This is a genomic window from Syntrophotalea acetylenica, assembly GCF_001888165.1.
Classification (GTDB): Bacteria; Desulfobacterota; Desulfuromonadia; order Desulfuromonadales; family Syntrophotaleaceae; genus Syntrophotalea; species Syntrophotalea acetylenica.
In genome coordinates this window covers 1,662,700-1,720,370 of record NZ_CP015455.1, presented here as the reverse complement: position 1 = coordinate 1,720,370, position 57,671 = coordinate 1,662,700, and the positions used below count along the sequence as shown (strand labels likewise).

Below are 57,671 nucleotides of genomic sequence, written 5' to 3'. Positions count from 1 at the left end.
TACCGCACCTATTGGGCCAATAGTTGCATTTTCAATGATGAGAAATATTGTTAATACTGAGATACATAATACTCAAATGGGTGGATAATCAGATTTTATGGAAGGTTTAACTAATGTTAATATGATGTACCAAATAGGTATAAAGAGTACTGGTCTTGGTGTGTCTAAAATTGCCGATGCCTGTGTCTCGATAATTTATACCTTTATTCATTTAGTAATTACTTATCAGGTTTGTTATAAGTTTTGATCCTTAGAAAGGTAGCCAAGAATGCTACGTTTTGACAATGAGGTTGTCTCTGTTTTAGTCGGGAGTAACTAATAGCCTATATGGATTTCAAAATACCTTTGCGTAAAAATAGGACTGGTATGAGTGTGGGACTCCTACCTTATATTTGACTATTTCTACCCCGGGGTCACTTTTAAGGAGATGAGGCATTAAGCCTTGTCTCCTTTTTTCGTTTCAGGCAGCACTTAACATCAACATCATCAAAGAAAGGACACCACATGAGACATGAAGATGTCGATCTATTGGTAAAGCTAACAGCCGCAAGACGTAACACAATATGGGCTTCACAAGGTCAAAACTCATACCAGACACAAAGGCACATCGAGCACACCTTAATGCTTATCGAAGAAGCAATCAAAACCATCCAAACAAGATAATCCCTCCCGTCTAACTCCCAAGCACTCTCATGCAAAAACCAAATCCATCACGACGCCATACGTGCGTCTACTGTCCTATTTTAAAAAAGGAGTGTAATTGTGAATGTTTACGAGATTGTGACTAACAGAATTATGGAACTATTGGAACAAGGCGAGATTCCCTGGCGTAAGCCTTGGAAGTCATCAAGTGGTGCAAGAAACCTCATAAGCAAGCGTCCTTACAGAGGAATCAACCAATTCCTGCTCAACAGCAATCCCTACGGTTCTCCCTATTGGCTTACCTTCAAGCAAGCCCAAGAGAAGGGAGGTCATGTACGCAAAAGCGAGAAAGCTACCTTGGTAGTGTTCTGGAAATGGATTGATTTAAAGGAAACGGGAGGAGCAGAGAACGCTGATCTGGTTAGTGTTTCAGGTAAAGTGCCATTGCTTCGCTATTACAAGGTGTTCAACCTTGAACAAGTAGAAGGCATTAAGCCACCACCAGAAGAACAGGTAACCAACCTATTCACACCCATCCAACAAGCAGAGCAGATCCTTAATCACATGCCGCATAAACCGGATATCCGGTATGGCGGTGATAGAGCCTATTACTCACCTCTACTAGATTACATCCAACTACCTCCAAGAGAAGCATTCCTTTCACCAGAAGAATTCTATAGCACCGCATTTCACGAGCTTACACACGCAACAGGACATTCCGATAGGTTAACCCGTAAAGGAATTACAGAAGCAGCTTATTTCGGTAGTCACGAATATTCACGAGAGGAACTAGTAGCAGAGTTCGGAGCTTCGATGCTCTGTGCCCAAGCAGGCATCGAGCAACAGACTATCACTAACAGCGCAGCGTATATCCAGGGATGGTTACGTGTACTTAAGGGAGATAAGAGGCTGGCCATCGTTGCAGCAGGGCAAGCGCAAAGAGCAGTAGATTTCATCCTTAACAAGCCGATCAACGACCAGCAGCAGGAAGACTAACTCAAACATAGGAGAAAAGACCATGTTGAAGAGTATCAAGAACCTCACCAAAGCAGTAGTGGACATCACCGTTATCGCTGCCAAAGAGACCTGTCATCAGATCACCAGTGCCAATGATTGCTGTACCGATAAGACCCGACTTGTGGCCTGGAAGGCAGGGCTGATCCGCAAGAGTTATGAGGAGAGATTAGGGCTACGGAAGCGGAAGACTCTCATGATCGAATACATCCCGCAGGAGCAGGATAAGTAACAAGACATTTAAAAACAACGACACGCGAAAAAAGGGGCTAGGCCATAAGGGCTGATGCCCCTTTTCGCATTTTAAAGGAGGACATCATGCAAAAGATTCAACCAACCATTAGAACCATGACCTGGGAAGAAGCAAGTGAGTTCGGCTATCAGAACCAAGGACTCATGCTGGAACACAATAGTGTTGCCTATCGTCTGTCCTCAGGAACCAAAGACGATATCAGCGTCTATAAATCAGGGCCAGTGCTCTATGTGCTGACCCTAAACAGATGTCTGGATTATGTGGCTCTGGACTTTTACATGGGCCAGGAACAGGACGCTATAGATGGGATTTTCCTACAGGGAGCATGGGCCATTACGGAGTGTGTTGAGACTGACTGGAGAGCTTTATCACCGATAGAGCTTATCGCCAGGCTTACCAAGCTGTTCGCATAAGGAGAAATCATCATGACTATAGAGAAAACCCCTACTAATAAAACCAAAAGCATCCGTTTAAAGGTCATCAAGGCAACGTGGGAAACGCTGACCATTAAGGAGGCATTACCGGACTATCTGATTAACAACCGGAAAATATCGTCATCTAACGACGTTTACCAATTGTTCCGTTATTTGACCCTTGAAACCAAGGAACATTTTCTGGCTCTGCACCTGGACGCCAAGAACAAGATCATCTGTGTTGATCAGGTGTCCGTTGGGAGCCTAACAGCTTCGATAGTCCATCCTAGAGAAGTAATGAAATCCTGCATGTTGTCATCATGTGCAGGACTGGTGCTAGTGCATAACCACCCGAGTGAAGACCCATCGCCTTCACGAGAAGATATCGAGATTACCAAACGGATTAAGGAGTGTTGCGACCTGATGGGTATCCGTCTTTTGGACCATGTGGTTATCGGAGATAACGAGTATGTGTCTCTTGCTGATAGGGGGCTGTTATGAGCGTCTATAAGCGAGGAAAAGTCTTTTATATGAACTTTACCGTGAATGGTGTCCGTGTCTTTAGGTCTACTGGTATGACTACCAAACGAGAGGCTAAACGAGTAGAAGCCGCAGAGCGGCATAGGTTGTTAAAGGATTCCAGGCAATCACCGCAGGAGAAAACAGCTAACACACCTCTACTGGATGCTATCGAGGAAACCTATCAAGCCAAATGGAAATACGACAAAGATAGCCAGCGGTCCTATAGGAGAGCATGTAACCTGGCTGACCTGATAGGCAATGTTCCGCTAAAGGATATAGACGAAGGTGCAGTAGCACTACTCACACGGAAATTAGAGAGCAGGGACTCATCTGCAGCGACAATTAACAGATACCTTGCATGCCTCAAGACAATCCTCAAACACATGAAACAACAGACCGACTATATATCACTGAGGAAAGAGAGGAAGGGAAGAATACGTGTGCTGTCCAAAGAGGAAGAGCGGCAGGTTATAGGCCTTCTGCGCTATACGGACCATGCGCCAAGGAGAGCCTACTTCCATGAGATAGCGGACCTGGTAGAAGTGTTAGTCGATACGGGCATGCGCTTAGGAGAAGCACTGAGCCTCCGGTATGAGGATATCGACTTCAACAGCAACCTGATATCTATCTGGATAAACAAAGGAGATAGGCCAAGGTCAGTACCCATGACTAGCCGTGTGAAGAGTACCCTGGAAGCAAGACAAGAAAGCAATCAGGAAAAGCCATTCAGCATCAAAGCCCACCAGGCAGAGACAGCCTGGAGATGGGTAAGGAAAGAAATGAGAATGGAGTCAGATAGAGAACTCGTTATCCACTCCCTTCGTCATACCACGGCATCACGCATGGTGAATGCAGGAGTAGACCTGTATGTGGTCAAGGACATTCTAGGTCATGCATCCATAGCAACAACCCAGATATATGCCCACCTTGCACCTCATAAGCTAGCCCACGCAGTATCCGTCCTGGAATAAAAAGCAAATCTATATGTTGTATGCCAAATGCTTGACAGGGCCATTATATTGTGGTTTAGTGCTTGCGTTAAAGAAAAAGCTCCAAGGTTGCGGCAACAACACTTGGAGCTTTCCCAACATGGTAAGGTTGGGCTTGATTAGAGGTTTCGGTAATCTTCTAGGTAACTGATACCATACCGACAGCCAATACTCAAGAGATTCGGTTTCCGGAAAAGAGGTGGTTAGGGTGGCCGGTAAAAAGGGTGAAGTCACTTCTTCAAAGGTGGCGTCGAAGGCTGGTAAGCTTCTTTCAAATCCGAAGACGCCAGCGTCTGTCAAATCTGTTGCTGCTTCTGCACTTACCCAAGCAGCCAACAAGCCCAAGAAGGGCGGTAAGAAGTAAGTACATGTAGTGGTTAATGTTAATGGCCCACTGGCATATAGCTGGTGGGCTATTTTTGTATTTATATGACGGACCTTATATCCCATGCAGGAAAAAACTCTTTTGCGCTTGCTCGAAAGTGTAAAACATGAAGGCGAGTTTATCCTTGTTAATGTAGGTGTCAATAGAGTATTTTAATTGCCGCAGCATTAGGCGCTGCTCCGCAGGGGTTCCGCTTGTCTAGCGTGAATTAAAAGGCCAATTCACACTAGGCAATCGGGATAAGGAAAAGCATGTAGTCCGGATTGGCAACACCTCTAAAACACCATTTCTGCTGCAAATTTGTATCAATATTTGCGTCAGGATTTTGTAAGTAATTGTTTTTATGTATAAACAAGAGGATGTGTAGTCCTCTTGTGGATATAAATTGAAATAATGGCATGTATTAGCTTGTTCGAAATCAAGAAATTGTCGATGTTTCTTTTGGGTTGATAGTGTTTCTGGATGAAAAGGGCTGTTAATTGGAAGGAAAGTCCTGTGAAAAGGCAGAAAATGCGCATTAGAACGCCAAATGTATTATGGGTATCTGGTGTATTGCTTGTCTCGGGCTTAGTGGCTGGGCATATATTTGCAGTGATTTTAGGTGGAGTGGTTTTTATAGCAATTTTGGCTATGACTATAATTTTCAATATTTTTAATTCTAAATAGGTGTATGTATATATTTATTTGTGTAAGCATTCCTTTTATTAAGTATGGGGTATAAGATGAGTCAAATTGAACGAGCTATGTATTTCAAAACAAAAATAGAAGAAGCAATTCACTTAAAAAGGCTTGGGAGTTACGATGATGCCATTGCAATATATAAGCATCTAATTGATATTGATCCTCATGTTCCACAGGTTGCTGAAGGTATTGCAAAGGTTTTCGCTGTCATTGGTAAATATAAAGATGCACACCAGTGCTTTGGATTTGCATCACACCTATATAAAACTATAGGCGATGAAGAGAAAGCTATACTTTGTAATTATGCTAGCGGGCTTTTCTTGAATCCGGATTAAAATAGTGATGAATTCAAAGAAGTGGTTCAGGGCTTTCGTAAGACTGAAACAATTAATGAAGAGGAAAAAAAGATAGCAGATGGTGAATTTTTAAAATCAATAACAACAAAGACAAAAGATGAGTTGCGCGTATATTTTGAAAAAAAATATGAATATTATAAAAATAAATCGAAATGTACATTTGGTTTTGGACCCGAAGGCTCTTGTGAGTTTATAGGTGCATTCTTTCTGGCAGATTTTGACGAAACTACAAGGGAAAGCATTGAAAAAATTATTATTGAAGTATTTAACGGAAATATTACTCCTTTAGACTTCAGCAATCAGATGGACAATATAGTTACCAATAGTAAAATAAGATATGATACGTGGAGTTCGGCATTTAGGTTTATCAAGTCAGGAACTGGTGTATGGATAGATAGTCATGCGTGTGCCATTATGGCAAATACCATAACAGGAAAAGATTTAAATAATAAAATAAATTCGAATAATGATAATAAAAATATAAATACGAAAAATGAAAATGACGAATGCTTTATTGCAACAGCCGCATTTGGTGATTTCAATAATGAATACGTTGTCAAGTTTAGAAAATATAGAGACCGTGTCTTAGTTAATAGATTGCTTGGTCGGATATTTATATATTCATACTACAAGGTAAGCCCACCCTTTGCCAGAATTATTGGCAAGCATGAATTCCTCAAGAATTTCACTCGTAAAATACTTTTAAAGATTTCACAACATTTATCGTGAAGAAATAATTAAGCCATCGCCTTGTGTGAAGCGCAATCCACAAATGCGGTCCTTTATGTGTATTAGGAGAATCTAGGTTGTTCGAGCAGTGCCAAAATCTGCGTGATTACCCGCTATAATTTTGTTTTTGCTTGTTTTCTTGAGGATAGGTAATCCTCTTGTTCAAAGGGACTCGTGGTAGGTCCTGAAAGTTTTAATAGATTAGTACAAGAGGAAACCCCCCGGCTTTGCCGGGGGACCTTAAAAGTTTGACATTTGCGGGAGTATGATTAACTCCGTCATTACGGTTCTAAGTTTTTGACTTTGCGATTGCGTTAAAGCCCCTTTGAGGGGCTAGCAATCGGCTAAAGCCCCCAGTTTGACTGGGGGATACTTACAGAGAGTTTTGTCTTTATCAAGGAAGGATTGATCCAGCAAACAAGTTGTCCGAGTATCTGGATAGGCTAAAAATTGGAGTCGTAAAGATGGAAATCACTACAGATATGACAATTGCAGCGTATGGATATGCTAAAACTGTATTAAATGGGGATGTTGCGCTCAAGGACGCCTTAAACGAATTGGAAGAAAAGTATGGTATGAATAGAGGGTCTGCTAACGATTATATTTATAATCTTAGGCATATGTTGAAAGGAGAACGCTATACTAGGACCAATAATTCTGAAGCAACTGAGTATTTTCTACAAAATATACTTTTTGACTTTGGGGAAGAGGCCTTTGTTAATGCACTTATGTCAGTTGATAAGCACATTGAATATTATAAGAAGGCTGGCAATAGTAAACTTCCTGGGATAAGAAAAATCTATAAAAAATACTTGTCTTTGTCAAAAATTGTTCTAATGGAGAGCCACTCCTGGAAAATTGAAAGCCTTAACTCGGCTTGTAAGGTGCTCGACAAGTCTGCATTTAGGTACAATGGTACTGGTATACCAATTGAGATAAGGCCATTTTTTATTTATGGCCAAATGTCACCACCTGATAGCAGGCCGGTGACGCTTTTGTATGCAGGCCAAACGTATGATGCCCATATAGAGATTGACAATCAGCCGACACCGCGTACTCGCCTCTTTTGGCGAGCAGACTTTGAAAGCCTACTCAAGCAAACCTTCCCACAGCATCACAATCTTTATTCACAAGACCAACAACCTGATTCCGATATTATTTTGAGATTTGAGAGAGTAGCAGGGTTCGAAAGATACCAAGTATCGTTTGCTTGTGAAGTGTCGGAGGACACAGCTTTAGGTGATATCCAGTCTGAAGAGTTAGAGGAGAAAGGACCACAGCGAGAGGGCGCTATAAAAGAATACTTTGGCAAGCGATATGAACGTAATTCTGTTAACCGTAAGGAGGCCATTAGGATACATGGTCTTACCTGTAATGCCTGTGGATTCAATTTCGAGAAGGTATATGGGGCCAGAGGAGCGGATTTCATAGAAGTCCATCACCTAAAGCCAATCCACACTTTCGAGGAAGAACAACAGGTTGATCCCAAAACCGACCTCACCACTGTATGTTCCAACTGCCATAGGATGATCCATAGAGATCCTGACAATGTTCTCAGTTTAGAAGCCTTGAAAATAATCCTTTCTAGTTCCAGGCTGGCTGCCAGTGAGTGAGGAACCATCTCGATATATAACTCCTGCTGTTTCCGGGTGCGTCTTCTGTCCTAGGGAGATAACGGGCAGAATAGTTGCCTCCTGTGGGACAGTGTTTGCCATAGAAGACAAATATCCAGCATCGCCAGGCCATCTGCTCATCATCCCCTATAGGCACACAGAAGACTATTTCTCGCTTACCACACAGGAGAGACAACATGCAGAAGAACTTCTACGTACTCTTAAGAACAAGATTGAGCAAGAAGACCATTCGGTTGATGGCTATAACGTAGGTGTGAACTGCGGAGAAGTAGCTGGCCAGACCGTTATGCATGCCCATATTCACCTGATACCGAGACACCAAGGGGATACACCTGATCCTAGAGGTGGGGTTCGGGGATGTGTTCCTGCAAAGATGCGATATTGAAAAATTAGTCCTCCCATTACTAAGAGGGCGCCAGAATGAAATAGGAGGATGATGTCATGGCTACACAAGTATTTGCTTTTGCAAAGATTGTCGAGAAGTCAGAACGACACAAGGTGTATAAGGAAATAAAAAAGGGAAAATCTCGATTTGGGATGTGGGAACAAACTAAGTCCTTGAGGGAAGAATATCACGGAAAGAATGGTTTTCTTTTACGAATTAAAGAAGGAGATTGGATTGTCCATGTAAATATGCCTGACTATGGGAAATGTGTAGCTGTCCAAGCGGTAGGTGGTTATGATTTTGATGATGGGATTCAGTGTTCTTGGGGAACTGATTTTTGCAATTACATTCCTGTTGATATTTATTCCATTGTTGAGTTCGACAGGAATGATCCTAACGTAATTACCTCTGTGAACCTTGCTCCGATGAGAAGAGGTCAGCGCATACTAGAAGTCAGTGATTTTCTTCAAAGTATTAATAATCTTAAAAACAATATTCATTCTGATAATAAAGAAGAATTAAAAGGACTAATCCACCTCAAGGAAAAAATTTCACAAAGACTTTTGCCGGAGGTAACCAAATATATACATAAAATGAATAAGAGCAAGGAATTTGAAAGGTTTCTCAAAAGAATTTTTGACGGAATGCCAAATACGGTATCCGTAGCAAATGGCTTCGGTTGGGGTACTGATTATGGGGCTGATCTTATAATTGACTTTAAAAATCCCATAATTGGTATAAATTTGACCTCTAAAATAGTTGTACAAGTTAAATCGTATATTGGAGATCATAATGATTTAAATGCTGTTGATCAAATAGTAGATGGAATCCAAAAGTACCAAGCTGATGGAGGTCTCCTAATCACAACAGGGAATAAGACGGAGAAATTAGAAGACTATCTTCAAAAAAGATCTGAGGAAATTGGGAAAACTATAGATTTAATTGCTGGACCAGATGTTGCGAAGTTTGTCATTCGCTATGCCCCTGATGTCCTCATAGGCAATAATTGAGAACGATAATTTCCTTGGAATGGGGAGATGAATCCAGGGCTTGAACAAGGAAATTGTTAAGGCCGGATATGCCTGGTGGTATAGGAAATATTTAGACGATGTTTTTCTTAGCCACCTGGAGGCAGGAGCTAGGGTAACAGGTAAGGGAGGGGGCTATGAGTATATCAAAACCCCGTACCCCCTTGGGAGTGGAGGCGAGGCAAGACAGGACAAGCGGTCTTTTGATAAGTGGCAAGTAAATCCTTCTACTGGTGACCGAGAGTGTGGAATGAGGAGATATTGTAAGGAGTTATCCTCTCGTAGAGAGGCTTTGTTTTACTTACAAGGGGATGTGGCTTGAGCGGATTGGGTGGTAATGGAGATGGTGTGCTGTGTGAGGCGATATGCAGATAGCTTTCTGATGTCTAGCTAACTGCAATAAAAGTTTGCCCTTAGAGGTAAGTATAAATGAATCCTATCATAGAATTTAATGGTGGAAAGAATGTTTTTATTGCAGGTGAAATAGTAAAAATAAAGATAGTTCAAAGTGATGGTAACGATACTGTTAATCTAAATATATCAAAAGTAGGAGAAAAGAATCCAAGTTTTAAATATGGAGCATCTGCTAATATTTCTGACGGTAACGCTTTTGTGAATATCAAAACCGAAAACTTCGAACAAGGTTTTTATGAAATAAAACATATTTCTTCATTATTAAATGCAAATTATGGACCTGAAAATCTAATAAACTATTTCTCTGAAGAAAATTTTATAAGATTTCCATTTAAGATCTTGCCAGTTCCCATGTTAACGGGTGGAGTTGAAGATGTATTGGGTCAGTTAATTAAAGTTGAAAATGATTTAGAGCAAGATTTTTTAAAAGGTATATATCTTACCCAACCTAGTAAAAAGTCTTTTACCGTTTTTGTGTTTTTGAATGGTGTTATTATTTCAAGAAAAATGAGGTTTGAACAGTTTGAAATTTTACCGTTTAGGGGTAAGGGTGATAAAGAACTAATAGGTTTAGTCAATGAATTTTTATCTGAATGCACTAGCTTGAAAATATCCTTTAATTATAGTGAAGAACTTAAAGATACAATATCAAATGATAACCCATTCTGTGTAGTCCATTTTCCTTACATTTTCTGTAACGACGAACAAGAAGCATATAAATATACAGTAGAAGAGTCAAGTATATTGTCAGAGGTCATATCAGCTCATAGAGGAAGCCTTGCAAGCGTCGTGAGCACAATCATATATGACAACGAACTTAAAACCTCATCCATGTTTACTGTAAGAACTCCTTATCGAGGCAATCTACTTAGAGGGGAAATTGCAGGAGAAGACCCTTTTTCTATTGAATCCATTCTAAGAGGAATAAAGGGTAATAGCTTGAAAAGGTATTTTCTCTCTATATACAAAGAAGCTGTATCGGAAAGAAACATTGATTTTGCTTATTTGAGATATTGGCAACTACTAGAAACCATAGCTGAAACAAAGAAATTTCAAACTGATGAGATACTGCATGATTTTAATGGAAGGCCTATTAGTCACCCAGACGGATCAGAGGTTAGATTGAATACCTCTCGGTCCAAGGTTTATGAATTAATAAAACAACATAGAATAGGGGAGAAACCTTTATGTCCTCCTCAATCCCTAAATGATCAGACTGTAACTCCCACTAATCTGGATTTGTGGACATTAGTTAAGCTTTGGCTTTCCATGAGAAATGCTGCTGGACATTTTGGTGGTTTTGTATATGGAGATAAATTTCTAAAAGAAAACTTCAGAGATTATTCTAGTTGCAAAAAATTATTTCTTGCTCAAGGTAATAACAAGTACGGATATATTTTCGATTATCTTAAGAATACATCTTGGTTGATTTTAAGGAATGAGTTGAGTGCTCCATAATGATTATAAGCTCTGGGAAAATATGATCGCTATACAGTGTACACAAAAGATCCTGAAGGAAGTAGGGCAGGAGTTCCAAGGAGCTATTATTCCAACAGTGCCCTTAGGTTGCTGGCACGCAAACCTGCTTATCCTCGATAGGCGAAAGTGCGTTCTCTTCACCAACGATAAAACCCGTTATTCCTTCCTGGTTCCTGGTCTTAAAAAGCCTGATTTTAAAATGCTTGATGAGATATTCCGCCAGGGCCTATTCAGAAATCTGATTCGTGATGGATTTTCTCAAGAGGCCATTGAGAAGGTGCTTGATGAGATTAGAGAAGTCGTCTTTACCAGGACCAGTAGTAGAAGTGTGCTTGGTACTATGAACGATATGGCTAATATCATCAAGTGGACTGTTCTTGATGAAGGTGGGATGCTTAACGTTGATGTCGTTGAAATGAACTCGAAACTGAACAGAATGCCGCTTGGTCCACTTGATTATAAATTTGCTATCGACCAGGTGCGGGAAGCTCTGGCTTAGGTCTGATCTGTAGAAAAAAGGACAGGATAGGAAAGGGGAGTTGCCATTTGGTAACTCCTCTATTTTTTAGAGGGTCTCTAGCTGTTGGGTTGCGATTTAGTAAACCAAATTGAGGAATTATAAATGATGAAGTTACCCTTTCGGGTAGTGCTACAAGAGGATTACTACCGACTATTAGAAAGTTTGACAGGTGGCATATGGAGGGGCAAAATAGCGTCAATGTTTGCGTCATGTGCTCGCAACCTGTTGTTTTTGCATGCGGATAAGAGGATATGGAGTCCTCTTGAGTAAAAACCAAGTGCAAAGCCCCCCCTCATCTCATGAATTACTAGTAACCCTATTTTCCTGGATAGATAGCTATGAATTTGCTAATATTCCTCGGTTGGGTTGTTTGAAATGGCGTATTAGGCACTAAGGGAGGATGCGTGATGGGGGTTCATAATGGTGCTGATATCTATCAGAGGGAGGCAATTGATTGTACAGAAGGACCTCTTCTTATAATTGCAGGACCTGGTTCTGGTAAAACTTTTACACTAGTTGAGAGAATTGTTGGCCTCATTAAGGACAAGGGAGTAAGTCCTGAGTCTCTATTGGTGGTGACATTCACTGATAAGGCAGCACGTGAGCTGACAACCCGTGTATCAAACAGACTCAATCAGCTTAATATTAAATTCAACCTCAACGAAATGTACCTCGGTACGTTCCACTCAATCTGCCTTAGGCTCCTTGAGGAACATAGAGAATTTACCCGCCTTAGGCGTAACTTTTCCCTTTTAGACCAATTCGATCAGCAGTACTTCCTTTACCAGCATATCTTTGATTATCGAGCGATACCTGATCATGAAATGGTACTTGGCGGTGTCCGCTCTCCATGGGCGCAGTCAGAATCATTGATGAAGTGGGTTAACAAGATTGCTGAAGAGGCTTTGGATGCTGACGTTCTGGCTAAGGCTCCAGAGACCCAGGTCAGGACACTTGCGGCATGTTTTGAGCTTTATCAGCACCAGCTCTATGAGGCCAATGCCCTTGATTTTTCGGGCATCCAGTATGAGGCGTTGAGACTCTTGCAGGATCATCCTCATATCCTGGAGAAGCTAAGGGCGAAGATTAGCTACATGATGGTAGATGAGTACCAGGACACCAATACCATCCAGGAGCGTATCCTGAAGCTGCTGACCAACGATCGAAAGAATCTGTGTGTCGTCGGTGATGATGACCAGGGCTTGTACCGGTTCAGGGGAGCAACGATTAGGAATATTCTGGAGTTCCCCAGCCTCTTTTCTGAAGGTGAATGTAAGCGTGTAACCCTTACTACAAACTATCGTTCACATCCCGACATCATCAGTTTCTACAATGATTGGATGCAGGAGCAGGACTGGACGCAGGGGGGAAGACTTTCAGGTTTGAGAAGATCATAGGGCCAAGAGCTGGAGACTTCCCCGCTGTGCCGAGCGTTATCAAAGTGGCGGCTCCGATAGGAGGAAACTGGCATGCCGAGACACTTGCTTTCCTGCATAAGCTGAAAGACTCCGGGAGGCTAACCGACTGGAACCAAATAGCCTTCTTGTTCAGGTCTGTAAAGAATGAGGCTGTGGTTGCCTTGGCTGAGTACCTGGAAGAGCACGACATCCCAGTCTATAGCCCTCGCAGTAACATATTTTTTGACCGTGAAGAGATCAGGTTGCTGATAGGAGCGCTGATCTTCCTCTTCCCACAATTCCCAGAGGTAAGAAAGTGGGCAGATGATGCCAAGCTGGAAATATGGGACTACTACGATAATTCCTGCTTCAGAGTGTTTATCGAGGAGCTTAGAAAGCCGGAGAATGAACGCCTGTTGAAGTGGGCTAGACCAATTGCAAAGCAGCACCTCACCTTGGCTCATAATGCAGACTATTCGTTTTCAGGGCTGTTCTATCAATTATTGCAGTTCCCTCTTTTTAGCAAGTATGTGTCGGAAGAAGCGATAGTGGGCATAGATAAAGGACGGGCCGGTCGCAACCTCGCCATGTTCTCTACCATGCTGGCAAAGTTTGAGTACCTGCATCATGTCACCGTCCTGAACCCGACCTACCTGGAGAAGAATATCAAGGACCTGTTCAACAGCTTCTTTAGATTCCTCAAGGAAGGTGGGATAGATGAGTATGAGGATGAGAGCGAGTACGCGCCGAGCGGTTGCATTTCTTTCCTGACAGTGCATCAGTCTAAGGGGTTGGAGTTTCCTGTAGTTGTTGTGGGGTCTTTAGGGGCTGTTCCCAGAAAGCAATACACCGAGCTTGATGAGATACTGGAGCATAACTATCTTTCCAAACCTCCCTTCGAGCCGTTGGAATATACCAAATATTATGACTTCAGGAGGTTATTCTATACGGCCTTTTCGAGAGCGCAGAACCTTTTGGCAATGACCTGCCAGGTGAAGCATGGGCATGGCAGAACCCCCTCGAAGTATTTTGAGGAGATATTGCACCCCCTCCCAAACTGGTATGATCCAGCCTTCCAGCCTGAGCAGATGAGTTTTGAGCTGGTGAAGGAAATCAACCTGAAGAGGGAATACTCCTTCACCTCCCATATTACAGTCTTTGAGAACTGCGCGGAACAGTACCGGTTCTTCAAAGATCTAGAGTTTATGCCGATCAGGGTAAGCCCGATGCTGTTCGGTACGTTAGTCCACCAAACCATTGAGGATATTCATAGGACAGCACTTAGGGGAGAGCAGGAGAAGATTACCCCTGACCAGATAGCAGTGTGGTTTGATGTCAACTACAACCTGATAGCGAAGAAGGAAAGGGTATATCTGGCTCCCTCGACACAGAAAGCGGCTCTTGCTCATGTGCTGAGGTATTACGAGAGGGAGAAGGCGCACTTTGATAGGCTCCGTGAGGCGGAGGTAGGGATCTCCCTGGTGAAAGATGCCTATATCCTGAAGGGGAATGTTGACCTGATCCGGGGTGAAGGTGAGACGGTGGAGATCATCGACTTCAAGACGGAGAAGAAGCTTGATCTTGACCGGGACAGGGAGAAATTGAAGAGGTATCAGCGGCAGCTTGAGGTGTATGCCCACCTTGTAGAGGAGAGGACGGGGCAGAAGGTTAGCAAGATGCACCTTTATTATACCGGCGAGGATGGGGGGAACCCCTATGTGACCTTCACGAAGGATGACAAGACCATAGGCAAGACTATTGCTGAGTTTGATAGGATTGTTGATCGAATTGAGCGCAAGGATTACAGGATGAAATCACGGCCTAACAAAATGTGTCCTGACTGTGATATTAGGGCATACTGCGATAACAAGAACTGGAAGTTTCGGGAGGATATATGAGTCAGCAGGGACTAGGCTTAGAGGCGAAGAACAATAGCAATAATGTGGGTGAGTATAAGTTTGAGCCTATCAAGGGCTATCCCATGCTGAGCTGGCGTGGGAAGCGTCCTTTTACTTCTACTCAGTTCTACCCTGCGCAGAAGAAGGAAGTATATGGGGAAGAAGTCAACGGGTGGCTGAATAAGGTTTTCTGGGGTGACAACCTACAGGTAATGAGCCATCTGTTGAAGGAGTACCGGGGCAAGGTTGATCTTGTGTATATAGACCCACCTTTTGATTCAAAGGCTGAGTATAAAAAAACAATAACATTGAAGGGCAAAACTTCATCGTCGGACACTACAGTGTTTGAAGAAAAACAGTACGCCGACATCTGGAGTAATGATGAATATTTACAATTTATGTATGAAAGATTAGTTTTGATAAAGGAAATGATGTCTGAAAAAGGCTCTATCTTGCTTCATTGTGATTGGCACAAGGCACACCAACTAAGGTGTATGCTAGACGAAATATTTGGTCAATCTGCATTTGTTAATGAAATTATATGGCACTACCGTAAATGGACGGTAAAATCTAGGAACTTTCAAAGGAATCATGACACAATATACTGGTACTCAAAATCTAAGGCATCAGAACGTACTTTTAATATGGTGGAAGTTCAGGAGGCATCAGAAGGTACCCTTAAAAGATGGAAGGGCATGAAGCAGAAAGCTGTCTTTGATGAAGAAGGAAACCGACTTGCAACATCTGTTGATGAAGAGTCAACAGGTGCTCCACTCGCAGATGTCTGGCAAATATCCATTATAAACCCTGCTGCTATAGAGCGACTCGACTACCCAACTCAAAAACCCGAACAACTTATTGAGCGCATCATAAACCATTGCTCGAATGAGGGAGAACTTGTATTTGATTGTTTTATGGGTTCTGGTACCACTCAAGCAGTTGCAATGAAGACAGGCAGGCGTTTCATTGGGGCAGATATAAATTTGGGAGCGATCCAGACTACTACCAAGAGGCTTGTATCAGTTGCCAAGGAACTGAGCCGACAGGCCATTGATGGCACTGACGTTAAATATACCGGCTTTGAGGTCTACAACGTTAACAACTACGATGTGTTCCGCAATCCAGTTGAGGCAAAGGAGCTGCTGCTTGATGCTCTAGAGATTCAAAAGCTGGAAATGAACAGCGTCTATGATGGGGAGAAGGACGGGCGCATGGTAAAGGTGATGCCGGTCAACAGGATAGCAACCCGTGCTGATCTCACCGAGCTGATAGCAGGTTTTGACTATAAGGCGTTTGAGGCTAGGAAAATGGAGAAACCCAACCAGCCGGTTGAAAAGATACTCCTTGTCTGTATGGGGCATGAGCCGGACCTGAAGGCGCACTTACAGAAGGAGGTGCCCTTTACTCTTGACGTTGAAATAGTGGATATCCTGCGGGACAAGGCCAACCTGGAATTTAAGAGGGACTCAGAGGCGAAGGTGGTCATCAAAGGGGGGGGCTTGGTTATAGAGAAGTTCTACCCCATGAACTTGCTGCAAAAGCTCAGTATGCAAAGGGAGGCTGTCACTGACTGGAAAGAGCTGGTAGAGAGTGTCATGGTTGATTGGAACTATGACGGAGCCATCCTGCAACCCTCTGTTGTCGATATTCCTAGTAAAAATGAAATGGTGATCGGGAGCTATAAGGTGCCAGCTGATGCAGGGACTATCAGGGTGAAGATTACTGATCTTCTGTCGGAGTCTCTGGAATTGGAGATTGCCAATGGCTAGGGCTAAGGTAGTCGATGCAAGCTTGGAGTTTGCTTTTTTTCACTATTTGTTCCAGTTCTACAGGAGCAAGAAAAGTGAAATTCGCAAACATTATCGCGACCTCTCCAAGAAGTTCTTAGACTTCAATGACCCCGAGCACAACCCCAAGGCGTTCCTGAGACAGCCACAGTTTGAAGCCTTAGAGATATACATCTTTCTTAAAGAGTTTCTTGGAAATGCCCCGGTGCAGGACATTTTTAAGGACTGGCACGAAAAGAAGAACCGGTTTGCGGAACGTGGAGAGGGGGGGATAGTAGGCTTTACTGCTCAGGGGAATTTGTTCGACAAGATCACGGAGGACCAGTACAAGGCTGTCTTTGCCAGCATGCGCAAGAACGCAAGGATGTACCCTAACTACATCTTTGCTCTTACTATGGGTACCGGTAAGACCATCCTGATGGCAACCTGCATCTTTTACGAGTTCATCCTTGCAAACAAGTGGCCGAAAGATAAGCACTATTGTCACAATGCGCTGGTCTTCGCTCCAGACAAGACAGTGCTCTACTCCTTGAAGGAGATTCAATCATTCGATATGAGGAAGGTTGTTCCTCCTGAGTATGTCAACTTTCTTACCTCCCATATTCAGTTTCATTACCTCGAAGACGCCGGCACCTCCCTTTCCGTGCTTGACCGCTCACGCTTTAATGTGATCGTATCCAACACCCAGAAGATCATCCTCAAGAAGCAGCACAAGGAAAAATCCGCAGCCGATAAGCTGTTCGGATCAGGCAAGCCGACCTATAAAGCAGGTTCTGTTTATGACCAGGCTGCTGATCTGTATGACTTTGACCAACCAGAAGATGAAGGTGAACTGACCACCAACCAGAGGTTTGAGAAGCTGACCCGGCTTGAGCAGTTGGGCATCTATGTTGATGAGGCTCATCATGCTTTCGGCAAGGTACTAGCTAAAGATATGGGTATTGGCGCACAGTCAAATACCAGCCTGAGAACCACCATTGATATGCTAGCCGCAAGCCTGGAGAAAGCAGGGACCCATGTCGTTGCATGCTACAACTACACAGGCACTCCCTACGTTGGTAAAGATGTATTGCCTGAAGTCGTGTATGCCTACGGACTACAGGAGGCTATCAATAAGGGGTATCTCAAAAAGGTTAAGTTGCATGGGTATTCCAGTACCAAAACTGACGATTTTGTTCAGATAGCCGTTGATGACTTTCTGAAAGCAACTGAGGGGCTTAAGCCAGAGGGTATGACACCTAAGTTCGCTTTCTTTGGTGCAACCATCGAAGAAATTACCTCTGAGCTTAGGCCAGCTGTAGAAAGAGCGCTCTCGAAGCACGGGATTCCGGCATCAAGAATACTGGTGAACGTTGGTGACGATAAGCTTACTACTAACGATGACATAAGGGAGTTCAACAGGCTTGATAGCGTCAGTTCGGATAAGCAGTTTATCTTACTTGTAAACAAGGGCCGGGAGGGATGGAACTGCCGCTCTCTCTTTGGGGTTGCCCTTTTCCGCGAACCAAAATCAAAGGTATTTGTGCTTCAGGCTACCATGCGCTGCTTACGCTCAGTAGGCGATGTACAGTACACCGGGCAAGTCTACTTGACCAACGATAACCTGGGCATTCTGAATGATGAGTTGCAGCAAAACTTCCGTATCACAACTAGCGAACTTGAGAGTAAGGGGACAGGTAAAGAGCCAGTACAAGTTAGGGTGCTCAAGCAGGAGAAGATAACCCTCAAGAGAATCAAAAAATCGTATAGCCTCACAGAGAAGGAACTACAGGAAGGGATTGCTCTTCTGCCGGAGCGTGATGATAAACAAAAATGGCATGAGCTAACGGAGAAGTATTTACTTATCCATACTATCCAAGAGGGTCTAAGCCCAGGCAAGGCCAGTACCGCACCAAGCAAGACAGAAGACTTGACCGAGCGAAGACAGAAGGTGACTTTCAGTGAACTCTCCTTGGTTGCCGAGATTTCAAGGTATCTCAATAGAAGCCCTCTGGAGATTGATGACCTCCTGAACCGCACAAAGGAAAAGACAGAGGGACTAATTACCCTTGTAAATGACTTCAATGAACTCCTTTACGATGTCATCATCCCCCGGCTTTTCAACGAGCTATACAACCTTGATCCGATTGATGAGGTGATAGAGCACGAAGTCGAACTCATCAAAGCACCACCCATGGAGAAGGGATATTACGAGTCTTCTGGAAAGCCAGATTTGATCGTCAGGGAATCAGATGCTGCGGTACAAAAGTACAAGGAAAAAAGCTTCCACCTCGACACCTACTGTTTCGATTCTAGCCCAGAAAAGACTCTCTTTTGGGATTTGCTCATGGAGGGTAAGGTTACCAAGGTTTACTTTACTGGGATGCTAACCCATGGGCAGTCTGACTTTTATATTCAGTATATAGACCCTGAATCTCACACCGTAAGGAGCTATTACCCTGACTTCCTCTTGCAGAAAGAGGACGGGAGTTACGTGATCGTAGAAGTTAAGGGCGACAACATGATTGACGATCCCATCGTTCAAGCCAAGAAGGAATTTGCTCGCCAGATAGCAACAGCAAGCGGAATGGAGTATCAAATTATTAAAGGAAGTGCTGCCAGCGAGAGGCAGTATAGGATCTTGTTATGATTGCAAAATAGAGTCCTTACGTAAGAAGTTGAGATTACAGATGAAAAGTGCTAAGTTTTTTTACCACAATTTTTACCACAAATTAGACAAAAACCACTAGAAATTGGCATATGAGTAAATAGGTGGGAGTCCTCTAACTAGCCGATAACACTACGCATGTAGAAGCCTTATGTGAAAGATTTTCGGACGCGGGTTCGATTCCCGCCACCTCCACCAATTAGAAAAAGGGTGATCCCATTCGGGGTCACCCTTTTTTACTGATGAGACGGGAATCGAAGCGCAGCGAGCGCAGCCAGTGGCTGAAAAGCGGCCAGGGAGGGCCGCGTCAGCGAGCGAAGGGGAGCCTACGCAGGAGGGGACAGGACGTTCCTGACGTAGTAGGCGGTTCCCGCCACTGGCCCGCAGGGCCACAGGATCAGTTTCGGGAAATCCATCACACCCCGCTTCTCTTTCGCCTGAAAATTCTCCGCATTGTTACCCTCATTCTCCGGACCTCGTCCGGACTCCTGCATTTTTTCCTGCAACCGCTGTTCGGCGATCTCGTCGGCAAACTGGTTGATACTCTTCATGATTCCGTCAAACAGGTCGTTGATGTCCATGGTCGGTGGCTCCTCGTTGTGAATTCTGATTGCTTTCCCGCTTACTTACCGGAGAGACGGAGAAAGTGTCGGGCGGCGGTTGAATTTTTTTCGTGCTGGCCTTCTGGTGGCTTATTTACCGGAGCGGTTTAAATCTGTCGGAACTCCTTCGAATTTTGAGTTGCACGCCGCATAGCAGATGTTATATTGTCGGGAAGTTTTGAATGGCCTTCGTGCGCCCGGTGGTTTCGGGTGCGCAAAAGCCCAGAAGATGAATCCGCCTTGGGAGGCTGAGCGATGAACAGACAACGTGCCCTTGCCCTGCTGAGAGATAGCAAGACGGAGCTGCAGGCCCGTTTCGGCGTGACCCGGCTGGCCCTGTTCGGCTCCACCGCCCGTGATACGGCGAGTAGCGGCAGCGATGTCGATGTGCTGGTGGCTTTCGACGGCCAGGCCACCTCCAAGCGCTATTTTGGCGTGCAGTTTTACCTGGAGGACCTGCTCGGCTGTCCGGTCGACCTTGTCACCGAAAAGGCCCTGCGACCGGAGATGCGTCCCTATATCGAACAGGAGCGGGTCAACCTCTGAGATTCATGCCTCACGCGAAGACGCGAATGCGCGAAGGGATATCGAGGAAGTGGCCGCGATGGTAGTCGATGCGGCATTGCAACTTCACCGTGATCTCGGGCCGGGGTTGCTGGAATCGGCCTATGAGGCGATTCTGTCCAAAATGTTGGAAAAGCGTGGCCTGTCTGTCGAGAGGCAGAAGCCGGTTCCTATTCAGTATCAGGGTGTTTCACTCGATGAAGGTTTTAGGCTGGGTTTGCTGGTCGATGGTCAGCTGATCGTTGAGCTGAAATCAGTCGAAAACATCCACCCGGTTCATCCCAAACAGCTACTGACCTACCTGCGCCTGATGAACCTGCCCCTCGGACTGCTCATCAACTTTGGCGCATCACTTCTGAAGAATGGCCTGCAACGCGTCGCCAACAAACACATCAACTTCGCGTCTTCGCGCCTTCGCGTGCACCAACAGGAGGATCAGCCATGAAGCCCGGCAGCGTCAAGATCGTCGACCGCGTCTCCGCCGTCGAGGCGATCAAGCGGTTGAAGGAGGAAGATCTGCTCTTTCTCAACCGGCTGATCGTCGAGCGGCTCAAGCTCATTTCCCAAGCCCGCGCCACCACGTTGATGACCAGCTTCACCAGGGGCGATCGAGTCGGCTTCCAATCCCCTGACGGCCGGATGCTGGAAGGCAGGGTGCTGCGCCTTAACAAGAAGACCATCAGCGTCGCCACGGACGATGGCCACCAGTGGAACGTCGCGCCCGGCCTGCTGCGCCTGGTTCAATCAGCGGGAGATGTCCAATGGCCATGATCCGCCAACCCGAAAACTTTCCTGAAACGGTCAAGGAGGTGCGGCGGCAGTTGGCGCTCTCCCAGGAGGAGTTGGCCCACGCCCTCGGGGTGAGCTTCGCCACGGTCAACCGCTGGGAGAACGGCAAAACCATTCCCTCGAAGCTGGCGCAGCGGCAGTTCGAGCAGTTTTGTGTGCAGAAAAAGAAAAAGGGGGAGCTAATCTAATGGTTTTCACTGAGAAGGCCGCCAGGTCAAAGTTCTCTTTTGGCAGGAGTTTGAATATGGAAAAGCAACGATCACTACAGGACTTAGCCGATATTGTCCGAATATTCTGCGAAGCCCGCGACTGGGATCAGTTCCACGGCCCTAAGGATCTGGCCATCGGTGTTATTACCGAGGCGTCGGAGTTGTTAGAGCATTTTCGCTTTCAAACGGACGAACAGGCGATGGCGTTGCTGGACAACCAGCAGGTCAAAGGTGATATTGAGGATGAGCTGGCCGATGTCCTCTTTTTCTTGCTGCGGTTTTCCCAAAGGTTTGAGGTTGATCTGACCAAAGCTCTACTTCGGAAGATCGAAAAGAGTGAGAAGAAATATCCTGTAGAAAAGGCGAAAGGGAAAAACACCAAGTACACGAAGTTGTAGATCAATATCTGCATTCCGAGGGGCCAACATTGATCGTTTATTCCGCTACAAAAGCTAGGTTCAAAGAAGATGTCATGACCAATGACATCGGCGGCATTATCTTTGACGCATTCCGGAATGCAACAGGGAGAAGCACCGGTAGAGCAGAAATCGAGTCGTGGATGCACTCGCTGCAGTATATGGATCGAGTGCTCAATGACGACGAGATCCCCCATGATGCAGGCGTCGCCATCGAGTACCACCTCCCGCAGACCTCAAAACGTATCGACTTTATCCTGACCGGGAGGGGCAGAGACCAGCGTGAATCGGCCGTCCTCGTAGAACTGAAACAGTGGCAGAAGACGGAATTAACTCAAAGTGACGCAGTCGTCATCACCCGGTTCAAGCATGGCTCTACCGAGGTCCTCCATCCCTCCTACCAAGCCTGGTCTTACAAGCGTCTTCTTGAAGATTTTAACCAGACCGTTCAGGAAGAACAAATAGGGCTCTTCCCATGTGCCTATCTGCACAACTACGATGACGATGGCGTGATCACCCATCCCTTCTACAGCGATCACATCAAACGTGCCCCGATCTTCCTCAAGCCCGATGCCCTGAAACTCCAGCAGTTCATTAAGACCCACGTCAAATACGGCGATTCGACCCGGATCATGTACCGGATCGAACACGGGAAGATTAAACCTTCCAAGAAACTGGCCGACGAACTAGCGTCGATGCTTAAAGGGAACCGGGAATTCGTTTTGATCGATGACCAGAAAGTGGTGTTCGAGAAGGCGAAACGACTGGCAGAGCAGGCTTCCGAGCATACCAAAAAGGTCTTGATCGTCGAGGGTGGACCAGGCACTGGCAAGTCGGTTTTGGCGATCAACCTCCTTGTGGCGCTCACGGAACGGGAATTCGTTGTCCAGTACGTCTCCCGAAACTCGGCCCCCCGGCTCGTATATGAGGCAAAGCTCATCGGTCATTTCCGGAAGACGCATATTTCCAACATGTTCTCCGGTTCCGGCTCATACCACGCAGTTGCGCCCAATGCGTTCGATTGCCTTATTGTGGACGAGGCGCATCGCTTGAACGAGAAATCCGGCATGTTCAGCCACCTGGGTGAAAACCAGATCAAGGAGATCATCAATGCCAGCAAATTGAGTGTGTTCTTCATCGATGAAGACCAGAAGGTCACGTTGAAAGATATTGGCGACAAAGAAGCGATCCGCAACTGGGCAAAGAAGCTTGGGGCTGAAGTTGTCGAGATGAGTCTGGAGTCCCAGTTCCGCTGCAACGGCTCCAACGGCTACCTGGCTTGGCTCGACAACAACCTGCAGATCCGGAGGACGGCCAACGAAGTCCTGGATATCCGTGAATATGATTTTCGCATCATCGACACCCCATCAGAGTTACACGACCTCATAAAGGCCAAGAACAAAAACAACAAGGCACGGATGGTAGCCGGCTACTGCTGGGACTGGATCAGCAAGAAGAAACCGCTGCTGAAGGACATCGTAATCGGAGACTACAAGGCGACTTGGAACCTGGAAACGGACGGACAGGCGTGGATCATCAAACCCGACTCCGTCAGCGAGGTGGGGTGCATCCACACCTGCCAGGGATTAGAGGTGGACTACATAGGCGTCATCGTTGGCCCGGACTTTGTTGTTCGTGAAGGTAAAGTAGAGACCCGGCCAGCCGAGCGTTCGAAAATGGATAAATCGATCCAGGGGTGGAAGAAACTGGTCAAGGAAGTTCCTGATGGGGGAGTATTAAGGATCGATGCCATCATAAAAAATACTTACCGTACCCTCATGACCCGTGGACAGAAAGGGTGTTACGTCTATTTTGTCGATGACGAAACGCGCAGGTACTTCGCTGAGCGGCTGCAATTTGGACCAGCAGCAGAGTCGATAATCGAGAAATCGATTCTGCCTTCACACGAAGAAGCTGTGGACCTGCCGTTTCGCCGGCTGGGTTCGGAAGAAGCAAGGCCTTATGTGAATTGTGTGCCACTCTACGACCTCAAGGTCGCCGCCGGAGGTTTCAGCAACGAGCAGCAGATGGACGGGTGCGACTGGGTGGAGCTGCCGGAAGAATTCCGGCCACGGAAGGGACTGTTTGTGGCTCAAGTGGTTGGGGAGTCGATGAACCGGCGCATCCCGTACGGCGCATGGTGCCTGTTCCGTGAAGAAAAAGGGGGCTCACGGAACGGCAAGGTCGTCCTGGCTTCGCACCGGGAGATTGCCGACACCGATACCAGTTGCCACTACACCGTCAAGATTTATGAAAGCACCAAGGAGATTCAGGATGATGGCACGTGGCGGCACACGTCGATCATTCTTCGACCGGACAGTTATCTTCCGGGCTATGAGCCGATTGTTTTGAATGAGGAGCAGGCGGACGATTTGCGGGTGATTGGGGAGTTGGTGGCTGTGCTTGGGTGAACCTTTAGCGTCACGCCTGCATGGGAAAGTTTCGAGTGATTCGTCACCATACAGATAGCGCAAATTCAAGTATGCAAGGATATATCAGCCGTTCCGTACCATTACCCCCCAGATGCTGAACCGAGTTGTTGCTATCAGCGAGGGATTTCAACAATGGAAGAGATGGAAGGGAAGAAGATAATGCCCACCTGCTGGATCATCGCCGGACCCAACGGCGCAGGTAAAACCACTTTCGCCCTGGAGTATCTGCCCCAGGTGGCGGGCTGCACTCATTTCATCAACGCAGACTTGATCGCCGCCGGTCTCTCGCCACTCGCACCGGAGCGGGAGTTGCTGGCTGCCAGCCGTCTCTTTCTGCGGGAGATCGAGCAGCGCATCGCCGCCCGCGAGGATTTCGCCTTTGAAACCACTCTGGCGGGGCGCACCTACCTGCGCCTAGTCGAGCGGCTGCATACCGACGGCTGGCGGGTGGAGCTGATCTTTCTGGCCCTGCCGAGTTTCGAGATGTCCAAGCTGCGCGTGGCCGAACGAGTCGCCCACGGCGGGCACAACATTCCGGTGGCGGATATCGAGCGGCGTTTTCCACGCAGCCTGAGCCATCTGCTGAACGACTTCAGCCACCGGGTCGATAGCTGCACCTGCTTCATGAACGACGGGGAAAGCCCGGTGCTGGTCTTTGAACAGCGCCGTAGTGAGCGTGAGATTGTGCATGATGACTACTATCAGCTTCTGCTTGAGGAGGCCCAAGGATGAACACAAAACGCAAAAGCACGCCCTCCCCGGAAGGGCAGCGACAGTTGGAAACACTCCGCCAGGCCGTCGGCAAGACGCTGGAGAAGAAACGGCGTTTGGGTCAGTACGCCGTCACCTGGCAAGATGGCAAGCCCGTCGTTAAGGGCGAGGATGCACCGGGCTCGAACGACAACGCCCAGTGAAGGGTGTGACTATGAATGTCTACCAGCCACCCTACACCATCACCGCCGATATCCTTAACCGGGTCGCCGCGATCAGCGAGGCCATCGGGCGGCTGACCGTGCTCACCGATCAGGCGAGAGCATTGCGGCTGCGGCACATTAATCGCATCCGCACCATTCGCGGTTCGCTGGCCATCGAAGGCAACACCCTGAGCGAGGCGCAGATCACCGCGATTCTGGAGGGCAAACGGGTCATCGCCCCGCCCCGCGAGGTGCAGGAGGTGAAAAACGCCCTGGCTGCCTACGACCGTTTCGACACCTGGAAACCCTCATCGGAAAAGGATCTGCTGGAAGCGCACCGGATTCTGATGTCCGGTCTGATCGACGAGGCAGGAGTGTATCGGCACGGCGGCGTTGGCGTGATGGCAGGCCAGCAGGTGATTCACATGGCCCCGCCCGCCGACCGGGTGCCTCATCTGAAGAGTGACCTGTTCGACTGGCTGGCCGCCACTGACGCCCATCCGCTCATCGCCAGCTCGGTCTTTCACTACGAATTCGAATTCATCCACCCCTTCGCCGACGGCAACGGCCGCATGGGTCGGCTGTGGCAGAGCCTGATCCTGGCCCGCTGGAATCCCCTGTTCGCCGATATCCCGGTGGAAAGCCTGATCTTTGAGAATCAGGCCGAGTACTACCAGGCTATTCAAGAAAGCACCCACAAGACCGACTCCGCGCCCTTCATCGCCTTCATGCTGCGGATGATCCTGGATACGGTGACCAGCACAGCCCCCCAAGTCAGCCCTCAAGTCACCCCCCAAGTCGGCGAGCTGCTGGCGGCGATCCGGGGCGAGATGGGCCGCGAGGCACTGCAATCCGCCCTGGGGCTTTCGGACCGCAAATCCTTCCGCGAGCGCTACCTCAAACCGGCCCTGGCCGACGGCCTGATCGAAATGACCATTCCCGACAAGCCCAACAGCCGCTTGCAGAAATACAGCCTCACCGACAAGGGTCGCCAGTGGCTTGTGCAGCATGGCGATGGATAAAACCGGGGGGAAGATATGGCACTGGACTACGTTACTTTAGAGCTGCTCCGCCAGAACCACCCTGCGTGGCGGTTGTTGTGCGCACATTACGCGCCGCTGGTGGCCGGTTTTCTGCACCGGGTGTTCATCGTGCCCAATGTCCGCAATTTGTCTCAGGCAGACCTGGCCGAGGCGTTAGAAGATGAGCTTTTCGCTCTGCGTGAGCAGCTGGGGGCTGAGGCCTTTCCCGGAACCGCGCAAAGCTATCTCAACGACTGGGCCGAAAACGACAAGGGGTGGCTGCGGAAATTTTATCTTGTCGGGACGGACGAACCGCACTTTGACCTGACTCCCGCGACGGAAAAGGCCTTGGCCTGGCTGGAAGGTCTGACCGAGCGCGCCTTTGTCGGTACGGAATCCCGCTTGCTGACTCTGTTCGAGCTGCTGCGGCAGATGAGTGAAGGGAGCCAGACTGACCCACAAGTACGCATCGCCGAACTGCAAAAACGCCGCAACGATATCGACGCGGAGATCGCCCGCATTCTGGCGGGTGATATTCCGCTTCTGGACGATACCGGTCTGAAGGATCGCTTTCAACAGTTTTTGCAGCTGGCTCGGGAGCTGCTGACCGACTTTCGCGAGGTGGAGCACAATTTTCGCACGCTTGACCGACGGGTGCGCGAACGCATTGCCCTTTGGGAGGGAGCAAAAGGGGCACTGCTCGAAGAGATCATGGGCGAGCGCGATGCCATCGCCGATTCAGATCAGGGGAAGAGCTTTCGCTCCTTCTGGGATTTTCTGATGTCCCAGTCCCGTCAGGAAGAATTGACCCACCTGTTGGAACAGGTTTTGTCCCTTCCGCCGATCCAGTCCATGCATCCCGAAACTCGTCTGCAGCGCGTACATTACGACTGGCTGGAAGCAGGTGAACACACCCAGCGGACGGTGGCGAAGCTTTCCGAGCAGCTGCGGCGATTTCTCGATGATCAGGCCTGGCTGGAGAACCGCCGCATCATGGACATCCTGCACAGCGTCGAAAACCATGCGCTGGCGTTGCGCGAGGAGTTTCCATCGGGGGATTTCATGCGTTTGGCCGAGACCTCCGCAACGGTTGAACTTCCCCTGGAGCGACCTCTCTATCGGCCGCCGCTCAAGCCCCTCATTGACGAGATGGCGTTGGACGAAGGGGATGCGGATGTGGATACGGCGGCTCTCTATGCCCAAGTGGTGGTTGACCGGGCCGAGTTGACCCGGAATATTCGGCAGGAACTCCAGGGGCGCAGCCAGATCAGCCTCGCAGAAGTGGTGACTCGCCATCCGTTGCGTCACGGTTTGGCCGAACTGGTTGCCTATCTGCAGCTGGCCGGAGAATGGCCCAAAACGGCCGTGGACGATGAGGTGCAGGAACAGGTGAGCTGGCAGCTGGAAACTGGCGTCATGCGCCAGGCGACCTTGCCGCGTATTATTTTGCTGAGGGACCGATGATGATTGTCGCCGATACCAACCCCAGCCATTCGACTAAGCCGACCCACGAACTCTCGTCCGTGGTGGTGCCTCTGCTCAAGGGGGTGCTCTATCAGGAGGATAACCCGGGATTGTGGGGCTCGCTGCTGAATTTGCAAGCGAGCGTTCGGGATTACGTCGCGGTTCTTGGTCTGGATCTGATGCTCGACGAGGCGGAAGGCTACGCTTTTTTACGTTCCCGGCAGGATGAGGACAGTCAGGCTGTCATGCCGCGCCTGGTTGCCCGGCGGCAGCTCTCCTATCAGGTCAGTTTGCTGCTTGCGCTCTTGCGGAAAAAATTGGCCGAGTTCGACGCTGGTGGCGGCGATACGCGTCTGATTCTTTCCCGGGATGAAGTGGTGGAATTGATCCGGATTTTTCTACCGGCGGGCAGCAACGAGGTGAAACTCATCGATCAGGTCGATGCTACCTTGAACAGGATTGCCGAGCTCGGCTTTATCCGCCGCTTGCGTGGGCAGGGGCAGATGATTGAGGTGCGGCGCATTATTAAGGCGTTTGTCGATGCGCAGTGGCTCGCCGATTTTGACCAACGATTGGCGGAATATCGACAGCAGCTTGCGCAACCGCTGGAGGGGATGGATGGCTGAAGCGCTCGAATTGGAATTCATGGCAGATGACCGGCTGGCCGGTTTTCGCCTGCAACGACTCGAGGTTTTTAACTGGGGAACCTTTGACGGGAGGGTCTGGACTCTGCGTCTAGGCGGAAAAAACGGTCTTCTCACCGGGGATATCGGTTCCGGAAAATCGACCTTGGTCGACGCCGTCACCACCCTGCTGGTGCCGAGTCATCGAGTTGCCTACAACAAGGCGGCCGGGGCCGACAGCCGCGAACGTTCGCTTAAGTCCTATGTGCTCGGGTTTTACAAGTCGGAGCGGCAGGAAACCCTGGGCAGCGCCAAGCCGGTCGCACTGCGCGACTTCAACAGTTATTCGGTGATCCTCGGCGTTTTCCATAACGCTGGCTACAACAAGACAGTCACCTTGGCGCAGGTCTTCTGGATGAAAGAGGCCAATACGCAACCGGCTCGTCTGTATGCGGTCTGTGAACGCGATCTGTCCATTTCGGCAGATTTTTCCGGATTCGGCAGCGAGATGGTCGGTCTTCGCAAACAGCTGCGGTCAGGTGGTGTCGAGTTGTTCGACAGCTTTCCGCCCTACGGTTCCTGGTTCCGCCGTCGTTTCGGCATTGATAACGAACAGGCGTTGGATCTATTCCACCAGACCGTGTCGCTCAAGTCGGTCGGCAACCTGACCGACTTCGTGCGCAGCCACATGCTTGAGCCCTTTGATGTCGCGCCACGTATCTCCGCCCTGATCGGCCACTTCGAGGATCTCAACCGAGCTCACGAGGCGGTTCTCAAGGCCAAACGCCAGGTGGAGATGCTTACGCCTCTGGTGGCCGATTGCGAGCGACATCGGGAGTTGGCGCAGACGGCGGATAATCTGCGAGCTTGCCGTGATGCCCTGCGGCCATGGTTCGCCACCCTGAAACTCGATCTCCTGGAGAAACGACTCACCTCGCTGAATGAAGAGTTGACCCGGCATCAAGTCGCCACCCTGCGGCTGGAGGAGCAGCGTCGTGCCCAGCAGGGGCAGGAGCGTGAACTGCGCCGTACCATCGCGGAAAATGGTGGTGACCGTATTGAAAGCATCGGTCAGGAGATTCTTCAAAAACAGGATGAACTGGAACGTAGGAAGCTGAAAGCATCCCGCTATGAGAAGCTGGTACGCGCCTTGGGGCAATCCCCCGCCGCGACTGGAGAAGAATTTCTGCGTCAACGGTCTGAAGCCGCCAAGTGGCGCGAAACGACAGAAGAAACCGAAGTTCGTACACAGAACGATCTCAATGAGGCAGGCGTCTTGTTCAAACAGGGAAAGGATGAATACGATCAGCTGCAAACTGAAATCACGGGGTTGAAAGCCCGGGTTAGCAATATCGACGAAAAACAGATTGCCATGCGGCGTTCCCTCTGTCAGGCGCTTGCTCTTTCCGAAGAGGAAATGCCGTTTGCCGGTGAATTGCTGCAGGTGCGCGAGGACGAGCGTGACTGGGAAGGCGCCATCGAAAGGCTGCTTCACGGCTTTGGCTTGTCTCTGCTGGTTCCGGATCGGCATTACGCCAAGGTGGCGCAGTGGGTTGACCAAACCCACCTGCGGGGGAGGCTGGTTTATTTCCGGGTGCGGGAAGGGGTGCGGGGCGAGTTGCCATTGCTCCATCCCGACTCACTGGTGCGCAAGCTGCAAGTCAAGCCCGATTCGCCCTTTTATGACTGGATCGAACGGGAGGTGGCCCACCGTTTTGATCTGGCCTGCTGTGAGAACCAGGATCAATTTCGCCGCGAGACCCGTGCCATTACCAGGGCCGGACAGATCAAAGCTCCCGGGGAGCGGCATGAAAAGGATGACCGGCATCGAATAGATGATCGCCGGCGTTATGTCCTTGGTTGGAGCAACGTCGAAAAAATCGCTGCGTTGGAAAAAGTCGCCAAGCGGCAGGAAATACATCTTGCCGACCTTGCCGATCGCATCAGCACGCTGCAGAAGGAACAGACCGCCTCCAAGGAGCGCCTCTCGGTCCTCTCGAAGCTGGGTGAGTATACCGACTTTCGTGATCTCGACTGGAAACCCGTGGCGGTTGTCATTGCCAGGTTGGAAGCCGAGAAACGTGAGCTGGAAGCGGCCTCCGATCTGCTCAAGACTCTGACGTCACAATTGGCCGCGCTCGAAGGGGAGTTGAAAGAAACGGAGATTCAGCTTGATGGACGGAAAGATAAACGTTCGAAAACCGAACAAAAAATCAGTGCTGCGCAAGAGCTGCAGCAACAAGCCCAAGCTCTTTTAGCTGAAATAACAGAAGATATTGTTCAGAGATTTGACCTACTGGAAGCGATGCGTGAGGAGGCGCTTGGTGGTCAAATGCTGACAGTCGAATCTTGCGACAATCGCGAGCGCGACATGCGTGACTGGCTGCAGGCCAGGATCGACGCTGAAGATTCGAAGATCAAGCGCCTGTCCGAAAAGATCGTTAAGGCCATGACTGAATATAAAGGGATGTGGAAGCTGGAGACAGGAGATGTCGATGCCAACCTGGCTGCCGCTTCCGAATACAGATCCATGCTGGATCAACTGCAGGCCGATGACTTGCCCCGGTTTGAAGGACGTTTCAAGGAACTCCTGAACGAGAACACCATCCGAGAGGTGGCGAATTTTCAATCCCAGCTGGCACGCGAACGGGAAACCATCAAGGAGCGCATCGCCCGGATCAACGAATCGCTCACCCAGATTGATTACAACCCGGGCCGTTATATCAGTCTCGAAGCACAGATGAATCTCGACGCCGACATCCGTGATTTCCAGACCGAGTTGCGTACCTGTACCGAAGGTGCGCTCACCGGCTCGGAGGATGTGCAGTATTCGGAGGCAAAATTCCTCCTGGTGAAGCGAATCATTGAGCGGTTCCGGGGACGGGATGAACACTCGGATATGGATCGGCGCTGGACGGCCAAGGTGACCGATGTGCGCAACTGGTTCGTATTCGCCGCCAGTGAACGCTGGCGTGAGGACAACGCCGAGCATGAGCATTATGCGGATTCGGGTGGTAAATCGGGTGGCCAGAAGGAGAAGCTCGCCTACACCGTCCTGGCCGCCAGCCTAGCCTATCAATTTGGTCTGGAATGGGGTGAGGTACGCTCCCGTTCCTTCCGTTTCGTGGTGATCGACGAGGCGTTCGGGCGCGGTTCCGATGAATCGGCCCAGTATGGCTTGCAGTTGTTCGCGCAGCTCAATCTGCAACTGCTGATCGTCACGCCGTTGCAGAAAATCCATATCATCGAGCCTTTTGTCGCCGGTGTCGGGTTTGTGCACAATGAAGACGGCCGCAACTCTGTCCTGCGCAACCTGAGCATTGAGGAATATCGGGCCGAGAAGCAAAGGATGCAAGGATGAGGTGGACGACCTCGGCTGATCTCAAAACTCAGGTGCAAAAGCTTTGGGATCGCGGTTTGCTGCTCGCCTCAGTGGCTGGCGAAGAGTCGCTCTTCCCTCGGCGTCTGACCCTCAAAGGCCCTGACTCCCGTGAACTGAGCGAACGGTTTCCCGAGGTGCGGGATTGGATCGCCCAATTGTCCTCAGCCGCCGGTCCCTATCGAATTGAATGGCGCAGCGTCAACCATCGCGTTCTTGGAAACAATGAAATCCCGGCGGCAATCTGGATCGACCAGCTTTCGGACGCTCTTGGACTTCTCGGTAAACGCCGGGCAGCAGATCAGTTTGCTGCGCTGGTTGAACTGACCAGAGACAAACAGCCTGAATTGCTCCCCTGGCTGACAAGGCGGCCGCTACGTGCCTTGGAGTTGGCCGAAGACTGGCCGCGATTATTGGATATTGTCGGCTGGTTGGCGAAACATCCCCGCCCCGCGATTTATCTGCGTCAGATCGATCTGCCGGGTGTCCATACCAAGTTGGTTGAAAGGCATCGCAGCGTTCTGGCGGAATTGCTCGATCTCGTGCTGCCGGAGGATTCTATTGATAGGAATCACACGGGCGTCGGCGGGTTCTGTCGTCGTTATGGTTTTCTGGATAAACCGTCACGGGTGCGTTTTCGGATGCTGGACTCGAATGTCCGGCTGCTGCCAGTGGAAGCCGATCAGGATATCACCCTGACACAGGCAGCCTTCGCTTCACTTGTTTTGCCGGTATCGAAAGTGTTCATCACTGAAAATGAGATCAATTTCCTGGCTTTTCCGGCTGTCCCTGATGCGATGGTGATCTTTGGGGCGGGATACGGATTTGACAGTCTCGCAGCCGCATCCTGGCTGCACGAAAAGGAAATCTACTATTGGGGGGACATCGATACCCACGGTTTTGCTATTCTCAATCAATTGCGCGGGTTCTTGCCTCATGTCGTGTCTTTTCTCATGGACCTGCAGACACTCCATGCCCACAGGACACTCTGGGGAGTTGAAACGCAGCCTGAAACAGGAACTCTTACGCGGTTGAACTCCGAGGAAAGCGCTCTTTTTGATCAGTTGCGCCAGAACCATTGGGGGGAGCGAGTTCGCCTCGAGCAGGAGAGGATTGGGTTTAACTTTCTGCGTGATGTTCTCCAGGGGCTATGAATCGCAACTGTCAACGAATTCTTAACAGTTCAACGGTGTCGTTTTTTGTCTAAATTTCTGTCTCTGGAACAACCGAAAGGCGACTCATGCCCCTTGCCTTTATTGCCGTAATCTTTGGTTTGGCGCTTCTTGTCTGGAGCGCTGACCGCTTTGTGGAGGGATCGGCCTCCACCGCTCGCCATTTCGGCATGCCGCCGCTCTTGATCGGCATGGTGATTGTTGGGTTCGGTACATCTGCGCCGGAGATGGTGGTGTCGGCACTGGCCGCCTCGCAGGGCAATCCGGGCATCGCGCTGGGGAACGCCTACGGCTCGAACATCACCAACATCGCCCTGATCCTGGGGGTGACGGCCTTGATCAGCCCCATCGCCGTCCATTCGCAGGTTCTGCGCAGGGAACTGCCCATCCTCACGGTGGTGACCGCCCTGGCGGCCTGGCAACTCTGGGATGGCAAAATCACCCGGCTTGATGCCAACGTGTTGCTGACCGTGTTCGGCGGCCTGATGGCCTGGACCATCTGGCAGGGGTTGCGGAAAAAGGAGGATGCGCTGGGAAGCGAGATGGAGCAGGAACTGGACGTTCGCGCCATGCCCATCCGCCGTGCGGTCTTCTGGCTGGTGGTGGGGCTGGCGCTTTTGATTGTCAGCTCCCGCATCCTGGTCTGGGGCGCGGTGGAGATCGCTCATGGGTTCGGGGTCAGCGACCTGATCATCGGCCTGACCATCGTTGCGGTCGGCACCTCGCTACCGGAACTGGCCTCTTCAATCATTGCAGCCAGAAAGGGCGAACACGATATTGGTCTCGGTAATATTCTCGGCTCCAACCTGTTCAACACCCTGGCGGTGGTGGGGATCGCCGGTACGATTCATCCGCTGGCGGTGGGGCCGGAAGTCTTCAATCGGGACATGCTGGTCATGGCCGCACTGACCCTGTCGCTATTCGTGATCGGCTATGGATTCCGGGGACCAGGACGTATCAACCGCATCGAGGGCGCGGTGCTGCTGGTCTGTTACATGGGCTATACGGTCTACCTGATCAGCACGGTTTTTGGCGGGCAGGCATAGGCCAATTCGATTCCGTTTTAATCATCACGAAGATTTCAAAGCGCAGATCAAAGAAGCACATGGTCGCAAACGAAGCTTCTGGTCAAAATATGAGGTGAAGAAATGAACGAGCGATTTTATCTGCTGAAAATACAGCTGCTTGACATCGAACCATCAATCTGGCGTCGTTTTGTTGTGCCCGCCAGCATCACGTTGGACCGGCTGCACGATGTCATCCAGATTGTCATGGGCTGGACCGACAGCCATCTGCACGAGTTTACCATCGGGAACAAACGATACACGGAATACCCTGAATCGAAAGAAGACGGGCTGGCATGCGGCAGGTATCGTCTCGGGGATCTGATCAAGCAGAAAGGGCGCACTTTCCGCTATCTGTATGATTTCGGAGACGGCTGGGAGCATGAACTTGTTCTTGAGGAAAGCCGCTATTTCAATCCTGAACTGAGAACTGAACTGGCCTGCCTTGATGGTCAGCGAGCCTGCCCACCAGAAGATTTGGGCGGGGTGCCCGGTTACTTCGAATTCTTAAATGCCCTGAAAGATCCGAACCACGAGGAACACGAAAGCTATACGGAATGGTCCGGGGGCAACTTTGACAGTGAGCGATTTGATGCCGAATCGATCAACTGGGAGTTGATGAAATACCTCCGCTGGTCTCGGGACAGGTTTCAACGCTGGGGAGGAATCGAATGAAAAAAAATAAGGATAAAGAAATACAGAAGCCTCATAAAAAAGAGACGGCCATTGTTCGCTCCTCGGCAGCCGAATATCTGACCTTTGTCGCGGCTGGGGGAGGATCGGAAGCCAGCGTGGAAATGCGCTACGAGGACGAAAATATCTGGCTGACCCAGAAGATGATGGCGACCCTCTACGATGTTTCGGTGCCCGCCATCAACCAGCACCTGAAGCGCATTTTTGCCGACAATGAACTGACGAGGGAGGCAACTGTTAAGCGATACTTAATAGTTCAAACCGAGGGCAGCCGGGAAGTTCGGCGCGAGGTTGAGCACTACAACCTCCAGGCCATCATCGCCATCGGTTTCAAGATCGAGAATGAGCGGGCGGTGCAGTTTCGCAAATGGGCCAACCAGATCGTCAAGGATTACACCATCCAGGGCTGGACCATGGATGTGGAACGCCTCAAACGCGGCGGCAACCTGACGGATGAGTTCTTTGAGCGCCAACTGGAAAAAATCCGGGAGATCCGGCTTTCCGAGCGCAAGTTCTACCAGAAGATCACCGACATCTACGCCACCGCGCTTGATTACGACCGGACCGCCACGGCCACCAAGCGGTTTTTCGCCGCCGTGCAGAACAAGATGCACTACGCCATCCACGGTCAGACAGCGGCGGAGGTGATTGTAGTCCGCGCCGATCACCGCAAGGAAAACATGGGCCTGACCCATTGGGAAGGTGCGCCCCACGGGAAAATCCATCAATACGATGTCGCCATCGCCAAGAACTATCTCTCCGAGTTCGAACTGGCCCAGATGCAGCGCATCGTCTCCGCCTACCTCGACATGGCCGAGCTTCAGGCCATGCGCAAAATCCCCATGACCATGGAAGACTGGGAAAAACGGTTGGCGGGCTTCCTGAAACTCTGGGACCGGGAGATTCTTCAGGACGCTGGAAAGGTATCTGCCGAGCTGGCCAAAACCCATGCCGAAAGCGAATACGAAAAATACCGCATCGTGCAGGACCGGTTGTTTGAAAGTGATTTCGACCGAATGGTAAAGCAGATCGAATCCGCCGGAGAGGAAAAAACGGAGGAAGAATAAGGCGGCCACTTGGGGGCTGACTTGAGGGGTGACTTGGGGGGGTGAAACTTGCGACAAACTCGCGACACGGCTTGCGACATGCCCTCGCTCACCGATCAAGTACCGACCAGGTAACCGATCAAGTAAATTTCTGGAAGTAAGTTTATGACGCATCCTGCGTTCCAACGCTATATCGGCATCGACTACTCCGGCGCGGAAACCCCGGATTCCAGTCTGAAGGGACTTCGGGTTTACGAGGCGAGCCGCGAGTCTATGCCGGTGGAAGTGGAGCCGCCGCCAAGCCCCCGCAAGTACTGGACCCGGCGCGGCCTGGCGGAATGGCTGGCGGAGCAGCTATCCGAGGATGTGCCGACCATCGTTGGTATCGACCACGGTTTTTCCTTTCCCCTGCGGTATTTCGAGGTTCACCACCTGGAGCCGGATTGGCCGACCTTCCTTGATGATTTCCAGAAGCACTGGCCGACCGATGCCGAACATACCTACGTCGATTTCATTCGCCACGGTTCAAGGGGCGAGGGCGAGGCCCGTTCCGGCAGCGCCCGCTGGCGGCGGATAACCGAGGAGCGGGCCGGGGCTAAGTCGGTCTTTCACTTCGACGTACCCGGTTCGGTGGCCAAATCGACCCATGCCGGATTGCCCTGGCTTCGGTATCTGCGCAATCAGCTCTGTGAGCGGGTCCACTTCTGGCCCTTCGACGGCTGGGAAATTCCTGCGGGTAAATCCGCGCTGGTGGAGGTCTACCCGTCCCTATGGAGCAAGAGCACTCCACGGGAGGACCGTACGCCCGACCAGCACGATGCCTACGTTGCTGCAGCCTGGCTGCGGCAGGTGGATACGGATGGCAGCCTCGGCAAATTTCTCAAGCCGGACATGCTTCCCGGTGAATACCCCGTTGCCCAAGTCGAAGGATGGATTCTCGGCGTGATGTGACGCGATAGATTATTTTAGGAAGCAGCACGAATCTAAAATAAGACGAGCCGCTATTTTAGGTTCGTGAGTCCATCTCCAACAGAAACCGCCAGACCGGCACCACCTGGATGGTGCCGAAGCCCACGGGGATAGTCTCATCGGTGCGCCAGGTGACGATGGTCCCCTCCGCCACCGCCAGCTCGACCATAGCTTCGGAGAGGGAGCGAATTTCGCTCTGCCTGACGCGGTGATCGGCCAGGGAGGCGCAAACCTGAACCAGCAGTATGGTTCGTTTTTGTCCCGGCACTGACGGCAGCAGCGCGACAAGATCCACCTCCCGGTCCGTCTTGGTTTTGAAATAGAAAATCTCAGGGGTCACCCGGCGCAGCTTGGTGAACAACAGATTCTTCAGCAGGCTGTTGCGGCTGCTGAGGATGCCGGAGCTGACCGAGGATACCATGGCGTGGTCGGTAGAGTAGGCATTACAGGGATTGACGCTGATGCGGATCGACGAGTTGGAAAAGATGTTCACGCTGAACAGCAGCCCGGCATCCTCGAACGCGACGAGCCAATCGACCACCGAGCTTTTGCGCACCCGGTGACCGAGGGATTTCAGGTAGCCGGTCAGGTGGCTGACGACATAGAAAGAGCCGGTGTTGTCCACCAGCCAGTGGGCCAGATCGATCACCGCCCGAGGGTGGGAGATGTTGTGGCGGCCGATGTTGGTGTTCCAGTTGGTCTGAGGGATCTTGATGCTCTGCAATTGGTCGAGGCCGTTCGCGCCGGGGAAGCCGCCGACCTGCCAATAGTCCTCGAACGCCTTCTGGATGGTCAGCCGCTGTTTGGTGGATAAGGGACCGGCGCTCTCGATGCCCTTGCCGTCGAGGAACTCTGTGAACAAAACATGGCCCGGTGCTCCCAGTTCACTTTGGCAACCGCTGTCATTCATGCTTGGCGTGCCGGAAAAAGCAAATGGTTTGTTGAACCGGCAGGCGATTCTGTTCGATTTCATTCGATTCCGCTTTCGGGAACCGAACCGCCGTCCGAAATCTTTTCGGGAAACAATCCCGCTTTGCAGAAAACAGGCACGGATGTTACATAGGAGGAAGCGCTGTTTACGCCGCTTTCCGATCGTGCCAGACGACGATGCCGCTGTCGTTTGATTGGATCCTGCGGAAGTACGCCGGAAATCGGCGGAGATGACGTTGTTGCCCGGGCCCTGGTGGGGTCGCTGGGTGTGGTAGTAATCGAGCCAGACACGGTTGATGTGGGCCAGCTTGCCGGAGACGGTCTCTTCAGCCTGGTCGAGTTCCAGTCGACCGAGGAGATACCCCGCAGCTACCCAGATGGCGTGCGGGAACTGGCCGCTGGCGGCGCATGAAACACTATTGCCGGTCAGCCGGCGGATGATTCGGAAATGGCGCTGCTGCTAGCCCGGATACTGACAGAGCGTGGAGCCTATGATCCCGGTGCCGGGAAATCAGGAGAGAAATACGTTTCTCTGGTCAGGTTGCCGGGAAGTGGTTGTACGAGATGATTTCGGTTTTTATTACCACGGAGTTACAGGGCGCGGAGGCTTTAAGACTGTTTTGTGCCAGGTCGACGCACCCTCCATTTCTCGGCGTTATGCGCTTGTGTGCTGTGAAGCCTATCGTGGAAAGTGTCCCGTTCAGCCTGAAAGCGAACGCAACCCGGCAATCGGTTAGGCTTTTCATGGATGGTTCTTGTTTTTAAATGAGTCGCAGGTTAGTTTATGCGGTGTGGCCGCGCGTAAGATTCACACGACAGCATATCGAGACATCAAAATCGATGAATAAAAAATCCGAAATGCACAGAGCGGAGCAGGGTCGTCTGGAAAAACGCTCATTCCTGACGACACTGGTGCTGGTGAGCGTGCTCTTCCTGATTTTGCTCAAGCCATTTTGGGGGGCGATTTTCTGGGCATGCATCATCGGCCTGATTTTTTCACCTTTGTACCGCCGTTTGCTGGCAGCAGGCCGGCCCAAACCCAATGTGGCCGCATTGACAACGCTTCTGGCTTGTCTGGTGATAGGCATCGTTCCCGCACTGTTTGTGATTGGCTCGTTTATCCAGGAAGGCGTCAGTTTCTACCGGCGTCTGCAGAGCGGCGATTTCGATATTGGCGCCCGCATCGAACAAATACAGACGGCGTTTCCGGCGATCAGGCATTTTTTCGAGCGTCTCAATCTGGACTTCAACAGTGTCCAGACGCAACTTTCCGATGCGTTTCTCGGTGCCAGCGGCTATCTTGCCCAGAATGCCATTGAATTCGGGCAGGGCACGCTGCAGTTTTTCATCAATCTCGGCCTGATGCTTTATGTAGCGTTTTTCATGCTTCGCGATGGCGAGAAACTGGTGGGCCTGCTCGTGCGCGCCTTGCCGTTGGGGGACGAGCGGGAACATCTGCTTATCGCCAAGTTTGCCGAGGTCGTGCGTGCGACCGTCAAGGGTAATCTGTTGGTTGCCACCGTTCAGGGAATGCTGGGAGGCTTCATATTCTGGGTTCTCGATATCCGGGGTGCTCTGCTTTGGGGCGTGGTGATGACGCTGCTTTCCTTGATTCCGGTTGTTGGCGCCGGGTTGATCTGGGGGCCGGTCGCCATTTATCTGTTTGCTGTTGGTGCATGGCCTCAGGGACTGATTCTTGCCGCATTCGGTGCGTTTGTTATCGGTTTGGCCGACAATATCCTGCGGCCGCTTCTGGTGGGTCGGGATACAAAGCTGCCGGATTATGTCGTGCTGCTTTCAACCCTCGGCGGCTTTGCGTTGTTCGGCATAAACGGTTTTGTGCTCGGGCCCTTGGTAGCCGCACTGTTTATTGCGTTCTGGGAAATTTTCATGCGGGAGTTCAATAGGCCGCAGTCCGGCACATCGAAAGAGGATGCCCCGTAACAGGCGGTTTTGCTGATTCAGAGAACTCCCGCTCCCATTTAGGGAAACGCTCTGGAAAGGGCGGATTTTTAATGGGTCCAATCGATGATCCGGATTTGGTCACCGACTTTTTTGGCAATCGCTTCCCGCATGATTTCAAAGTGTGGGCATGGAACGCCTATGGGGTTTCCCTTTGAAATACAGGAAGCCAGAACGATGGCTTCGGCGCCCCGGTCCACCATCAACTTCGCCCTCTGGACGGCACGTTTTCCAGGGCACCCGCCGCAACTGACAAAGCCGATGATTTCGCAGGGTCCGATTTCCGCGAAGGCCATTTTGCCCGTGGCGGCGACTTTGAAATCCGTGTTGCCAGGGCACATGTCTTCCGTTTGCTGACATCTGATGATCCCGACTTTCATTTCCGATCTCCTTTATTTTGACGTATCCTCGGGTGCGCTGGGGTTCGTCTCTCACTCGCAATAATTTGTCACCTTCGAACCAGGCAACGAGCGCGTACATCCACCGTTTTCGTGAATCAATATAAGCAACGGGGGGATAAGGTTCAACTGCAATCTGAGGTTCAACTGCAATCTGAAAAGGGGAATGCCATGGGTTTCGATAATGATATTGCCATTCGTGTCGCGGGGCTTGCCAAACGCTTTGGTGTGGTTCAGGCGCTCGCCGGAGTCGATTTCAACGTGCGCAGCGGTGAATTGTATGGCTTCCTGGGGCCCAATGGCGCCGGCAAGACCACGACCATCAACATTCTTACCGGCCTGGCGCGTGCGGATGCCGGTACGATCCACATCGGCGGCATCGATTGTTCGAACAATCCGCGTGCCGCCCAACGTCTTGTCGGGGTGGTTCCTGATGAGAGCAATCTTTATGCGGAACTGAGCGGTTTTGACAATCTGTGTTTCTGCGCGGCCCTGTACGGCATGGCCAAACCGGAACGCCGGGCGAGGGCGCTCCGGTTGCTGGAAATTTTCGATCTGGTGAAAGCGGCCGATCGCAAGTTCGGCACATATTCCAAAGGCATGAAGCGCAAGTTGACCATTGCCGCCGGCATCATTCACCGGCCCGCAATCCTGTTTCTGGACGAGCCCACCACCGGCATCGATGTTGGCAGCGCCCGGCAGTTGCGTCGGTTGATCGCGGAGTTGAACCAACAGGGAACCACTATTTTTCTGACCACCCATTACATCGAGGAAGCGGAGCGACTCTGCGACCGCATCGCTTTTATCACCGGCGGCCGGATCGTCAAGGTCGATACGGTTGACAACCTGTTGCAACCGGTCCGGGCCAAACATGTCCTGCAGATATCCTTGAACTCGGATTCGGACGTGGGCAATCTTGCGGATGATCTGGCCCGGGCGTTTCCCGGCCTGCAATTTTTCTGTTCGCAGTCCCGTGTTATTCGCGTGGAAGCCACCGTCCCTGTGCATGTCGGCCCCCTGGTACGCTTTCTGGAGGAAAAAGAAGCCGAAGTGTCGGAAGTCCGGAAAATCAGGCCGAGCCTCGAAGACGTATTTGTGGAGGTCACCGGCATCGGCGCCGATGCCATGGGCAGGGAAAAGGAGAAAAAAGGAGGTGGGCAATGAAACTCTGGATTGCTTTCTGGAATATCCTGCTCAAGGATTTTCGAACCTATTACCTCAAGCCGCCCAACCTCAGCTGGGGGATCATTTTTCCCATTGCCTGGACAGGTATGTTTTTTATCAAATCAGGCAGGGGGGTGGAGAGTATCTTGTCCGTGCTCCCGGGCGTGGTTGGGCTGTCCATCCTCTTCGGTACCACGTCCTTGCTGTCGGTGACTGTTACTTTTGAAAAGAAAAACCACTCTTTCGAACGGTTGCTGCTGGCGCCCATTCCGCTGGAATTGCTGATGTTGGCCAAAACCTCCGGCGCCATTCTGTTCGGTTTTTTCAATGCCTTTGTACCGGTCGTCATGGCGGCCTTCTGGGTCGATTTGAGCGGCATGCGGTGGGGCGTGTTCGTGGCGGCCGTATTTCTTCTGTCGGTGGCTTCGACTTTTCTGGGGCTTTTTATCGCAGTGGCAGTAAGCGAGGTTTTCGAGGCGCAGACCTTTTCCAATTTTTTCCGTTTTCCGATGCTTTTTCTGTGCGGGCTGTTTTTCCCGATCAGCACGCTTCCGGTGTTTTTACGACCGCTTTCCTATCTGTTGCCTTTGACTTACGGAGCGGCCATGTTGCATGGCTCGGTGCGCGGCGAGTTTATCATGCCGGTGTTTTTGGCCATGACCGTTCTGGCGGCATTCTGTGTCGGCCTGTTTTTGCTGAGCCTTTACAGTATTCAAAGGCGCTGGATTGCCTGACCTTCTGTTGCGTACCGGAAACAAAACCCCCGTTACGTCGCCGCAAACGGGGGGTTTGTTTCGAAACCCGGAAATTGTTATGCCAGGGCATTTTTTTGAAGGTACTCCCTGACGGACCCGGTGTCGGCATCGATGAGTTCGCAGCGTTTTTCCTTTTTGTCAAGATCGCGGAAAACCGGCGGCAGTACGGGATCCTGGCCGATGGCTTCTCTGACCGCATCGCCGAATTTTGCCGGATGGGCCGTTGCCAGGCATACCAGCGGTACTTCGCCGCCAGTCAGTTCTTTTCCGACCTTGACGCCGACGGCGGTGTGCGGATCGAGGATGTAGCCCGTCGCGGCATGGAAGGCGCGAATGGTGTCGAGAGTTTCCTGGCGGGTGGCGGAACCGGCCATGAAATCCCGGCCGACGCAAGCCAGTTCCTCGGCCGTGAATTCCAGACGGCCTGTTGCCGCCAGCCGGGACATGGCATCATTGACACGGCCCGGATTCTGGCCGTAAAGGTAAAACAGGTAGCGTTCAAAATTACTGGCCAGCTGAATATCCATGGATGGCGAAGGGGTCGGCACCACCTGGGCGGTCGAATAATCGCCCTGGTTGATGAAGCGCGTCAGGATGTCGTTTTCGTTGGTGGCGAGAATCAGCCGGCGGATGGGCAGCCCCATGCGCTTGGCGATATAGCCGGCGAAGATATCGCCGAAGTTGCCGGTTGGAACCGAAAAGTAGACTTCCTCGCAGCTTGTGGCGCGTTGAACGCGTCCAAAGGCGTAAAAATAATAGACGACCTGCGCGAGCACCCTGGCCCAATTGATCGAATTGATCGCGCCAAGGGCCATGCGGCTCTTGAACGCCAGATCGCCGAAGATTTCCTTGACGATGCGCTGACCGTCGTCAAAGGTGCCGCGAATCGCGAGATTGAAGACGTTGGGGTCGGTAACGGTGGTCATCTGCAGTTCCTGAATCGGCGAAACCCTTTGATGAGGATGCAGGATGAAGATGTTGATGTTCTGCTTGCCCCGTACGCCGTAAATGGCCGCGCTCCCGGTGTCTCCGGAGGTGGCGCCGAGGATGTTCATGTGCGCGCCGCGTTCCTTGAGAAGGTATTCGAACATGTTGCCGAGAAACTGCAGCGCGACGTCCTTGAAGGCCAGGGTCGGACCGTGAAACAGCTCCAGCACATAGATGCCGTCCTTGTGGACGACCGGCGTTACTTCGTCGTGATCAAAGGCCTGGTAGGATCTGTCGATAAGATGTTTCAGGTCCGCTGCGGGGATACTTCCGGCGAACAGCGAAATAATGCGAAACGCCAGATCCGGATAGGCCATTCTGGTCAATGCGGCGATGTCGCCTCGGCTCAGGGCCGGGATTTGCTGCGGCAAAAGCAGCCCGCCATCGTCCGCCAGGCCCATCATCACGGCGTCTTTGAAGTCCAGGCCGCTGATTCGGCCGCGCGTGCTCATGTACTGCATGGGAGTCTCCTACTTCGTGCTGACGACAAAATCACGAGCCGCCAGCGTTTTTTTATGGACATTGTATAGTTTCAGCACCAAACCGCAGACGCGCCACTATAGCAGCAAAGGTTCGAAAATAAAAGAGCGCAGCCGCGGGCCGGACGCTTTTGATCTGGTAATATTGATGAAATGTATTATGCCGGAAAGATCAACGGATAGGGATTGACAGCCCTGGTTGCAGGCTGTAGAAATGGGCAAAGTTTCCCATCCGTGCAGGTGTCTTCCACCTGCAAAAGGGCAATAAGGTCATGGTCAGAATCGGCGTACTTTCCGACACGCACCTGCGGCACGCCTTGAGCGGTGCCGGTTTTCTGGATACCATCGAAAAAACCGTGTTCCGGGATGTCGGGATGATTCTTCACGCCGGGGATCTGGTCGATCCCTCGGTGCTCTGCGCCTTTTACCCCCGAACGGTGCATGCCGTACGGGGCAATATGGACCCTGCCGATGTCTGCCTGCCGCTGCGCAAGGTGTTCGAGGTTGCCGGATACCGGTTCGGCATGATGCATGGCTGGGGGGCGCCGGACGGACTTGCGGAGCGCATCCTGCAGGAATTTTCCGGAGATTCTCTTGACTGCCTGGTCTACGGGCATTCCCATATGCCGGACTGCCGGCATCTGGGGAGGCTTTTGCTGTTCAATCCCGGCAGTGCCATCAGTCCGCGGGGAGGCCATCGGGCCAGTGTCGGCATACTGGAAGTCGACGGTTCCGGCATTCGCGGGAAGATTCTGCCAATCGACGAGCATTGTTTTGGACCTGAAAGGGTGAAAAGGGGATAACATGAAACATCTTTGGGCACCCTGGCGCATGACCTATCTGGAGTGCAAGGATAAACAGGCAAAAGACTGTTGCGTTTTCTGTGTTCGCGATATCGTTGGCGAGGATGCCGAGCGGCTCATCCTGTGGCGGGGGCGGCACGCTTTTGTGGTTATGAATAAATTTCCCTATACCAATGGCCATTTGTTGATCGCACCCTACCGGCACATTCCCGATATTCTCGATCTCGAGCCGGAAGAATCCGCCGAGATGCTGCTGCTGCTTCGCCGATGCCGGATGGTGATGCAACATTGCCTTAAGCCGCAGGGTTTCAATATCGGTATGAATCTGGGTAAAATAGCCGGTGCCGGCGTGGCCGATCACCTGCATATGCATATCGTGCCCCGCTGGACCGGGGATACCAATTTCATGCCGGTATTCGCCGAAGTCAGGGTCATCCCCCAGCACCTCGAGGAAACCTACGCCATTCTTCTGGAGGGATTCAAATCGGTTCCCGATGAAGGGGGATGTCGCTGTCCGGATTGATTTGCGTCTGTAAAAACCTCTGTAAATAAAGTTTTTGGATATTGTAATCTGATGTTGATTCGAGATTTTTAGGCACACACTGTTTATCAACCTTTGAAAGGAATATCCGTACAATGCTTGAACTTTTTCAAAAGGGTGGCCCCCTGATGTATCCCATTCTGCTCTGTTCGATTATGGCTCTGGCGATATTTTTCGAACGGCTGTGGATGTTTTTCAGGGTCGGCAGAGGGCGTGACGAGCTGGTGCGGGACGTGGAGCAGCTGGTCCTGAAAAACCGTATCGACGAGGCTGTCGTTGTCTGCCAGCGTAGCGATACGCCCTTGTCGAGGATTCTGCTTTCGGCGCTGCGCGCCCACGGCCGTTCCCGGGATCAGATCAAGACCGTGGTCGAGGAAACCGGCAGCCGGGAAGCCGCGCCGCTGGAGCGGTTTCTTGGCTTGCTCGGGACCATTGCCACGATTTCCCCCCTGCTTGGTCTGCTGGGGACCGTGCTCGGCATGATCCGTGCCTTTACCGTTATCGCCACGGTCGGTATGGGCACTCCGGAAACGCTTGGCGGCGGCATATCGGAAGCGCTGATCACCACTGCCGCGGGGTTGTCGGTGGCCATCCCGGTCATCCTGCTGCACAAGTATCTGACCAGCCGCCTGGATCACATGGTGCTCAAAATGGAAGAAAGTTCCTTGCGCCTGGTTGATCTGCTGGGGGAATGATTCATGGCCTTTCTTCGTAAAAAGCGCGAAACTCCCCGGGTCGATTTGACATCGATGGTCGACGTGGTATTTCTGTTGCTGATTTTTTTCATGATCTCGACAACCTTTGTGGAATCGCCCGGCATCGATGTCAAACTTCCCGAATCCTCTTCCCAGGCATCCAAAACCGAGGTCCGCGAGGTCAAGGTCTATCTGTCCCGAAACGGCGATATCTCTCTTGGCCAGGAAAAAGTGACTCAGGAACAACTCGAAAGCCGATTGCGAGCCTATGGCCCCGCCGCCCGTGGCATGACCTTCGTTCTGCTGGCCGACAGGGACGCCCGTCATGGGCAGGTGGTGCGGTTGATGGATATGGCCAAGGTTCACGGCTTCGGCAAGCTGGCCATCGCTACGGAATACGTCAAGTCGCCATGAAACAGCAGACCGTGATCGGTATCGATCTCGGGGGGACCAACTGCCGGGGCGCCCTGGTCGGCGCCAACGGTGAAATTGTCGCTCCGCAACGTATCGAGACCGCCATTGCCGAAGGGTTCGACGTTTTTTGGGCGCGCCTGGTTGATTTCTGCCGATCGCTGATGGGCGAGGGGGAGCTGCGGGGTTGCCCTGTGGCCGGTTTGGGAATCGGGGTTCCCGGTCTCGTGGCTCGCGACGGCACGGTCAGGGAGGCCCCGAATCTTGCAGCGCTCGATGGTTTCGCACTGACCAGCCGGCTTGAGGCCGAACTCGGCATTGCGGTGCGTGTGGTCAACGATGTCAACGCCATTGCGTTGGGTGAAGCGCAGCGGGGCGCCGGCAGGGCGTTCGGCAGTTTTTTGATGATGACCCTTGGTACCGGTGTCGGTGGCGGCCTGATTCTGGCGCGCCAGCTGTGGTACGGTGCCGATGGCGCGGCCGGAGAAATAGGGCACGTCGTTGTAAGGCCGGGGGGGTATCCCTGCGGCTGCGGATCCCGCGGCTGTCTTGAACAATACGCGGCCGGACCCTCCATCCTGCGGGCGTTCCATCAACTTCGATCCCGTTCTGCCATGGTTGCCCCCCGGTATGCCCGCATCCGCAGTGCCGAAGAGGTGGCGGCCGCTGCTCGGCAGGGCTGCGAAGCGGCGCAGCAGGCGTTTGCCATGGCCGGATGTTGTATCGGCCAGGTTTTGGCTGGCGTCGCCAACCTTTTGAACCTTGACGGTGTCGTCATCGGCGGCGGCGTCGCCGACAGTTTTGATCTTTTCATACCGTCGCTTCGCACCGAAATTGATCGGCGGGCGTTCGGCGTAACCGCCCAAAGGCTGCAGGTGGTGAAGGCCGCTTTGGGCAGTCAGGCAGGCATCCTTGGTGCCGCCCAACTGGTGCGTGAAATGATTTAATGGCGGCAGCGTCAGGCGGCGCATGCCGATCGGTGAATTCTTTCGGGTTGCCTGGGGAACCAGCGGGTTTTTTACGAATGCATCCATCTTGCGCCACGGAGGGATTTTACTTATGAGTCGATGTATTGCCATCCTGAATGGCGGTGGGGATTGCCCCGGACTGAACGGCGTTATCCGGGCGGTGGTGCGTGCCGCGGTTCTGCAGCGTGGATGGCGTGTTCTGGGGATCGAGGACGGCTTTGACGGACTGGTCGAAGGTCCGCGTTGCCGTGAACTCGACATCCGCGCGGTGCGCGGTATTCTGCCACGTGGCGGAACGATTCTCGGCACCAGCAACCGGGGCAACCCGTTTCGCTATCCGCTCACCGACAGCGACGGCAATATTTCCCTGTGCGATGTGTCGCAACGGGTTGTGGATAATTTTCACCGTCTGGGAGCGGATGCGCTGGTCGCTGTTGGTGGCGACGGTACGCTCAAGATCGCGCGGCGGCTGAGCCACCTGGGCATGCCAATGGTCGGGGTGCCCAAGACCATCGATAACGATCTGCGGGAGACGGATGTCACTTTCGGTTACAACACCGCTGTCGGTATTGTTACCGAAGCCCTTGACCGGCTGCAAACCACGGCCGAAAGCCACCACCGGGTCATGGTTGTCGAGGTCATGGGGCGGGACGCGGGCTGGATTGCCCTGGAATCGGGCATCGCCGGTTCGGCGGAGGTGATCCTGTTGCCGGAGATACCATTCGATCTGGATCTGGTCTGCGAGCATATCATGCGCCGGCGCCAGGCCGGCAGCCGCTTTTCCATCGTGGTGGTTGCGGAAGGGGCCTTCCCCCGAGGTGGGGGCAAGGTTGTGCAGGCCACCGCCGAGCAGACTCACGGGCTGGAGCGGCTGGGCGGCATCGGCCATTTCGTTGCCGGGGAAATCGAACGGCGCAAGGGTCTTGAAACCCGGGTGGTGGTGCTGGGGCACACTCAACGCGGTGGCACTCCATCGCCTTTTGACCGTATTCTGGCCAGTCGTTTCGGCGTGCAGGCCGTCGAACTCATCGAAAAACATGAATACGGCACCATGGTCGCATTGCGCGGTCGCAACGTCGTGAGTATCCCCATCGAACATGCCGTGAACGGCCAGAACCTGGTGGATCCGGCCGGGAACCTGGCCTGGACGGCGGAGCAGCTCGGCATCCATTTGGGGCGCTGATAAATCCAATGCCGCAGGGTGGGGCCGCGTGGGAGCTCGAGCCAATCGGGTGATCAGGAGCGATCCGTCTGCTCTGGTGTCGCGTTTGTATCCTTGATCAGAGGATAATCGCCGGGGCATTTGTGTCGGCCGGGACAGACCTCGTAGGGACACGGCTCTACATGGATGGTAATGTCGGCACGGCCGATTTTTTCCTTCATATGGCTTTCCAGGTGGTCGGCGATTTCGTGGGCTTCCTCGACCGACATGTGTTTGCACAGGGTGAGATGAAAATCGATGATCTTCTGCGAGCCGGCCCGACGGGTACGAAGCCGGTGGTAGCCGATGAGATGGTCACTGTGCTGGTCGATGATCCTGGCGATCTCCGCGCGAATGGTTTCGGGAAGCCGTTCATCGAGAATGTCACCCAGTCCGTAGCGAAACAATCCGAAAGCCTGATAGAAAATGTACAGGGCCACGACAATGGACAGCGCCGGATCGAGCCACGCGATCTTGAAGAGGCGGATGGCCACCAGACCGGCCAGCAGGGTCAGGTTGGTATAGACGTCCATGGTGAAGTGCAGCGCGTCGGCCTTCAGTGCGCTCGATTCTGTTTCGCGGGCGGTGCGCAGCAGAAACCGGCCGATCTGCCAGGAGACGATGGCGCTGAAGGCCAGGACGATCATGCCGCCTTCGAGGCGCCCCAGGGTGACCCCGGTCAGCAACCGGTGGGCTGACTCATAACAGACCCAGGAACCGGAAAGGCCGATGATCAGGGCCTGGATAATGGTTGCCAGGGTCTCGAATTTGCCGTGACCGAAGGGGTGTTTGGGGTCCGCGGGCTGCTCCGCATGGCGGATAGCGAGAAAATTGGCCACGGACATGATAATGTCCAGCAGGGAATCGATCGCCGAAGAGAGCACCGCCATCGATCCGGTCAACCACCCCGTGACCAGTTTCAGTACTGTCAAGCCTGTGGCCGTCATCATGGAAATGTGTGCGGCGCGAATTTTAGGATTTTTGGGCATATTCATCGGCGGTTTGAATTCAGTGAGAGGCTGCTTCATGGCCGGCGCCGGCAGGGATCGCGAAAAACGGTTGGCTGCCGGTGTTTTTTTTGGCTTTTAAGAATGAAAACTACGCTGCATCCATCCGGAGTTTCCGGATGGATACTAGCATAAATTTTACCGGAAAATCGAGTCTGCTCTGCGCACTGCTTCAAGTATAAGCCATCCGCGCCGGTTTTTACCTGTGGCCTTGCTGGAGCGGCCCTGTTTCAGGGCCAGTAAAGGTGCCGGAAATCGTCTGTTTTGTGCGGCCAATGCTTGTTTACTTAGCCGCTACGGTTTGCTAACATGACCGTAATTTTTAATCTTTTATCGAGTTTTTGTCCGGAGAAGGCGTTGTGCCCATCCGGAACTAGCTGAGGAAGACTGTTTTTTTCGGTGTTTGCCGAATGCCGCAGGATTTTGCCAGATCATGAGCCAACCGACCCCCATGATGCGCCAGTATATGGAAATCAAGGCGCAATATCCCGATGCCATCCTGTTCTTCAGGCTTGGCGATTTTTATGAGATGTTCATGGAGGATGCCGTCACCGCTTCACGGATTCTCGATATTACCCTGACTTCCCGCAACAAGGGGTCCGCCGAAGAAGTTCCCCTGTGCGGCATTCCCTACCACAGCTGCCAGCCCTATGTGGCCAAACTGGTCGAGGCAGGACGCAAAGTTGCGATCTGTGAGCAGGTCGAAGACCCCAAGGTCGCCAAAGGAATTGTCAGACGGGAGGTTGTGCGTGTCATAACCCCCGGCCTTGTGGTGGACAGCGACACGCTGACGCCCAACGAGAACAACTTTCTCGCGGCGGTCTCCCTGGCCGACAAAAAGGGTTGCGGCGTCGCTGTACTGGATATCACGACGGGCGAGTTCCGGGTGACGCAGGCCGAGGGCTGCGACGCCGCCCGCAGCGAACTGGTTTCCCTGCAGCCGCGCGAGATTCTCGTCGCCGAAGACCAGCGGCAGGCTCTTGAAGCGGTGCTGCGAAGCGTTTCCGGAAACTGGCTGGTCAATGTGGTTCCGGACTGGGTTGTGGATCTGGAACCGTCGCAGCAGCGTCTCCTGGATTTTTTCAACTGTGCCTCCCTTGACCGCTTCGGATGTGCGAGTCTGCCCGAAGCGGTCAGAGCGGCCGGGGCAGTGCTTTACTATGTCGAGCAGACCCAGAAGGGAATGGCCGGCCATATCCGTCCGCTGGTAACTTATCACAGTTGTGATTACATGGTGCTCGACAACAGCACGCGGCGTAATCTCGAACTGACGGCGACCCTGCAGGACGGCGGCCGCCGCGGATCGCTGCTGGGGGTACTGGACCGTACGGTTACCGCGATGGGCGGGCGCAAGATGCGGCAGTGGATTCACCATCCCCTGGTCGATCTGGAGGCCATAAAACATCGCCATGAAGCCGTGCGGGAACTGATGGTGGAGAGCTTGCTGCGCGGCGATCTGCGCGATGATCTGGACGGGGTTTACGATCTCGAACGCCTCAACAGTAAAATTGCCATGGGAAACGCCAACGCCAAGGATCTGGTGGCCTTGCGCAGGTCCCTGGAACGACTGCCCGGGATTCTGCTGGGTCTGAACAGTCTGCAGTCCGGCCTGGCCTGCGTTTTTTGCCAGCGGATCGATCCCTTGCAGGACGTTGCCGATCTAATTGGCCGCGCGCTGGTGGAGGATCCCCCTTTCGTGCTTCGTGAGGGGGGACTGATGCGGGACGGCTATCATCCCCAACTGGATGAATTGCGGGATATCCGTCGCAATGGCAAGGCCTGGATTGCCCGTCTCGAAGCCGAACAGCGCGAACGTACCGGGATTTCCTCCCTGAAAGTGCGGTTCAACAAGGTTTTTGGCTACTATATCGAGGTCACCCGCACACATCTCGGGCGGGTGCCGGAAGATTACCAGCGCAAACAGACCCTGGCCAATGCCGAACGCTTCATCACGCCGCAGCTCAAGGAATACGAGGAGAAGGTGCTGGGTGCCGAGGACCGGCTGTTTGAACTGGAGTTCGAACTGTTTCAGCAGTTGCGCGAACAGATTGCCCTGCAGGGACGGCGTGTGCAGCAGACCGCCGAGGCTCTGGCGGAACTCGATGTCATCCTGTCCCTGGCGGATGTCGCTCACAGCCGCGATTATGTCTGCCCGACCATGGATGACAGCGATCGGCTGGTGATCGAGGGTGGCCGGCATCCGGTCATCGAGGCCATGAATCTCGGTGAACATTTTGTTCCCAATGACGTGGAGATGGACTGCAGGGAAAACCAGATCATGATCATCACCGGACCGAACATGGCCGGTAAATCGACCTTCATGCGGCAGGTTGCCCTGATTACCCTGATGGCACACATGGGCAGCCTGGTGCCGGCGAAATCCGCCCATATCGGGCTGGTGGACCGCATCTTCACGCGGGTGGGTGCCAGCGACAATCTGGCTCAGGGGCAATCGACCTTCATGGTCGAGATGACCGAAGCGGCGCATATTCTCAACCACGCCACGGCGCGCAGCCTGATTGTGCTGGATGAGATCGGCCGGGGCACGTCGACCTTCGATGGCATCAGCATTGCGTGGGCGGTGGCCGAGTATTTGCACGATAACGGCCAGGTGGCCGCCAAAACCCTTTTCGCCACCCATTATCATGAACTTACCGATCTGACGCTTACCTGCAATCGGGCCATAAATCTGAATATCGCCGTGCGGGAGTGGAATGAGCAGATCATCTTTCTGCGTAAAATCGTCAAAGGCCCGGCCAGTCACTCCTACGGCATCCAGGTGGCGCGGCTGGCAGGGTTGCCTGACGCCGTCATAAGCCGGGCCAGGGAAATCCTGGCCAACCTCGAGTCGGGTGAACTGGTCGGCGAAGGCCAGCCGCGTCTGGCCCGACGGTCCGGCCACGGCCCGAACCTCCCGGCGGCTCAGATGTCGCTGTTTGACAACGCGGCCGATCCGCTGCGGGAAAAACTGGCGAATCTCGATATCTCGGTTATCTCTCCCCTTGAGGGGCTGAATTTTTTGCACGAGCTTCAAAAAATGGTATGAACATGAAATCTTTTTTTCATATTGCGGGTTTTTTGCTGCTGCTTGTGTTTCTGTTGCCGTTGCCGGCCATGGCCGACGCCGGAGATCAAGCCTTCGAAAATGCCAAAAACGCCTATCAACAGCTGCAGAGCAGCACCCGGGACAAGCTCTATCGCGAAAACTGGGTGCGGGTTGTCGAAGGATTCGAGGGGCTGGCCCGCTCCTACCCGTCCCACTCCAGAGCCGACGATGCCCTTTATCTCGGGGCAAAGGCCAGCGAGGGACTCTATGCGATTTCCCGGCGCGCGGAGGATGCCCGGCAGGCCGTCGCGCTTTATGACCGCCTCGCCGCCGGCTACCCGCAGAGCAACCTGGCCGACGATGCCTGTTACCTGGCGGGTTTGGTGCTGGAAAAACACCTGTCCAATCGTCCCGAAGCCTACATGCGGTATAAGCGGGCGGCAGACAATCATCCCCGGGGAGATATGACATCCCTGTGTCGTGATGCCGAGAAGCGGTTGCGGCGCTACATGCCGGCAGAGGCTGCCGGGGTTTCCGTCGCTGTCCCGGCTGTCTCGACGCCATCTTCCGGCGCCGTGAAAGTCAGTCAGGTGCGCCACTGGTCGAGTCCTGATTATACCCGGGTGGTTATCGAAACCACGGGGCCGGCCGGCTACGCCGCGAATCTTCTGCAGGGGAATAAAAAAGCCGGACAACCGCCCCGCCTGTATGTCGACGTCAAGGGCGGCACCCTCGGTACGGGTGTACCTGCCACCCAGAAGGTTGGCGATGGACTGTTGCGCGAGATTCGTGTCGGCAGGCCGGCCAGAGATCAGGTGCGCGTCGTTCTTGATCTGGAAACCTACGGGGATTACAAGGTGTTCACTCTGGAAAACCCGCAGCGCATTGTTATCGATGTTTCCGGAAAGCGGACTGCGACCCTGGAGGCTGCCATTCCCGAGTTGCACGCTCCGGTTGCCGGTACAGGCGATGCCATCGGCAAAGTGCTTGCAAAAACCCCCAAGGAGAAAAAACCTGAAGTTGCCGTGCCTGCCGCTTCGGTGAACGGGCGTCTTCGCCGCATCGTTGTGGATGCCGGCCATGGGGGCAAGGATCCCGGAGCCATCGGACCTTCGGGTGTCATGGAGAAGGATGTCACTCTCGCCATGGCCAGGCGGCTCGCCGAACGGCTGGAAAAGGAGCTTGGCTGCCAGGTGGTGCTGACACGCGATAAAGATATCTATCTGCCCCTGGAAGAACGTACGGCCATTGCCAACAGGGTAGGGGCCGATCTGTTCATTTCGATTCATGCCAACGCAAGCACCAATCGCAACGCCACGGGGGTCGAGACCTACTATCTGAACTTTTCCAAAAACGACAAGGCAGCAGCCGTTGCCGCGCGGGAAAACGGGACTTCGCTCAAGCAGGTCAGCGACCTTGAGCTGATTCTGTTCGATCTCATGGCCAACGCCAAGATCAATGAATCGAGCCGTCTGGCTGCGGAGATCCAGAAAGCGATGGTCGATCATCTTGGGCGGCATTATCCTGATGTCAAGAACCACGGCGTGCGGCAGGGTCCGTTTTATGTCCTGCTGGGGGCCAATATGCCGTCGGTGCTGGTGGAAACAGCCTTTATCAGCAATAAAATGGAAGAGAGCCGCCTGAACAGCGATAAGTATCAGGATCATGCGGCCACGGCAATCGTTCGTGCCGTGCGCAGTTATGCCCATGATTCGAGGACCGTGGCCACCAAATGAGCCTGATGCCCGAACCGCCCGATGAATTTGCGATCCCCAAAGGAATGCGTGACATCTGCCAGGATGCGTCCCGTCCGTACGCCGCGCGTCGCGCAGATCTTCTGGAGGCGGCCGCCGATTACTGGAAACAGGGCAGGGACAGGGTCAGGGAATATCATCGCCGCGGTGCCAGCGGACACGAGGTGGTTCAACAACTTACAGGTATGGCCGACCGGCTCATGGCGGCCCTTTATGCTTTTGCCGCATCCGATTTGCGCACCGACGGTCATGCGGGGTGCGCGGTTGTGGCTCTGGGCGGCTATGGGCGCGGTCAGCTCAATCCGCGTTCCGATATCGACATCATGTTCTTCCATAATGGCAAAGGCCGGCGATTTACCGAGCAGGTTTCGGAGCGCATGCTTTATCTTTTGTGGGATATGGGTATCGATGTCGGCTACAGCATACGCAATGCACATCATTGCCTTGATATTGCAAAGAGCGATATCACAGCACGCACCGCGCTGCTCGATTCACGCTACATCTGCGGTGATCGCCGCTGTTTCGAGGAGTATGAGCAGGTGGTGCTGTCCAGGGTTCTTGACTGGAACAGTAAAAGCTACGTTACCCAGAAGCTTGAGGAAAACGCCCGCAGGCTGGGTAAATACAATGCATCCGTTTATCTTCTTGAACCGAATATAAAGGAAGGCGAAGGAGGGCTGCGGGATCTGCATACCGCCCAGTGGCTGGCGCAGATCAAGTTCAAGGCCCGTTCCCTGTATGAACTGGTTCTCAGGGGCATCGTAACCGAGAAGGAATATAACGAATTTGAATGCGCCTACGATTATTTGTGGCGTATTCGTAACGAACTCCACTTTCTGTCCAGCGGCAAGAACGAGCAGCTGCGTTTTGATCAGCAGGAAAAAATCGCCCGTTTCCTTGGATACCGGGACGATAAGCGCGCGCTGGCGGTGGAGCAGTTCATGCAGGATTATTATGCGCATGCCGTGCATGTCGAGGAGATAGCCACACGGCTTACCGAAAAGGTGCTGCGCCACGACCAGGGAGCCGTCGCGCCCCGGCCGGGGTCCGCTTCCCGGCGGCCGGTGGCAGACGGATTTTACATTATTCAGGGCGAGCTGTGTCTTTCCCGTGCCGGCCTGTTCGAGGAACGGCCCGAGGAAATGATGCGGGCGTTTCGTCTGGCGCAGGTCCACGGTGTGTCCCTGAGCCCCCAGGTCAAGGCCCGTATCCGCGACAATCTGCATCGCATCAACAATACCGTACGCCGTTCCAGGGACATGGTGAACACCTTCATGGAGATTCTGCGCCATCATCGCGGGGTGCTTCAGGCCTTGCGGGATATGCATTACCTGCGCTTTCTCAATCACTTTATCCCCGAGTTCGGCCGTATCTACTGCAAGGTCCAGCACGACGCCTACCATGTGTTTACCGTGGACACCCATTCCCTGTTTGCAATTGGCGAGGTTATCAAGGTCTGGCAAGGCGAGTACGCCGAAGAAATGCCGCGTCTTACCGATGTCGCGAACGACATCGAGAAGCGGGAACTGCTGCTGCTGGCTATATTGCTTCACGATATCGGCAAAGGGGAAGGGCGTGATCACTGCAACAAGGGCGCGGACATGATGCCGACCGTGGCACGCCGTCTCAGCCTGAATCGGGAAGACAGTCAGCGGCTCGAGTTTCTGGTGCGCCATCATCTGCTCATGGCACATATCGCGCAACGGCGCGATCTGCACGACGATCGCATGATCGTCGATTTTGCCCGCACCATGGGCATGAGTGAAAACCTCAAGATGCTCTATCTGCTGACCTTTGCCGATCTGAAAGCGGTGGGGCCGGATGTCTGGACCGGGTGGAAATCGATGCTGCTGGAGGAATTGTTCGACAAGACCCACCTGGTGTTGGAAAGGGGCAACTTCCTTTTCGAAAAACGCTCCGAAAAAATCCGCAATCGCAAGCGCAAGGTTCAGGCTCTTCTGGAAGGCGAAATCGACGCAAGAATCGTTGCAGACCGCCTGCGCAACGCCAGCACCCGCTATCTTCTGTCGTTTCGCAGTCAGGTCATCGCCGATCACATCCGTTTGATACAGGGCAGTCGCGACAAGCGCCTCGGGTTTTTCGTTGCCGGTGGCCCGGACGGGTCCTATATGGAGTTGACGATTGTCACCCACGATCTGCAGGGATTGTTCACCATGATTACCGGCGTCATGTCGGCTTATGGCATCAATATTCTCGGGGCGCAGATTTTTACCCAGCGGGACGGTACCGCTTTCGACCTGCTCCAGGTCAAGGGACCATCCGGCTATGACGATGCCGCCAGTGAAAAATGGCGCGCGGTGGAGGAATCCCTGCTCGCCGTTATCGAGGGACGACTGCGGGTGGAAGAGTTGCTGCGCAAACGCCATCGGCCCCTGTCCTGGGGGAACCGTCACGCCCCCGTGTCCCCAGTCGCATCGATGTCGACAATGAGGTATCGCAGGAGTATACCGTTCTCGACGTCTATACCCATGATGAAGTCGGTGTGCTGTATCGTATCTGCCGGACGCTGCGTGATCTGGGGCTGTATCTTGGTGTCGCCAAGATATCGACCAAGGTTGACCAGGTTGCCGACACCTTTTATGTGAAGGATATTTTCAGCCAGAAAATTCGGGATCCGCAACGTATTGAAGAAGTGCGCGAGTGTTTGCTCGCCTGCCTGGATAAAGCCCCGCATTAATTCGATGCGGGGCCAGTCGGGGTGCGGTTTTATCAGTAAGAGGTTTTTTAAATCGGGCTGGCCGCTCACCAGGTTTCAATGAATTCATCAATTGTGTATATTTAAAAAACAGGTGTTTATGGATCAATACCTCGATCTTTTTCTGAACTTTCTGGTGGTTGAAAAGGGCCTTTCAAACAATACGCTGGATGCCTACGGCCGTGATCTCGCCGGATATCTGGAGTTTCTTTCCCGCAGCGGTGTCGCCTGTCCTGACCACATTGGGCCGTCGCTGGTCGTTGCCTTTCTTGCGGTGCTCAAGGAGCGCGGCCTCTCGCCTCGCAGCCGTGCCAGAAAACTGGTTTCGCTGCGCATGTTTCACCGCTTTTTGCTGACCGAAGGCCTGGCCGCGACCAATCCTGCGGCGTTGGTGGAGGCTCCCAAAAGCCTGAACAAGCTGCCGCAAACCCTGTCCCCTTCTGAAGTCGAGCGTCTGCTCGGCGCGCCTGGCGGCGCTACCTGCTACGACCTGCGGGATCGCGCCATGCTCGAAATTCTCTACGCGACGGGCCTGCGCGTTTCGGAACTGGTCGGACTCACGCTTCAGGATCTGCAGCTCGATGCCGGATATCTCACAACTATGGGCAAGCGCAGCAAGCAAAGGGTCGTGCCGCTGGGCGATACCGCCAGGGATGCCGTGCTCGATTATCTGCAACATGGCCGATATGAGTTCTGCGGGGAAGGGGGGGGTGGTTTTTTGTTCCTGAACCGTTCGGGCAACGGGTTGACACGACAGGGGTTCTGGAAGATGATGAAGCGTCGGGCCCTGGAAGCCGGGATCCTTAAAAACATCACGCCTCATACCCTGAGGCACTCTTTTGCCACCCATTTGCTGGACAATGGAGCCGATCTGCGGGCGGTTCAGGCGATGCTCGGTCATGCCGATATTTCAACCACCCAGATTTACACCCATGTGAGCCGGGAACGGCTCAAGAATATACACCAGCAGCATCACCCCCGAGGCTGACCGGGGGAGGTGATTGCCTTTGTTCATAGAGGATATGATGAAATATGTCGTGTTGTTAGGAGACGGCATGGCCGATGAGCCGATGCCGGAGTTGGGCGGGAAAACCCCTTTGCAGTGTGCTCGTACCCCTTTTATGGACCGACTTGCCCGTGAAGGTCAAATCGGCCTGGCGCAGACCATCCCGGAAGGTTTCCCCCCGGCAGTGATGTTGCCAACCTGTCCGTGTTCGGATACGATCCCGTGCAATGCTACAGCGGGCGTTCGCCGCTGGAAGCCGCCAGCATGGGGGTTTCGCTGGCCCCGGAAGATGTATCCTTCCGTCTCAATCTCGTCAC

General features: G+C 52.4%; 54 protein-coding genes and 3 pseudogenes (2 of these 57 only partly in view). 51 read left to right on the top strand and 6 right to left on the bottom strand.

What is annotated here, in order from left to right:
• The 6 genes from A6070_RS07905 to A6070_RS07880 all read left to right on the top strand — a co-directional run.
• Positions 1–88, top strand: the 3' end of a protein-coding gene (locus A6070_RS07905) for a hypothetical protein (RefSeq protein ID WP_072287800.1). 260 nt of this gene lie to the left of the window's left edge; the window shows 88 of its 348 coding nt (coding positions 261–348); the start codon falls outside the window, past its left edge; the stop codon is at positions 86–88.
• A 674-nt stretch (positions 89–762) separates the two neighbouring features.
• Positions 763–1,638: an ArdC family protein gene (locus tag A6070_RS07900; RefSeq protein ID WP_235605432.1), complete on the top strand. Its 876-nt coding sequence runs from the start codon at positions 763–765 to the stop codon at positions 1,636–1,638.
• A 22-nt stretch (positions 1,639–1,660) separates the two neighbouring features.
• On the top strand, positions 1,661–1,888 hold the full coding sequence (locus tag A6070_RS07895; protein WP_072287799.1) for a hypothetical protein: 228 nt from the start codon (positions 1,661–1,663) through the stop codon (positions 1,886–1,888).
• A gap of 86 nt (positions 1,889–1,974) precedes the next feature.
• Complete coding sequence (locus tag A6070_RS07890; RefSeq protein WP_072287798.1) at positions 1,975–2,322, top strand: hypothetical protein; 348 nt, start codon at positions 1,975–1,977, stop codon at positions 2,320–2,322.
• 12 nt (positions 2,323–2,334) lie between these two features.
• Complete coding sequence (locus A6070_RS07885) at positions 2,335–2,823, top strand: JAB domain-containing protein (protein WP_072287797.1); 489 nt, start codon at positions 2,335–2,337, stop codon at positions 2,821–2,823.
• Positions 2,820–3,815 (top strand): tyrosine-type recombinase/integrase, encoded by a 996-nt coding sequence (locus A6070_RS07880; RefSeq protein ID WP_072287796.1) that lies wholly within the window; start codon positions 2,820–2,822, stop codon positions 3,813–3,815. The genes A6070_RS07885 and A6070_RS07880 overlap by 4 nt, the downstream gene beginning before the upstream one ends.
• Before the next feature lie 9 nt (positions 3,816–3,824).
• Here the strand turns inward: A6070_RS07880 and A6070_RS15560 are convergent, their stop codons facing one another.
• On the bottom strand, positions 3,825–4,283 hold the full coding sequence (locus tag A6070_RS15560) for a hypothetical protein (protein ID WP_158514041.1): 459 nt from the start codon (positions 4,281–4,283) through the stop codon (positions 3,825–3,827).
• Positions 4,284–4,713: 430 nt separating this feature from the next.
• Here A6070_RS15560 and A6070_RS15555 point away from each other — a divergent pair, with 430 nt between their 5' ends.
• The 12 genes and pseudogenes from A6070_RS15555 to A6070_RS07835 all read left to right on the top strand — a co-directional run bounded on the left by A6070_RS15555 (position 4,714) and on the right by A6070_RS07835 (position 19,155).
• Positions 4,714–4,884, top strand: a complete 171-nt coding sequence (locus A6070_RS15555) for a hypothetical protein (protein WP_158514040.1) — start codon at positions 4,714–4,716, stop codon at positions 4,882–4,884.
• Positions 4,885–4,940: 56 nt separating this feature from the next.
• The gene (locus A6070_RS07875) at positions 4,941–5,234 is read left to right on the top strand and encodes a hypothetical protein (RefSeq protein WP_072287795.1); all 294 of its coding nucleotides are present in this window, start codon (positions 4,941–4,943) and stop codon (positions 5,232–5,234) included.
• Positions 5,235–5,255: 21 nt separating this feature from the next.
• Positions 5,256–5,984, top strand: a complete 729-nt coding sequence (locus tag A6070_RS07870) for a CFI-box-CTERM domain-containing protein (protein WP_072287794.1) — start codon at positions 5,256–5,258, stop codon at positions 5,982–5,984.
• 464 nt (positions 5,985–6,448) lie between these two features.
• A complete protein-coding gene (locus tag A6070_RS07865; protein WP_083558869.1) occupies positions 6,449–7,597 on the top strand; it encodes an HNH endonuclease in 1,149 nt (382 codons plus the stop codon).
• Positions 7,590–8,003, top strand: a complete 414-nt coding sequence (locus A6070_RS07860) for an HIT family protein (protein WP_268807499.1) — start codon at positions 7,590–7,592, stop codon at positions 8,001–8,003. Before A6070_RS07865 ends, A6070_RS07860 begins: the two co-directional genes overlap by 8 nt.
• 56 nt (positions 8,004–8,059) lie before the next feature.
• Complete coding sequence (locus A6070_RS07855) at positions 8,060–9,013, top strand: restriction endonuclease (protein ID WP_072287792.1); 954 nt, start codon at positions 8,060–8,062, stop codon at positions 9,011–9,013.
• Positions 9,014–9,053: 40 nt separating this feature from the next.
• Positions 9,054–9,353: a beta/alpha barrel domain-containing protein gene (locus tag A6070_RS15370; protein WP_145926448.1), complete on the top strand. Its 300-nt coding sequence runs from the start codon at positions 9,054–9,056 to the stop codon at positions 9,351–9,353.
• Positions 9,354–9,460: 107 nt separating this feature from the next.
• Complete coding sequence (mauJ, locus tag A6070_RS15365) at positions 9,461–10,903, top strand: methylamine utilization protein MauJ (RefSeq protein ID WP_072287791.1); 1,443 nt, start codon at positions 9,461–9,463, stop codon at positions 10,901–10,903.
• The gene (locus A6070_RS07850) at positions 10,893–11,423 is read left to right on the top strand and encodes a DUF6933 domain-containing protein (RefSeq protein WP_083558825.1); all 531 of its coding nucleotides are present in this window, start codon (positions 10,893–10,895) and stop codon (positions 11,421–11,423) included. Before mauJ ends, A6070_RS07850 begins: the two co-directional genes overlap by 11 nt.
• A 428-nt stretch (positions 11,424–11,851) precedes the next feature.
• A pseudogene (locus tag A6070_RS07845) lies at positions 11,852–14,739 on the top strand (ATP-dependent helicase).
• A complete protein-coding gene (locus A6070_RS07840) occupies positions 14,736–16,508 on the top strand; it encodes a site-specific DNA-methyltransferase (RefSeq protein ID WP_072287789.1) in 1,773 nt (590 codons plus the stop codon). The pseudogene A6070_RS07845 and the gene A6070_RS07840 overlap by 4 nt, the downstream one beginning before the upstream one ends.
• Entirely contained in the window at positions 16,501–19,155 is a 2,655-nt protein-coding gene (locus A6070_RS07835; protein WP_072287788.1) for a TnsA endonuclease N-terminal domain-containing protein, read from the top strand. The genes A6070_RS07840 and A6070_RS07835 overlap by 8 nt, the downstream gene beginning before the upstream one ends.
• A 344-nt stretch (positions 19,156–19,499) precedes the next feature.
• Here A6070_RS07835 and A6070_RS07830 read toward each other — a convergent pair whose 3' ends face one another.
• Positions 19,500–19,754, bottom strand: coding sequence for a hypothetical protein (locus tag A6070_RS07830; RefSeq protein WP_201257955.1), 255 nt, complete (start codon positions 19,752–19,754; stop codon positions 19,500–19,502).
• Positions 19,755–20,030: 276 nt separating this feature from the next.
• On the opposite strand from A6070_RS07830, the gene A6070_RS07825 reads away from it, so the two are divergent.
• The 17 genes from A6070_RS07825 (at position 20,031) to A6070_RS07745 (ending at position 36,513) form a co-directional block, all read left to right on the top strand.
• On the top strand, positions 20,031–20,321 hold the full coding sequence (locus A6070_RS07825) for a nucleotidyltransferase family protein (protein WP_072287787.1): 291 nt from the start codon (positions 20,031–20,033) through the stop codon (positions 20,319–20,321).
• A gap of 58 nt (positions 20,322–20,379) precedes the next feature.
• Positions 20,380–20,784, top strand: a complete 405-nt coding sequence (locus tag A6070_RS07820) for a GxxExxY protein (protein WP_072287786.1) — start codon at positions 20,380–20,382, stop codon at positions 20,782–20,784.
• Positions 20,781–21,110 (top strand): hypothetical protein, encoded by a 330-nt coding sequence (locus tag A6070_RS07815; protein WP_034621716.1) that lies wholly within the window; start codon positions 20,781–20,783, stop codon positions 21,108–21,110. Before A6070_RS07820 ends, A6070_RS07815 begins: the two co-directional genes overlap by 4 nt.
• Positions 21,107–21,316, top strand: a complete 210-nt coding sequence (locus tag A6070_RS07810; RefSeq protein ID WP_027370107.1) for a helix-turn-helix domain-containing protein — start codon at positions 21,107–21,109, stop codon at positions 21,314–21,316. The genes A6070_RS07815 and A6070_RS07810 overlap by 4 nt, the downstream gene beginning before the upstream one ends.
• 56 nt (positions 21,317–21,372) lie before the next feature.
• Positions 21,373–21,735 carry a nucleotide pyrophosphohydrolase gene (locus A6070_RS07805; RefSeq protein ID WP_072288192.1) on the top strand — a complete coding sequence of 121 codons (363 nt, stop codon included), beginning with the start codon at positions 21,373–21,375 and terminating at the stop codon, positions 21,733–21,735.
• A gap of 29 nt (positions 21,736–21,764) precedes the next feature.
• Positions 21,765–24,164 carry a DNA/RNA helicase domain-containing protein gene (locus A6070_RS07800; RefSeq protein ID WP_027370105.1) on the top strand — a complete coding sequence of 800 codons (2,400 nt, stop codon included), beginning with the start codon at positions 21,765–21,767 and terminating at the stop codon, positions 24,162–24,164.
• 180 nt (positions 24,165–24,344) lie between these two features.
• Positions 24,345–24,917, top strand: a complete 573-nt coding sequence (locus A6070_RS07795) for an AAA family ATPase (RefSeq protein ID WP_027370104.1) — start codon at positions 24,345–24,347, stop codon at positions 24,915–24,917.
• Positions 24,914–25,099 carry a hypothetical protein gene (locus A6070_RS07790; protein ID WP_027370103.1) on the top strand — a complete coding sequence of 62 codons (186 nt, stop codon included), beginning with the start codon at positions 24,914–24,916 and terminating at the stop codon, positions 25,097–25,099. Before A6070_RS07795 ends, A6070_RS07790 begins: the two co-directional genes overlap by 4 nt.
• Before the next feature lie 11 nt (positions 25,100–25,110).
• A complete protein-coding gene (locus A6070_RS07785) occupies positions 25,111–26,121 on the top strand; it encodes a Fic family protein (RefSeq protein WP_072287785.1) in 1,011 nt (336 codons plus the stop codon).
• A gap of 15 nt (positions 26,122–26,136) precedes the next feature.
• A complete protein-coding gene (locus tag A6070_RS07780; RefSeq protein ID WP_027370101.1) occupies positions 26,137–27,585 on the top strand; it encodes a DUF3375 domain-containing protein in 1,449 nt (482 codons plus the stop codon).
• Complete coding sequence (locus A6070_RS07775; protein WP_027370100.1) at positions 27,582–28,211, top strand: DUF4194 domain-containing protein; 630 nt, start codon at positions 27,582–27,584, stop codon at positions 28,209–28,211. Before A6070_RS07780 ends, A6070_RS07775 begins: the two co-directional genes overlap by 4 nt.
• Positions 28,204–31,569 carry an ATP-binding protein gene (locus A6070_RS07770; protein ID WP_072287784.1) on the top strand — a complete coding sequence of 1,122 codons (3,366 nt, stop codon included), beginning with the start codon at positions 28,204–28,206 and terminating at the stop codon, positions 31,567–31,569. Before A6070_RS07775 ends, A6070_RS07770 begins: the two co-directional genes overlap by 8 nt.
• Positions 31,566–32,741, top strand: coding sequence for a DUF3322 domain-containing protein (locus tag A6070_RS07765; RefSeq protein WP_027370097.1), 1,176 nt, complete (start codon positions 31,566–31,568; stop codon positions 32,739–32,741). The genes A6070_RS07770 and A6070_RS07765 overlap by 4 nt, the downstream gene beginning before the upstream one ends.
• 86 nt (positions 32,742–32,827) lie before the next feature.
• Positions 32,828–33,805, top strand: coding sequence for a calcium/sodium antiporter (locus A6070_RS07760; protein ID WP_072287782.1), 978 nt, complete (start codon positions 32,828–32,830; stop codon positions 33,803–33,805).
• 102 nt (positions 33,806–33,907) lie between these two features.
• Positions 33,908–34,498: a plasmid pRiA4b ORF-3 family protein gene (locus tag A6070_RS07755; RefSeq protein ID WP_072287781.1), complete on the top strand. Its 591-nt coding sequence runs from the start codon at positions 33,908–33,910 to the stop codon at positions 34,496–34,498.
• Positions 34,495–35,583, top strand: coding sequence for a virulence RhuM family protein (locus A6070_RS07750; RefSeq protein ID WP_072287780.1), 1,089 nt, complete (start codon positions 34,495–34,497; stop codon positions 35,581–35,583). The genes A6070_RS07755 and A6070_RS07750 overlap by 4 nt, the downstream gene beginning before the upstream one ends.
• Before the next feature lie 144 nt (positions 35,584–35,727).
• Positions 35,728–36,513, top strand: coding sequence for a hypothetical protein (locus tag A6070_RS07745; protein WP_072287779.1), 786 nt, complete (start codon positions 35,728–35,730; stop codon positions 36,511–36,513).
• A 55-nt stretch (positions 36,514–36,568) separates the two neighbouring features.
• Here the strand turns inward: A6070_RS07745 and A6070_RS07740 are convergent, their stop codons facing one another.
• Positions 36,569–37,504 carry an ATP-binding protein gene (locus A6070_RS07740; RefSeq protein ID WP_201257953.1) on the bottom strand — a complete coding sequence of 312 codons (936 nt, stop codon included), beginning with the start codon at positions 37,502–37,504 and terminating at the stop codon, positions 36,569–36,571.
• A 147-nt stretch (positions 37,505–37,651) separates the two neighbouring features.
• On the opposite strand from A6070_RS07740, the gene A6070_RS07735 reads away from it, so the two are divergent.
• Together A6070_RS07735 and A6070_RS07730 are read left to right on the top strand one after the other, a co-directional pair.
• Positions 37,652–37,873, top strand: a complete 222-nt coding sequence (locus tag A6070_RS07735) for a hypothetical protein (protein WP_201257952.1) — start codon at positions 37,652–37,654, stop codon at positions 37,871–37,873.
• A gap of 428 nt (positions 37,874–38,301) precedes the next feature.
• A complete protein-coding gene (locus A6070_RS07730; protein ID WP_072287778.1) occupies positions 38,302–39,405 on the top strand; it encodes an AI-2E family transporter in 1,104 nt (367 codons plus the stop codon).
• A gap of 68 nt (positions 39,406–39,473) precedes the next feature.
• Here the strand turns inward: A6070_RS07730 and A6070_RS07725 are convergent, their stop codons facing one another.
• Positions 39,474–39,803, bottom strand: coding sequence for a CGGC domain-containing protein (locus A6070_RS07725; RefSeq protein ID WP_072287777.1), 330 nt, complete (start codon positions 39,801–39,803; stop codon positions 39,474–39,476).
• Between the two features lie 189 nt (positions 39,804–39,992).
• Between A6070_RS07725 and A6070_RS07720 the strand changes: the two genes are divergently transcribed.
• Positions 39,993–40,985 (top strand): ABC transporter ATP-binding protein, encoded by a 993-nt coding sequence (locus A6070_RS07720; RefSeq protein WP_072287776.1) that lies wholly within the window; start codon positions 39,993–39,995, stop codon positions 40,983–40,985.
• The gene (locus tag A6070_RS07715; RefSeq protein WP_072287775.1) at positions 40,982–41,719 is read left to right on the top strand and encodes an ABC transporter permease; all 738 of its coding nucleotides are present in this window, start codon (positions 40,982–40,984) and stop codon (positions 41,717–41,719) included. Before A6070_RS07720 ends, A6070_RS07715 begins: the two co-directional genes overlap by 4 nt.
• 77 nt (positions 41,720–41,796) lie before the next feature.
• Here A6070_RS07715 and thrC read toward each other — a convergent pair whose 3' ends face one another.
• Positions 41,797–43,188: a threonine synthase gene (thrC, locus tag A6070_RS07710; protein WP_072287774.1), complete on the bottom strand. Its 1,392-nt coding sequence runs from the start codon at positions 43,186–43,188 to the stop codon at positions 41,797–41,799.
• A gap of 290 nt (positions 43,189–43,478) precedes the next feature.
• On the opposite strand from thrC, the gene A6070_RS07705 reads away from it, so the two are divergent.
• From A6070_RS07705 to A6070_RS07680, 6 genes are all read left to right on the top strand, one after another.
• The gene (locus tag A6070_RS07705) at positions 43,479–44,009 is read left to right on the top strand and encodes a metallophosphoesterase family protein (protein ID WP_072287773.1); all 531 of its coding nucleotides are present in this window, start codon (positions 43,479–43,481) and stop codon (positions 44,007–44,009) included.
• Position 44,010: 1 nt separating this feature from the next.
• On the top strand, positions 44,011–44,532 hold the full coding sequence (locus A6070_RS07700) for an HIT family protein (RefSeq protein ID WP_072287772.1): 522 nt from the start codon (positions 44,011–44,013) through the stop codon (positions 44,530–44,532).
• 113 nt (positions 44,533–44,645) lie between these two features.
• Positions 44,646–45,245: a MotA/TolQ/ExbB proton channel family protein gene (locus A6070_RS07695; protein ID WP_072287771.1), complete on the top strand. Its 600-nt coding sequence runs from the start codon at positions 44,646–44,648 to the stop codon at positions 45,243–45,245.
• A 3-nt stretch (positions 45,246–45,248) separates the two neighbouring features.
• Positions 45,249–45,659, top strand: coding sequence for an ExbD/TolR family protein (locus A6070_RS07690; RefSeq protein WP_072287770.1), 411 nt, complete (start codon positions 45,249–45,251; stop codon positions 45,657–45,659).
• Entirely contained in the window at positions 45,656–46,603 is a 948-nt protein-coding gene (locus A6070_RS07685; protein ID WP_072287769.1) for an ROK family protein, read from the top strand. Before A6070_RS07690 ends, A6070_RS07685 begins: the two co-directional genes overlap by 4 nt.
• 112 nt (positions 46,604–46,715) lie before the next feature.
• Positions 46,716–47,807 (top strand): 6-phosphofructokinase, encoded by a 1,092-nt coding sequence (locus A6070_RS07680; RefSeq protein ID WP_072288191.1) that lies wholly within the window; start codon positions 46,716–46,718, stop codon positions 47,805–47,807.
• A 53-nt stretch (positions 47,808–47,860) separates the two neighbouring features.
• Here the strand turns inward: A6070_RS07680 and A6070_RS07675 are convergent, their stop codons facing one another.
• Positions 47,861–48,853 carry a cation diffusion facilitator family transporter gene (locus A6070_RS07675; RefSeq protein WP_235605431.1) on the bottom strand — a complete coding sequence of 331 codons (993 nt, stop codon included), beginning with the start codon at positions 48,851–48,853 and terminating at the stop codon, positions 47,861–47,863.
• 412 nt (positions 48,854–49,265) lie between these two features.
• Here A6070_RS07675 and mutS point away from each other — a divergent pair, with 412 nt between their 5' ends.
• The 6 genes and pseudogenes from mutS to A6070_RS07650 all read left to right on the top strand — a co-directional run.
• Entirely contained in the window at positions 49,266–51,878 is a 2,613-nt protein-coding gene (gene mutS, locus A6070_RS07670; RefSeq protein ID WP_072287768.1) for a DNA mismatch repair protein MutS, read from the top strand.
• 2 nt (positions 51,879–51,880) lie between these two features.
• Complete coding sequence (locus A6070_RS07665) at positions 51,881–53,614, top strand: N-acetylmuramoyl-L-alanine amidase (protein WP_072287767.1); 1,734 nt, start codon at positions 51,881–51,883, stop codon at positions 53,612–53,614.
• Positions 53,611–55,956 (top strand): annotated as a pseudogene (gene glnD / locus A6070_RS07660) ([protein-PII] uridylyltransferase); the annotation flags it as partial. The gene A6070_RS07665 and the pseudogene glnD, both read left to right, overlap by 4 nt.
• Complete coding sequence (locus tag A6070_RS16800) at positions 55,941–56,330, top strand: hypothetical protein (RefSeq protein ID WP_461792036.1); 390 nt, start codon at positions 55,941–55,943, stop codon at positions 56,328–56,330. The pseudogene glnD and the gene A6070_RS16800, both read left to right, overlap by 16 nt.
• A gap of 118 nt (positions 56,331–56,448) precedes the next feature.
• On the top strand, positions 56,449–57,336 hold the full coding sequence (gene xerD / locus A6070_RS07655; RefSeq protein ID WP_072287766.1) for a site-specific tyrosine recombinase XerD: 888 nt from the start codon (positions 56,449–56,451) through the stop codon (positions 57,334–57,336).
• Positions 57,337–57,373: 37 nt separating this feature from the next.
• Positions 57,374–57,671: pseudogene (locus A6070_RS07650) on the top strand (cofactor-independent phosphoglycerate mutase) (it continues 922 nt past the right edge of the window).

What these genes read in the sequence shown, in the direction of transcription:
- A6070_RS07875 (WP_072287795.1), top strand. Translation starts at nt 4,941, where the DNA reads ATGAGTCAAATTGAACGAGCTATGTATTTCAAAACAAAAATAGAAGAA.
- A6070_RS07705 (WP_072287773.1), top strand. Translation starts at nt 43,479, where the DNA reads ATGGTCAGAATCGGCGTACTTTCCGACACGCACCTGCGGCACGCCTTG.
- A6070_RS07825 (WP_072287787.1), top strand. Translation starts at nt 20,031, where the DNA reads ATGAACAGACAACGTGCCCTTGCCCTGCTGAGAGATAGCAAGACGGAG.
- A6070_RS07855 (WP_072287792.1), top strand. Translation starts at nt 8,060, where the DNA reads ATGGCTACACAAGTATTTGCTTTTGCAAAGATTGTCGAGAAGTCAGAA.
- A6070_RS07805 (WP_072288192.1), top strand. Translation starts at nt 21,373, where the DNA reads ATGGAAAAGCAACGATCACTACAGGACTTAGCCGATATTGTCCGAATA.
- A6070_RS07890 (WP_072287798.1), top strand. Translation starts at nt 1,975, where the DNA reads ATGCAAAAGATTCAACCAACCATTAGAACCATGACCTGGGAAGAAGCA.
- A6070_RS07755 (WP_072287781.1), top strand. Translation starts at nt 33,908, where the DNA reads ATGAACGAGCGATTTTATCTGCTGAAAATACAGCTGCTTGACATCGAA.
- A6070_RS07785 (WP_072287785.1), top strand. Translation starts at nt 25,111, where the DNA reads ATGAATGTCTACCAGCCACCCTACACCATCACCGCCGATATCCTTAAC.
- mutS (WP_072287768.1), top strand. Translation starts at nt 49,266, where the DNA reads ATGAGCCAACCGACCCCCATGATGCGCCAGTATATGGAAATCAAGGCG.
- xerD (WP_072287766.1), top strand. Translation starts at nt 56,449, where the DNA reads ATGGATCAATACCTCGATCTTTTTCTGAACTTTCTGGTGGTTGAAAAG.
- A6070_RS07835 (WP_072287788.1), top strand. Translation starts at nt 16,501, where the DNA reads ATGGCTAGGGCTAAGGTAGTCGATGCAAGCTTGGAGTTTGCTTTTTTT.
- A6070_RS07795 (WP_027370104.1), top strand. Translation starts at nt 24,345, where the DNA reads ATGCCCACCTGCTGGATCATCGCCGGACCCAACGGCGCAGGTAAAACC.
- A6070_RS07690 (WP_072287770.1), top strand. Translation starts at nt 45,249, where the DNA reads ATGGCCTTTCTTCGTAAAAAGCGCGAAACTCCCCGGGTCGATTTGACA.
- A6070_RS07740 (WP_201257953.1), bottom strand. Translation starts at nt 37,504, where the DNA reads ATGAAATCGAACAGAATCGCCTGCCGGTTCAACAAACCATTTGCTTTT.
- A6070_RS07895 (WP_072287799.1), top strand. Translation starts at nt 1,661, where the DNA reads ATGTTGAAGAGTATCAAGAACCTCACCAAAGCAGTAGTGGACATCACC.
- A6070_RS07725 (WP_072287777.1), bottom strand. Translation starts at nt 39,803, where the DNA reads ATGAAAGTCGGGATCATCAGATGTCAGCAAACGGAAGACATGTGCCCT.
- A6070_RS07815 (WP_034621716.1), top strand. Translation starts at nt 20,781, where the DNA reads ATGAAGCCCGGCAGCGTCAAGATCGTCGACCGCGTCTCCGCCGTCGAG.
- A6070_RS07730 (WP_072287778.1), top strand. Translation starts at nt 38,302, where the DNA reads ATGAATAAAAAATCCGAAATGCACAGAGCGGAGCAGGGTCGTCTGGAA.
- A6070_RS07770 (WP_072287784.1), top strand. Translation starts at nt 28,204, where the DNA reads ATGGCTGAAGCGCTCGAATTGGAATTCATGGCAGATGACCGGCTGGCC.
- A6070_RS07880 (WP_072287796.1), top strand. Translation starts at nt 2,820, where the DNA reads ATGAGCGTCTATAAGCGAGGAAAAGTCTTTTATATGAACTTTACCGTG.
- A6070_RS07775 (WP_027370100.1), top strand. Translation starts at nt 27,582, where the DNA reads ATGATGATTGTCGCCGATACCAACCCCAGCCATTCGACTAAGCCGACC.
- A6070_RS07720 (WP_072287776.1), top strand. Translation starts at nt 39,993, where the DNA reads ATGGGTTTCGATAATGATATTGCCATTCGTGTCGCGGGGCTTGCCAAA.
- A6070_RS07780 (WP_027370101.1), top strand. Translation starts at nt 26,137, where the DNA reads ATGGCACTGGACTACGTTACTTTAGAGCTGCTCCGCCAGAACCACCCT.
- A6070_RS15560 (WP_158514041.1), bottom strand. Translation starts at nt 4,283, where the DNA reads ATGGGATATAAGGTCCGTCATATAAATACAAAAATAGCCCACCAGCTA.
- A6070_RS07715 (WP_072287775.1), top strand. Translation starts at nt 40,982, where the DNA reads ATGAAACTCTGGATTGCTTTCTGGAATATCCTGCTCAAGGATTTTCGA.
- A6070_RS07675 (WP_235605431.1), bottom strand. Translation starts at nt 48,853, where the DNA reads ATGAAGCAGCCTCTCACTGAATTCAAACCGCCGATGAATATGCCCAAA.
- A6070_RS07840 (WP_072287789.1), top strand. Translation starts at nt 14,736, where the DNA reads ATGAGTCAGCAGGGACTAGGCTTAGAGGCGAAGAACAATAGCAATAAT.
- A6070_RS07830 (WP_201257955.1), bottom strand. Translation starts at nt 19,754, where the DNA reads ATGGACATCAACGACCTGTTTGACGGAATCATGAAGAGTATCAACCAG.
- A6070_RS07865 (WP_083558869.1), top strand. Translation starts at nt 6,449, where the DNA reads ATGGAAATCACTACAGATATGACAATTGCAGCGTATGGATATGCTAAA.
- A6070_RS07885 (WP_072287797.1), top strand. Translation starts at nt 2,335, where the DNA reads ATGACTATAGAGAAAACCCCTACTAATAAAACCAAAAGCATCCGTTTA.
- A6070_RS07680 (WP_072288191.1), top strand. Translation starts at nt 46,716, where the DNA reads ATGAGTCGATGTATTGCCATCCTGAATGGCGGTGGGGATTGCCCCGGA.
- A6070_RS07810 (WP_027370107.1), top strand. Translation starts at nt 21,107, where the DNA reads ATGATCCGCCAACCCGAAAACTTTCCTGAAACGGTCAAGGAGGTGCGG.
- A6070_RS07745 (WP_072287779.1), top strand. Translation starts at nt 35,728, where the DNA reads ATGACGCATCCTGCGTTCCAACGCTATATCGGCATCGACTACTCCGGC.
- A6070_RS07695 (WP_072287771.1), top strand. Translation starts at nt 44,646, where the DNA reads ATGCTTGAACTTTTTCAAAAGGGTGGCCCCCTGATGTATCCCATTCTG.
- A6070_RS07700 (WP_072287772.1), top strand. Translation starts at nt 44,011, where the DNA reads ATGAAACATCTTTGGGCACCCTGGCGCATGACCTATCTGGAGTGCAAG.
- A6070_RS07685 (WP_072287769.1), top strand. Translation starts at nt 45,656, where the DNA reads ATGAAACAGCAGACCGTGATCGGTATCGATCTCGGGGGGACCAACTGC.
- A6070_RS07820 (WP_072287786.1), top strand. Translation starts at nt 20,380, where the DNA reads ATGGTAGTCGATGCGGCATTGCAACTTCACCGTGATCTCGGGCCGGGG.
- A6070_RS16800 (WP_461792036.1), top strand. Translation starts at nt 55,941, where the DNA reads ATGGCGCGCGGTGGAGGAATCCCTGCTCGCCGTTATCGAGGGACGACT.
- thrC (WP_072287774.1), bottom strand. Translation starts at nt 43,188, where the DNA reads ATGCAGTACATGAGCACGCGCGGCCGAATCAGCGGCCTGGACTTCAAA.
- A6070_RS07665 (WP_072287767.1), top strand. Translation starts at nt 51,881, where the DNA reads ATGAAATCTTTTTTTCATATTGCGGGTTTTTTGCTGCTGCTTGTGTTT.
- mauJ (WP_072287791.1), top strand. Translation starts at nt 9,461, where the DNA reads ATGAATCCTATCATAGAATTTAATGGTGGAAAGAATGTTTTTATTGCA.
- A6070_RS07765 (WP_027370097.1), top strand. Translation starts at nt 31,566, where the DNA reads ATGAGGTGGACGACCTCGGCTGATCTCAAAACTCAGGTGCAAAAGCTT.
- A6070_RS07790 (WP_027370103.1), top strand. Translation starts at nt 24,914, where the DNA reads ATGAACACAAAACGCAAAAGCACGCCCTCCCCGGAAGGGCAGCGACAG.
- A6070_RS07750 (WP_072287780.1), top strand. Translation starts at nt 34,495, where the DNA reads ATGAAAAAAAATAAGGATAAAGAAATACAGAAGCCTCATAAAAAAGAG.
- A6070_RS07760 (WP_072287782.1), top strand. Translation starts at nt 32,828, where the DNA reads ATGCCCCTTGCCTTTATTGCCGTAATCTTTGGTTTGGCGCTTCTTGTC.